This window comes from Rhizobium sp. UBA1881 (assembly GCF_002338015.1).
Classification (GTDB): domain Bacteria; phylum Pseudomonadota; class Alphaproteobacteria; order Rhizobiales; family Rhizobiaceae; genus Rhizobium.
This window is the reverse complement of the sequence record NZ_DDHH01000028.1, coordinates 1-40,949: the sequence shown is the minus strand read 5'-3', so window position 1 is coordinate 40,949 and position 40,949 is coordinate 1. Positions and strand designations below refer to the sequence as shown.

The window sequence follows — 40,949 nt, the reverse complement described above, 5'->3', positions numbered from 1 at the left end:
CGGCTTTACTGTCGGTCCCGTCATCGGCGGGTTTCTCGGCGAGTTCGGGCCGCGCGTGCCGTTTTATGGCGCGGCTGCGGTCTCGTTCCTCAATTTCGTCGCAGCCTGCTTCCTGCTGCCCGAGACGCTCGATGCGAAAAACCGGCGCCGTTTCGAATGGAAGCGCGCCAATCCGCTCGGCGCGTTGAAGCAGATGCGAAACTATCCCGGCATCGGCTGGATCGCCGCCGTCATGTTCCTGTTCTGGCTGGCGCATGCGGTGTATCCGTCCGTCTGGTCGTTCGTCACCAGCTATCGCTACAATTGGAGCGAGGGCGAGATCGGGCTCTCGCTCGGCATTTACGGGATCGGTGCCGCCGTCGTCATGGCGCTGGTGCTGCCGAGGATCGTGCCCGTTCTCGGTGAATGGAAAACAGCGGTGGTCGGGCTCTGTTTCTCGGTGGTGGGGCTCACGGGCTATGCATTCGCCTGGGAGGGATGGGTGGTCTATGCGGTCATCGTGCTGACCGTGATGGAAAACATCGCCGATCCGCCGCTTCGCAGCATCGCGGCCGGCAAGGTGCCGCCCTCGGCGCAGGGTGAGCTGCAGGGGGCGCTGACGAGCCTTTCCAGCATCACGACGATCATCGGGCCTTTGATCTTCACGCAGATGTTCGGTTATTTCACCAAGCCGGATGCGCCGGTCACCTTCGCGGGTGCGCCGTTCTTGATGGCGGCGTTCTTCATCCTGATCGCCACGCTGGTGTTTCTCTTCAGGGTACGGGTCTCCAAGACCGGCAAGGCGCTCGGTCAGGCAGCCGAGTGATCGATCAGAATCGATGATGTGATGATGAATATTTCATCACCTGCATGTTTTTGGGTGTCGTTTCCTTGGGATTTCGGCTAGAGCCTTGGTCATATTGTCGCGCTTTGCGCCCATTTTGCATCAACTCACAGGACACTGTCATGGATACGCCGATCGACGCGCGAAAGCTGGCGCCGACAACCGATAACCGTTGGAGCGCGCATATCCGCGCGACGCTGGCGCTCGGCGTGCCGCTGATCGGTGCGCAGCTGGCCCAGCTCGGTATCAACACCACCGACGTGATGATCGTCGGGCGGTTGGGTGCCGAGCATCTGGCGGCCATGGTGCTGGCCGGCCAGTTCCTGTTCACGATCCTCGTCTTCGGCTCCGGTTTCTCGATCGCCGTCATTCCGATGGTGGCGCAGGCCTATGGCCGTGGCGACGTCGTCAGCGTGCGCCGGTCGCTGCGCATGGGCCTGTGGGTGGTTATCGCCTTCTGGGTGCTGATGCTGCCGGCCTTCTTCAAATCGGAGCAGATATTGCTCGCCGCCGGGCAAAAGCCCGAGGTGGCGGCGCTGGCGCATAGCTATATCGTCATCGGCCAGTTCGCGGTTCTGCCGGGGCTGCTCTACAACGTGCTTCGTTCGCTTGTGAGCGCTATCGGCAAGGCCGCCGTCATTCTCAACGTTACGATCGCCATGCTGGTGCTGAACGCGGTCTTTGCTTATGTGCTCGTGCTCGGCCATTTCGGCCTGCCGGCCATGGGGCTGCGCGGTGCGGCGATCGTGTCGGTGCTGGTGCAGACGGCGGGCTTCTTCTTCATCCTGGCTTACGTCCAGAGCCGGCCGGAGACACGGCGCTACGAGATCCTGGTTCGCTTCTGGCGGCCGGATTGGAAGGCCTTCTTCGAGGTCGTGCGTTTGGGGCTGCCGATCAGCGTCACCATCCTTGCCGAAGTCAGCCTGTTCACCATGGCGTCGCTGTTGATGGGCCGGATCGGCACCATCGAGCTTGCCGCGCATGGTATCGCGCTGCAGTGGGCATCGATCGCCTTCATGATCCCGCTCGGCCTGTCGCAGGCGGCGACCGTCAGGGTCGGCGTCGCGCACGGGCAGGGGGATCGCGTGGCGCTGGTGCGCGCGGCCGTGTCCGTATCCGTGCTCGCCTGCGTCATCTCGGCGGTCGGCGGGCTGCTGTTTGCGATCATGCCCGGCTTCTTCGCGGGCTGGTTCCTCGACACGCATTCGGCCGAGGCGCCGCAGGTGCTTGCATACGCCGGACCGCTGATCGTGATCGCCGGGCTGTTTCAGCTGGTCGATGGCCTGCAGGCGATCGCCAATGGGCTGCTGCGCGGGCTGAAGGATGCGCGCGTGCCGATGATCCTGGCGTTGATTGCCTATTGGCCGATCGGCTTCTTCCTGGCCTGGGCGCTGGCGTTTCCGCTGGGGCTCGGCGGCATCGGCATCTGGCTCGGCTTCCTGATCGGATTGTTCACGGCAGCGCTGATGCTCTGTGCGCGCTTCTACATCCTCATGCGGCGAGAAATATGAGCCTACCGCCCGGAGGTCCGGCGCCTCCATCTCGCAATACGGCTTCGCCTTGCGCTTCACGTTGAGCAAAAGAAAGCCGCCCGCAGCGGTCTGCTGCAGGCGGCTTGCAAGGCGTGAATGTTTTTTAGCGTTCGGCCAACGCCGCTTCGCCCTTCTGCTCGCGCACCATGTTGATGAAGCGGCGGAAGAGGTAGTGGCTGTCCTGCGGGCCGGGGGAGGCTTCCGGGTGATGCTGGACGGAGAAGATCTGCTTGCCTGAAACACGCAGGCCGCAGTTCGTGCCGTCGAACAGCGAAACGTGAGTCTCCTCAACACCTTCGGGCAGCGACTTCGTGTCGACCGCGAAGCCGTGGTTCATCGAGACGATCTCGACCTTGCCCGTCGTGTGGTCCTTGACCGGATGGTTGGCGCCGTGGTGGCCCTGGTGCATCTTCTCGGTCTTGGCGCCGAGTGCCAGGCCCAGCATCTGGTGGCCGAGGCAGATGCCGAAGAGCGGGATATCGGTCTTGATCAGCGACTGGATGACCGGAACGGCATATTCGCCGGTTGCTGCCGGGTCGCCCGGGCCGTTCGACAGGAAAATGCCGTCGGGCTGCATGGCGAGCACTTCTTCGGCGCTCGTTGTTGCCGGCATGACGGTGACCTTGCAATCGAGGCCGGCGAACAGGCGCAGGATGTTGCGCTTTACGCCGTAGTCGAGGCAGACGACGTGGTACTTGGCGTCCTCGGCCTTCAGCTCGCCGTAGCCTTCGTTCCAGACCCACGGGGTCTGCGACCACTGCGAGGACTGGCCGGAGGAGGCGATCTTGGCGAGGTCGAGGCCTTCGAGGCCGCTCCAGGCCTTGGCTTCGGCCTTCAGCGTGTCGATGTCGAAGACGCCGTTCGGATCGTGGGCGATGACGGCGTTCGGGGCGCCGTTCTCGCGGATCCAGGCGGTCAGCGCGCGGGTATCGATGCCGCAAAGACCGATGACGCCGCGGGCCTTCAGCCAGGCGTCGAGGTGCTTGGCGGCGCGGTAGTTGGACGGGTCGGTCATGTCGGCCTTGAAGATGACGCCGACCGCGCCGTGGCGTGCTGCCGGCGTCAGATCTTCGATGTCTTCTTCATTGGTGCCGATGTTGCCGATATGCGGGAAGGTGAAGGTGACGATCTGGCCGAGGTAGGAGGGATCGGTCATGATCTCTTCATAACCTGTTAGCGCGGTGTTGAAGACCACTTCGGCCTGGACCTTGCCGATCGCGCCGATGCCCTTGCCTTCGATCACTGTGCCATCCGCCAGAACGAGCACTCCGGTCGGCTTTTCGGTTGTCCAGGGTGCTGTCGCGGTCATCTTCATCCCGTTTCCGGCCGCCAGACGTCCTTGGGCAACGTTGGCCGGCCATTTTGGTTCGCAAGCGTGTACGCGCGGCAAGGCGCGCGCTCTCAGGCCTGATCACGAATTTTGGTGCAGGTGGCGGTAAATAGCCACGCTATTTCCTGAGGTCAATCTTTGTACCGCAGATTCTAAGGGTTTTCTGCCGCTTTATGTCGCGTGTTTCGCAATTTATTTGATCCCACGCATTCGTCTGGTTTATGAAGCGGCATTCAAACAGGAGTGTTTATGATGTTGCGCGATCAACTCGCCGCCGCCCTCAAGGATGCGATGAAATCCAAGAATGCCGAGCGTCTTTCGACCGTTCGCCTGATCCAGGCCGCGATCAAGGACCGCGATATCGCCAATCGGGGCGCCGGCAAGGAAGAGGCCAGCGACGACGAAATCCTGCAGATCCTGGCAAAGATGGTGAAGCAGCGCGACGAATCGGCGAAGATCTACGATGAGAATTCCCGTCCGGAGCTCGCCGCCAAGGAGCGCGCCGAAATCAAGGTGGTGCAGGACTTCATGCCGAAGCAGCTCTCCGATTCGGATGTGCGCGCCAACATCGCGGCGATCATCGCCGAGACGGGTGCCGCCGGTCCGAAGGACATGGGGAAGGTGATGGCGGTGCTCAAGGAGCGCTATGCCGGCCAGATGGATTTCTCCAAGGCGTCGGGCGCCGTCAAGGAACTCTTGAACTGATCGATCAAGCCATTCCCCCTCAGGCGAGGCGCGCGGTCTTCGGGACCGCGGGCCCCAGCACGCTTGCGGCGGCTGCGTCAATCACCGCGAATTTCGCGGCCTGATAGCCCCAATATTCCCGCACGAACTTCATAGACATCCAGGTCTCGCCCTTGAACGAGGCTTCGGACCAGCCGATGCTGCCCATCTCGGCTGCCTGCGACAGCAGCCGCTTCAGATGCGTGTTGGAGATCATGAACTGGTCGCGGATTTCCTTCAGCGAGAGCCTTCCGATCGCGACGCGTTCCATCGACATGTCGAACGAGGTTATCCGCGTCATCAGCAGATCCATGACGAGGCCGCCGGAGTTCGCCCAGTTGAAGAGATTGTAGGTGGTGCCGGGATCGCGCACCGCGTCGCTGTCGATGATGCCCTTGGCGATCAGCGGCTGCATGCGGGCAAACACCATCGGATCCTTCATCGCCGCCTCGAGACGATGGCCGCCATCGAGGTTGTCGAGGATCATCAGGTGGGCGGCGAGCCATTTGTGGAAATGCTCGAGCGCCGTTTCGGTTGGCTCCAGCAGGCGCGTGCGCTTGTCGGATGGGCTTTCGACAGGGCGCAGGAAGCGATAGGCGAGCATTTCCTGCATGAAGGCTGCGGCGGTGTTGCGGCTGGCGATCTTCTTTTCAATGGCGAATGAAATGAAACGGCCGGAGTAGAGGCCACCCTTGGGATCATCGGGATAGCCGAAATAGAGGGCGAATCCGAGTTGCGCCATCAACCAGCGCTGCTGGGCGGCGAATATCGACGCGATGCGCGGGCTTTCGCGGTAGATCGCGAGCATTTCGCGCGCGAATTCCAGAACCAACGCGAAAAATGCGTCACTCTCTAAAAATTCTTCAACCTTATGTGGCATGCTTGGCAACCATCCGAAGTTGCCGCCTTCATTGGACTTGCGACCAACGACTGTCAATCAATTGCTGGTGGAATCTGCCTGTGATTGGCAGTCTAGATGCAGAATATAAAACGTCAGGTAGAAATTAAAGAAGGCAGGAACTGGGGGCGTTCCTGCCTTCTTGCTCTTTGCTCCGGCTGACGACGCAGGACCTGGGTCCTCATCAGCGGGTATTTGCAAAGGCACCCTTGCAAGGCGGCGCCGGGGGTAGGGATGGTGCCTTGCGAGGGGATCGCTTTGTTGAGACTGACGTTATTGCGATGCGGCATGAGATTCAAATTACAAAAAAATAATAATTGGCGGGAATCGCCGCCTTAAAGCGAACACCAGTTATGGCGTCCGGCTCGCAATCGGATTCGAGTCTCGGCCGTAAGGTGTTGTTTTATTTATGTAGCGCGACGGTGCCGCTATTGCGGTTGCTCTCGTTTATCCTGAAGACAGGCTTTCGCCGCTTGGCGCATGCCTTCGACAGTCACGCTTTGTTGAAAGTTTCAGATAGCCGCGTTGCCGGGTGCAGGTCATTGAAGCAACCTGTGTATAGCGTGGCTATCGGCCAAAGTTCGTGGCATGCGCCCGGGAACTTGCTTATATGGAGGATAGCCAAGAGGTAGAAATGCGCTTTTCAAACTCCTTTCTCGACGAGATACGCGACCGCGTCCTGATTTCGGACGTGATCGGCCGCCGTGTGAGCTGGGACAAGCGCAAGACCAACGTCTCGCGCGCCGATTACTGGGCCTGCTGCCCGTTCCATGGCGAGAAGTCGCCGAGCTTCCACTGCGAGGACCGCAAGGGCCGCTATCATTGCTTCGGCTGTGGCGTGACCGGTGACCATTTCCGCTTCCTCACCGAACTCGAGGGTTTGAGCTTTCCCGAGGCGGTGCAGACGATCGCCGATATGGCCGGCGTCGCGATGCCAATCGCCGATCCCGCCATGGAAAAGCGCGAGAAAGAGCGGACCACGCTTCTCGACGTGATGGAGATGGCGACACAGTTCTTCCAGGACCAGCTGCAGACGGCGAACGGCGCACGCGCACGCGCCTATCTGCGCGACCGCGGCCTGACCGGCCGGACGATCGAGACCTTCCGGCTCGGCTTTGCGCCGGATAGCCGCAATGCTTTGAAGGAGTATCTGGCCGGCAAGGGGGCGTCGAAGGAGCAGATCGAGGCCTGCGGGCTGGTCGTGCACGGGCCGGAGATCCCGGTTTCATACGATCGTTTCCGCGACCGCATCATGTTTCCGATCCTGTCGTCGCGCGAGAAGGTGATCGCCTTTGGCGGCCGCGCCATGTCGCCGGACGCGCCGGCCAAGTATCTCAATTCCAACGAGACGGAGCTCTTCCACAAGGGCAACGTGCTCTACAATTTCGCCCGTGCGCGGCGCTCGACGCAGGGCGCCAATGGCGAAGGCACGATCATTGCCGTCGAAGGCTATATGGACGTGATCGCGCTCTATCAGGCGGGTGTCGAGAACGCGGTGGCGCCGCTTGGTACGGCGCTCACGGAAAACCAGCTCGAGCTCCTCTGGAAGATGACGCCGCAACCGGTGCTCTGCTTCGACGGAGACGGCGCCGGTATCCGCGCCGCCAACCGCGCGGCCGATCTGGCGCTGCCGCATATCAAGCCCGGCCGCACCGTGCGTTTCGCGCTGCTGCCTGACGGCAAGGACCCCGACGATCTCGTGCGCAACGAGGGGCGGGCGCCGTTCGACAAGGTGATGAGCCAGGCCAAGCCGCTGGCGGAGATGATCTGGGGCCGCGAGTTGAAGACCGGCTCGTTCGAGACGCCGGAGGCCAAGGCCGAGCTCGAGGCGCGGCTGAGGCAGCTGGTGGCCGTCATCGCCGACGAAGACGTGCGCCGGCACTACCAGCAGGACATGCGCGACCGGCTGAACGGCTTCTTCCGGCCGCAGTTCCAGAACCGCGACGGCGGCGAGCGGCGCAATTTCGATCGCGGCGGTTTCGAGCGTGGCGGTGGGCAGGGGCGCGGACGCGGAAACGATGGTCCGCGCGGTGCACGCGTTTCCGGCGGCGGTATTTCGGATCGGCTCGCCCGCTCCGGGTTGGTGCGCGGCCATCAGGAGACGCCCGCGCTGCGCGAGAGCGTCTTGGCGCTCACCGTCGTCAATCACCCGGCGCTGATGCAGGACGAATATGACGAGATCGCCTCGATCGATTACGACAGCCGCGAGCTGCAGCGGCTCTGGTCGGGCATGCTCGGGGCAGCTGCTGCCGTCGCCGGTCCACATCTGACGCGCGATTATCTGATCGAGCGACTGGAAGAGCAGGGTTTTGGTGGGCTGATCCAGACGCTGGAGCAGCAGATCCGCAACGCGCGGCTATGGATCGCCACCGAACAGGCGGCGATGGAAGATGCGCGCGAGGGCTATCGCCAGGCGCTCGCCTTCCACAAGCGCTCCAAGGCGCTGCGCTGGCAGAAGATCGAGCTGGAAAAAGAGATCGCCGAGGCCACCGAAAGCGGCAACGAAGAGGTGATCGATCAGCTGATGCGGGCGCTGCAGGAGGTTCATTTCGAGGGCCTGCGGCTTGAGAACCAGGAAGCGATCATCGATGGCTTCGGCGTGCTCTCCGGTCGCGTCAAAGGGGCTGCGAGCCATTGATGGACGCGGCGGATACAAGGTTTTCAGCGGATGACGCGCTGTTTGGCGCCGAGCGCACGCCGCTTGGCATTCTCAACCACGTCTACGGCTACCCAGCCTTTCGCGGCAAGCAGCAGGCGGTCGTCGAGCATGTGGTCGATGGCGGCGATGCGCTGGTGCTGTTTCCGACGGGCGCCGGCAAATCGCTCTGCTTCCAGATCCCGGCGCTCTGCCGCGATGGCGTCGGCATCGTCGTCTCGCCGCTGATCGCGCTGATGCGCGACCAGGTGGAGGCGATGAAGCAGCTCGGCATTCGGGCGGCCGCGCTCAACTCGTCGCTGACGCGCGAGGAATATGTCGAGGTTCGCCGCGCGATCTCGACCGGCAATCTCGACCTGCTTTACGTGACGCCGGAACGCATCCTGATGGATGGGTTCCGCGATATCATCGGCAATGCCAGGATCGCTTTGTTCGCTATTGATGAAGCGCACTGCGTTTCCCAGTGGGGCCACGATTTCCGGCCGGAGTATCGCGAACTCGGCAAGCTCGGCGAGCTTTATCCCGGTGTTCCCCGTATCGCGCTGACGGCGACCGCCGATCCGCATACGCGTGACGATATCGCCGCACGCCTCGGGCTCAATGGCGCGAAGATCTTCACCACCAGCTTCGACCGGCCGAACATCAGCTACGAGATCGTCGAGCGCGACCAGCCGCGCCAGCAGCTTCTGCGGTTTCTCGCCGGCCACAAGGGCAATAGCGGCATCGTCTACTGCCTGTCGCGCGCCAAGGTCGAGGACACGGCCGAGTGGCTGAACGGCCAGGGCATCCGGGCGCTTGCCTATCACGCCGGCATGGATCGCGCGGTGCGCGACGCCAACCAGGATGCCTTCCTCAAGGAAGAGGATCTCTGCCTGGTGGCCACCGTCGCCTTCGGCATGGGGATCGACAAGCCGAACGTGCGCTATGTCGCGCATCTCGATCTTCCGGGGTCTGTCGAAGCCTACTACCAGGAGACCGGTCGCGCCGGGCGCGACGGTCTGCCGTCCGAGGTGTGGATGGCCTATGGCATGGCCGATGTGATCCAGCGCGGGCGGATGATCGACGAGGGCGGCGCCGCCGACGAAATCAAGCGCGTGGAACGCTCCAAGCTCAACGCGCTCCTTGCGATCTGCGAGACGGCATCGTGCCGGCGGCAGGCGATCCTGTCGCATTTCGGCGAGAGCCATGCCGGCAATTGCGGTGGCTGCGACACCTGCCTGAAGCCGGTCGAGACCTGGGATGGGACGGATGCGGCGATCAAGGCGCTGGCGGCGATCTATCGCACGGGCGAACGTTTCGGCACGGGGCATGTGGTCGATGTCCTCATCGGCAATGTCAACGAAAAGACCGAGCGCTTCGGCCACACCGAAATGCCGGTTTTCGGCGCCGGCAAGGATATCGCCGCGCGCACCTGGCAATCCGTGTTCCGGCAACTTCTCGCGATGGGTCTGGTGCGCGTCGACCACGGCGCTTTCGGCGCACTGAAGCTGGAGGAGGGCGCACGCGCTGTCTTCAAGCGCGAACGCGAGGTGTTCTTCCGCAAGGACCGCCCGGCCTCCGAACGGCGGCCGAAGAGGGCGGCGCAGGCCGAGCGGCGCTCGGTTCTGTCGGGCTCCGACGACGCGCTTTTCGAGGCGCTGCGCGCCGAGCGCACCGCGATCGCCCGCTCGCTCAGCGTTCCACCCTACGTCGTCTTCCCCGACACGACCCTCATCGCCTTCGCCACCGAGCGGCCGCGCACGCACAAGGAACTGCTCGGCATTTCCGGCGTCGGGCAGTCGAAGCTGGAGCGCTATGGGGATGCGTTTCTGGAGGTGATTTTGGGGTTTGACGAGTGAGGGCTCAGGCGACGTCGGTGTGCACGAAGTCATTGCCCTTGTAGATCAATCTGACGCCAAGCGTCTTGGCGCAGGCATATGCGTAACAGTCGCCGAAATTCAGGCTTGCGACGTGGCCAACGACCTTACCGTAGATCGCCGCAGCGTTGATAGCGGCGTTCCCGATCTCGGGCGAAATGGCGACTTCCTTGATGTCGAGGCCTTCGATGAAGGCGTCGATCGCCTTTGTCGCTTCATCGATCATCCGTGCCGATGGTTTCGCAAGCGATCCGGCGGTCTGCGCCTTCTGGCGCGCAAGGGCTAGAACGGCTTCGAATTTTACCAGCGGCGACACATAGAGAATGTCTTGGGCGGCGCCGGAAAGCGCCTTTTCAATCTCCTCATAACCTGCTTCCCGCGCCAGAACGGCGACAATTGCCGAAGCGTCGATGAACAAGATCAATCGCCCCACATTTCGTCAGTGAAGCGTTTCATGTCGAAATCAGGATCGCCTTTGCCCATGGCGTCGGCGATCGCCTTTGCCTTTGCCAGCCTCACTTCGATTGGTAGGGTCTTTCGAGCTCGGGCAAGTTCGTTTTCCAGTGCGCGGCGAACGGCTTCCGTTTTTGTTGGGGCTTTCGTCAGTTCCTGGATCTCGGCTGCGAGCCGGTCGACGTCTTCATCGCTGATATAAAGAGCCATTGCTGCTCTCCCTTCATGCAACTGTTTATCATCTTCCGAAAAGCTCTGCCATTGGTGTGTTTTGTGCGAAAGCCATCACTGAAGCGCCATCATTTGCGATAGGCTCTTAGCGACAAGACGCGCGGTGATATGGTACCTGCGGCAACTGGAAACTCTCAAACAGGCGACATTGTCTCATGAATACGGCTTTCCTCTCCCATTTGCGCACCGAGCTTGCCGACCTCAAGGAGGCCGGCCTTTATAAGGCGGAGCGCGTCATCACCTCGAAACAGGCGGGTGAGATCGCGATATCATCCGGTGAGCGGGTGCTGAATTTCTGCGCCAACAATTATCTCGGCCTTGCCGACAACGCGGAGCTCGCCGAAGCCGGTAAGAAGGCGCTTGATCGCTATGGTTATGGCATGGCTTCGGTGCGTTTCATCTGCGGCACGCAGGAGGAGCACAAAGAGCTCGAGGCCAGGATTTCGTCGTTTCTCGGAATGGAAGACACGATCCTTTACTCCTCCTGCTTCGATGCCAATGGCGGCCTGTTCGAGACGCTGCTCGGCGAAGAGGATGCGATCATCTCCGATGCGCTGAACCATGCCTCGATCATCGATGGCGTGCGGCTCTCCAAGGCCAAGCGTTTCCGCTACGCCAACAACGATATGGCGGCGCTCGAGGAGGAGCTGAAGAAGGCCGAGGGCAGCCGGTTCAAGCTGATCGCCACCGATGGCGTGTTTTCGATGGACGGGATCATAGCCAATCTCCAGGGTGTCTGCGATCTCGCCGAGAAGTATGGCGCGATGGTCATGGTCGATGACAGTCATGCGGTCGGTTTCGTTGGCAAGCATGGGCGCGGTTCGGCCGAGCATTGCGGCGTCGAAGGCAGAGTCGATATCATCACTGGTACGCTCGGCAAGGCGCTGGGGGGCGCGTCAGGCGGCTATACGTCGGCGAAGGCCGAGGTTGTGGAATGGCTGCGGCAGCGGTCGCGGCCCTATCTGTTTTCCAATACGCTGGCGCCCGTCATCGCGGCCGCGTCGCTGAAGGTGTTCGACCTGATCGATCATGGCGATGCGCTGCGGGCGCGGTTGTCGGCCAATGCTGATTTGTTTCGCTCGGAGATGACGAAGCTCGGCTTTACGCTGGCGGGCGAGGGGCATCCGATCATTCCCGTCATGCTGGGGGATGCGAAGCTGGCGCAGGATATGGCGGCGTTGATGCTGAAGAAGGGTGTTTACGTCATCGGCTTTTCCTTCCCCGTGGTGCCGAAGGGGCAGGCGCGCATCCGCACGCAGATGTCGGCGGCGCATTCGGTCGAGGATGTCGAGCGGGCGATTGAGGCGTTTGCCGAGGCTGGGCGGGAGTTGGGTGTGATTTGAGGCGCTGCGAGCGCTCCCCCTTCTCCCCGATGGGGAGAAGATGTCCGGAGGACAGATTAGGGGGCGAGCGTAGCGAGGCTCTGAGCGACAGCAAAGAGCGAGAAACTGGTTAAGGTGTGCCGTGTGGCCCCCTCATCCGCCCTACGGGCACCTTCTCCCCGCGGGAGAGAAGGGAAGATGGAGCGAGCGGCCCACCACACATCTCTTCTCCCCAACGGGGAGAAGGTGGCGGCAGCCGGATGAGGGGGCTGCGCGGCACCACGTCAACCTCATTAAACCCATCCCCATCAAACATCCCCCCGGAACAAGGACCTAGCACCCCATGCCCTTCGCTTCCGGCGTAACCCTCACCGCCACCGGCGCCACCTTCGTCGTCCGCTCGAGCGAGGCCACGAAACTCCACCTCTGCCTCTTCGACCAGACCGGCCGCGAGACCGACCGCCTGCCGATGACGCGAGGCGAAGACGACCTCCACCATCTCTTCGTCGAAGGCATCGCGCCGGGCGCGCGTTACGGCTACCGCGCAGAAGGCACCTACGCCCCCGACGACGGCCTCTGGTTCGACCCCGCCAAACTCCTGGTCGACCCCTACGCGACGGAGCTCGACCGCCCCTTCCGCTACGACCCGCTGCTCTCGAAATTCGGCGCCGACACCCAGCACCTCGTCCCCCGCGCAATCGTCACCCGCGACGTCGCCATCAAGCCCGCAGCCCCCGTCTTCCGCCCCGGCGGCTTCATCTACGAGGTCGCGGTCCGCCCCTTCACCATGCTGCACCCGGACGTGCCGGAGGCACAGCGCGGCACCATCGCGGCCCTTGCCCACCCCTCGGTCATCGCCCACCTCAAGCGCATCGGCGTCGACGCCATCGAGCTGATGCCGATTACCGCCTGGATCGACGAGCGCCACCTACCCCCGCTTGGCCTGACCAATGGCTGGGGCTACAACCCCGTCGCCTTCATGGCGCTCGACCCGCGCCTTGCCCCCGGCGGCATGACAGAGCTGCGCGACACCGTCGCCAAGCTCCACGCTGAAGGCATCGGCGTCATCCTCGACCTCGTCTTCAACCACACCGGCGAAAGCGACCGCTTCGGCCCGACGCTCTCCATGCGCGGCCTCGACAACCGATCGCTGCTGCGCCACGTCCCCGGCCAACCCGGCACGCTCGTCAACGACACCGGCACCGGCAACACGGTGGCCTGCGACCATCCCTATGTCAGGCAGCTGATCGTCGACACGCTCCGCCATTTCGTGGCTAACGCCGGCGTCGACGGCTTCCGCTTCGATCTCGCGCCGATCATCGGCCGCACCGCGTCAGGCTTCGAAGCGCAAGGCGAAACGCTGAAGGCGATGCTGGACGACGAGGTTTTGCGCGACCGGATCATGATCGCCGAACCTTGGGACATCGGCCCCGGCGGCTACCAGCTCGGCAACTTCCCCGCCCCCTTCCTCGAATGGAACGACCGCGCCCGCGACGATCTCAGATGCTACTGGCGCGGCGACCACTACAAGACCGGCGCGCTGGCCTCGGCACTCGCGGGTTCCTCCGACATCTTCGCCCGCAACAACGCCACCGCCACCCGCAGCGTCAATTTCCTCGCCGCCCATGACGGCTTCACGCTCAACGACCTCGTCTCCTACGCCGGCAAGCACAACGAGGCCAACGGCGAGGACAATCGCGACGGCCACAACGAGAACCACTCCTGGAACAACGGCGCAGAGGGCGAGACCGACGATCCCGCAATCATCGCCCGCCGCCGCGCCGACCTGAAGGCCCTCATCTCCACGCTATTCGCGACGCGCGGCACCGTGATGCTGACGGCGGGCGACGAAGGCGGACGCAGCCAGCGCGGCAACAACAATGCCTATTGCCAGGACAACGCCATCACCTGGGTCGACTGGGCCTCGCTCGACGAAGAACTGATCGCCCACACCGCCTTCGTCTCAAAGCTACGCAAGCGCTTCAGCGTCTTCTCGCAATTCGCTTTCTTCAAGGGCGACGGGGACGTGAGTTGGATCGCGCCCTCAGGCCAACCGATGAGCGTATCGGATTGGGAAACGCCAGACTTCGCCACCCTCGGCATGATCCTTGAAACCGACGACGCAAAAACCGGCAAACAGATCAGCCTAGCAGTCCTCTTCAACCGCGCCCAATCAGAACAAACGTTTTCGCTGCCCGCCGATGCGACATGGCGCCGGGCTGAAGAAGAGGAAGGCTCCGAGCCGCAGAACCAGGCGCGCGTGCCGGCTCGATCCGTTTCTTTTCTTGTAGGAAATTGACGCGCCCGTAAGTTGTACTAATATCCTTGTCGTAATTGTCACGAAGCCATTGTAAGTCTTTTCGAAGCAGCTTTTTTCAAGAGGAATTGATGGTCAAGGAAATCTCGCTCGCGGATGTCCGCGGGCTGGTCGGCACGGAAGCCGGCCTTTCTGATTGGATCGTCGTCGATCAGACGATGATCAATGCCTTCGCCGACGCCACCCACGACCACCAGTTCATCCATGTCGATCCGGCCCGCGCCGCCGACAGCCCCTTTGGCGGCACGATCGCCCATGGTTTCCTGACGCTCTCGCTGCTGTCCGCGATGAACTATAACTGCCTGCCCAAGGTGCGCGAGCAGACCATGGGCATCAACTACGGCTTCGACACCGTCCGCTTCGTCGCCCCGGTCAAATCCGGCGCCCGCATCCGCGGCCACTTCGTGCTGGCCGAAGCCCGCTTCCGCGGCGGCGGCATGCTGATGACCACCTACGACGTGTCGATCGAGATCGAAAACGAACGCAAACCGGCGCTGACGGCACGCTGGACGACGATCATCCAGTTCGACCCGAAGGATCGGCCGGAGGACGTTTAGGCGGGCCAGATATAGCGCGCGGAGGGCGGCGATGAGCTTGGCATATAATGAGCAGACAAAGCTTTTCGCCAATGCCCTGGACCGCGCCTCGACGGCCTGCTTCACCGTCGGCATCGTCACGCCGATCGCCGGCGCGCTCTACGGCATCGGAAATTTCAGCCAGTTGTCGCGCCTTTGGCTTGCAGGTTACCTCTGCGCTTGGCTTTCCGTGGCGGTGCTATTACATTACATAGCGAGATTGACGCTCAGGAGACTGATCCCATGAGCTTTGGTTCACTATTCTTCATCTCATTCGGCCTGCCCGCCATCATCGCGGCCCTTGCCTATATCGCCTTCCTGCTGCACGAGCGCGAATGGCGCAAGCAACGCAATCAGCCGGGCGAGTAGTAGCATCCTAATAAGACATGTTCTGAGTGGGGTCGATCGATGAGCGATTGGACATTTGCTTTTGTCGTCACACCGGCAGTCGTGATCGCGCTCGGCTACATCGCCATGCGCCTGCACATGTGGGACATCAAGCGTCATCACAACAAGCCAAGTGAGTAGTCTGCCCCTCTCAACCCCACGTGCGACGTCATGCTCGGCCTTGTGCCGAGCATCTGCCTTCGGTCAATCAGCACTGGACGTGAATTGCCGTTACGCGACGGAGGCGTGACACCGCGGCCCTCACAGCCTTGAGCCATAACCGTTGAACCCTCGGAGACGTGGTTAGATCCTCGGGACAAGCCCGAGGAAGACGTCGCGCAGGGGGCAAGCAAATCGGGGACGGCGCGCTGGCACCGCCCCCGACCTCATGATCACAACACGACGAAGCTCAGTGCCCCGCATCCTCGGCGCCCTCGGCGAGCAGGCCGAAGACGAAGTCCGCGAAGGAGCGCCAGCATTCCACGCGGAACGTATCCTCCTCGGTGCGGAAGAGCACGATCTCGGCCTTGCCGAACAGCGTGCGCGAGCAGGTGCCGATGGGGAAGGCTTCGAGCGAGAGGTCCTGCGGGCAGCCCGTGGAGATCGTCGTTTCGGCGCCAGGGCCCGAGACGATGATCGCGACGTTGCGGTGCGAGACGTCGGTTGCCGAATGCACGACGCCCACGTCCTTGAGCGCGCCCATCATGTCGGCGCCGCTCTCGTCGATGACCAACCATTCGTCCGGCCCGAGCCAAAGCGCGGCACGGCCGCCCTTGCGGCCCGAGGTCTTCGGTGCGTCGGGAACGGTCACGCCGAGCGCCGAGGAGAGCGCCGCAAGCGCTTCGGCCGGTGCGCGAAGCGCCACGCGCGTGGCATGAGGTGCTGCCGTCAGCCGTACGCTGGCCGAGCCGCCCTGCTTGCCCGTGAGAACGGATGTGCGAACTGCCGTATCAGCCATTGATGCGGCCTCCTTCCTTGTCAAAGAACACCATGTCCGTCACCTCGACCGCGATCGTCTTGTCGGGCATCGGCACGTAGAGCGTCTCGCCCATGCGCTTGCGACCACCGGCGACGAGCGCGAATGCGATCGACTTCCCAAGGTTTTCCGACCAGTAGGACGAGGTCACATGACCGAGCATCGTCATCGGCTTCGGCTCGTTCGGGTTGGCGACGACCTGCGCGCCCTCTTCGAGCACCAGCGACGGATCCTTGGTGACGAGGCCGACCAGCTGCTTGCGGCCTTCCTTGACGAGATCCGGGCGCTTCAGGCCGCGAATGCCGACGAAGTCGGTCTTCTTCTTCGAGACCGCCCAGTTGAGGCCGGCATCGTCAGGCGTCACGGTGCCATCCGTATCCTGGCCGACGATGATGTAGCCCTTCTCGGCGCGAAGAACGTGCATCGTCTCGGTGCCGTAGACGCAGGCGCCGAGCGGCTCGGCATTCGCCCACACCGCCTCGAGAACCGACTGCCCGTAATCGGCCGGCACGTTGATTTCAAAGCCGGTTTCGCCGGTGAACGACACGCGGAAGAGACGTGACGGAACGCCCATGACCGTGCACTCGGCAACGCTCATATGCGGGAAGGCCTCGTTGGAGATATCGACGCCTTCGACCAGCGGCGCGATGATCTCGCGCGCCTTCGGACCCTGCACGGCGATAACCGCCCACTGCTCGGTCACAGACGTCAACCACACCTTCAGATGCGGGAACTCGGTCTGCAGATAGTCTTCCATGTGGTTCAACACGCGCGGCGCGCCGCCCGTCGTCGTCGTCACATGGAAGCGATCGTCGGCCAGACGCCCGACGACGCCGTCGTCATAAACAAAGCCGTCGTCGCGGGTCATGATGCCGTAGCGGCACTTGCCAGGCTTCAGCGTGTCCCAGGCGTTGGTGTACATCAGGTTCATGAACTCGGCGGCATCAGGACCGACGACCTCGATCTTGCCGAGCGTCGAGGCATCGAACACGCCGGCCACATCGCGCGCCGTCTTGCATTCGCGCGCGACCGCCTGGTGCATGGTTTCGCCGGCGCGCGGGTAGAACCACGCACGCTTCCAGTTGCCGACATCCTCGAACACCGCACCCTGGGCTTCTTCCCACTGGTGCAGCGGCGTCTTGCGCGTCGGATCGAACAGATCGCCGCGCGAATGCGCGATCAGCGTTCCGTAGGTGACAGGCGTGTAGGGCGCGCGGAAGGTGGTGAGACCGACCTGCGGGATCTCCTTGCCCAGCATCTCGGCGGCAATCGCCAGACCGTGCATGTTGGAGAGCTTGCCCTGGTCGGAGGCCATGCCGTTCGTGGTGAAGCGCTTGATGTGCTCGATCGAGTGCATCCCCTCGCGCACGGCAAGGCGGATATCCTTGGCGCAGACGTCGTGCTGGAAATCGATGAAGGCCTTGGCGCTGGTCTCAGGACCCGCTCCTTCGGCCGCACCGATCATGCCGCCGGTCCACTGATGTGCCTGCTCGGCCGCGATGCTGATCTTGCCAGCAGACGCCTTGCCGGCGGCCTGCGCCATCAGTTCGCCGGCTGCCAGCGATTCCTCGATGGTGCGCTGCAGGTCGTCGGTGCCGTTGCAGGCGCCGACGGAGAGGCAATCCTGCGCATAGGTACCGGGCAGGAAGCGCTGCGTTTCCGGCTCGAACTTAACCTTGCCGCGCGACTGCGAGAACAGGTGCACCGAAGGCGTCCAGCCCGCCGAAACGAGCAGAGCATCGACCGCGATCTTGCGCGGCGAGCCGCCGCCGTTGCGGGCAACCGTCATCGACGAGATGCGCAGCTTGCCCGAGGTGTTGACGACCGACTGGCCGGCGAGAACATCGATGCCGAGCGAACGGGCCTCGGCCAGAACATCAGCACCCGGCGTCTGCCTGCAATCGACGATCGCCGCGATCTCGACGCCAGCGCGCTTCAGGTCGAAGGCTGCCTCATAGGCCGAGTCGTGCGCCGTATAGACGCCGACCTTTTGGCCGACGGCAACGCCGTACTGGTTGAGATACATGCGCGCGGCGGACGCGAGCATGATGCCCGGACGGTCGTTGTTCGGGAACACCATGTGACGCTCGATGGCGCCATTGGCGAGGATGACGCGCTTGGCGCGCAGCTGCCACAGACGCTCGCGCGGCAGATGGCGGCTCGGGTTGGCGACATGGTCGGTCACGCGCTCGGCAAGGCCGACGAAATTGTGGTTGTAATATCCGAAAGCCGTGGTGCGGGTCAGAACCTGCACATTGTCCATCGCCTTCAGAGCCGCAACCGTCTTCTGCGCCCACTCGTAGCCGGAAAGGCCGTCGATCGTCACACCGCTATCGTAGCGCAGCGCGCCGCCGACATCGGCCTGCTCGTCGCAGAGGATGACCTTCGCGCCCGTCTGCGCCGCAGCCAGTGCCGCCGAAAGACCGGCAACGCCGGCGCCGACAACAAGCACGTCGCAATGCGCGTAACGGCCGGCATAGTGATCGGGATCGGCTTCCTTCGGCGCAACGCCGAGGCCGGCCGCGCGGCGAATGATCGGCTCGTAGAGGCTCTTCCAGGCGGCCTTCGGCCACATGAAGGTCTTGTAGTAGAAGCCGGCCGCGAAGAAGGGCGAGAGCAGGTTGTTGATACCGCCGATATCGAACGAAAGCGACGGGAAGCGGTTCTGCGATTCGACGATCATGCCGTCGAACACTTCCTGCACCGTGGCACGCACGTTCGGCTGCTTGCGGGCGGCGTCACGCGACACGTCGATCAGCGCGTTCGGCTCCTCGGCGCCGGCCGACAAAATGCCGCGCGGGCGGTGATACTTGAACGAGCGGCCGACCAGATGGATGTTGTTGGCAATCAGCGCCGAGGCGACGGTGTCACCCTCGAGCGCGGTATAGGTCTTGCCGTCGAAGGTGAAGCGCGCGGTCTTGGCGGGCGTCAGGCGGCCCTTGCCTGCTATACGGTTCGCAGCGCTCATTTCGCTTCTCCTTCGAGCTGCTCATAGGTCTCGACGGGAGCATGGGGCGCGGCCGCAGTACCGATATCGGGCTTCGGCTCGCCGGCCTTGTACGTCATGATGAACTTGTCGCTGATCGTGTCGCGCGCCGCATTGAAGAAGCGGCCGCATCCGTGCTGGTGGCGCCAGCGCTCGAAGATCAGCCCCTTCGGGTTGTCGCGCAGGAAGAAGAACTCCTCGAACTGTTCGTCGGAGATATCGGCGATATTGGTCGGGCGGGCGATATGCGCATCGCCGGCGCCGCGAAATTCGAGCTCGGAGCGCTCTTCCTGACAGTATGGGCAATAGATAAGAAGCATGATGTCCTCGTGTCAGTGCGCGACGGCTGCGGCGGCGGCTTCGTCGATCAGACGGCCGGTGCGGAAGCGGTCCAGCGTCAGGCCGGCATTGAACTTGTGCGCCTCGTCGCGGGCAATGAGGTGCGCGAAGAGATTGGCCGAGCCCGGCGTCGCCTTGAAGCCGCCGGTGCCCCAGCCGCAGTTGACGTAGAGCCCCGGAACCGGCGTCTTCGACTGGATGGCCGAGCGATCCGGCGTGTTGTCGACGATACCGCCCCACTGGCGCATCATCTTGACGCGGCGGAACATCGGAAAGAGCTCGCAGATGGCATCGAGCGTATGCGTGATGATCTGCAGGCCGCCGGTCTGGCTGTAGGAATTGTACTGGTCGGTGCCGGCGCCGATGACGAGTTCGCCCTTGTCGGACTGCGAGATATAGGCATGCACCGTGTTGGACATGACCACGCAAGGGAAGATCGGCTTCAGCGGTTCCGATACCAGCGCCTGCAGCGGGCTTGATTGCAGCGGCACGCGCACATCGGCCATCTTCATGACCGTGGTCGTGTGGCCGGCAGCCGAAACGCCGACCTTCTTGGCGCCGATGAAGCCGCGCGATGTCTCGACACCGGTGACGCGACCGTCGGGGCCGCGGCGAATGCCGGTCACTTCGCAATTCTGGATGATGTGGACGCCGCGATCGGACGCAGCACGCGCATAGCCCCAGGCAACCGCATCGTGGCGGGCCGTGCCGCCGCGGCGCTGGAGCGCGGCGCCATTGATCGGATAGCGGGCGCTGGCGGAGATATCGAGCGGCGGACAATAAGCTTTCGCCTGCTCCGGCGTCAGCCATTCATTGTCGATACCGTAGAGACGGTTGGCATGGATATGGCGCTTGAAGGATTGCTGATCATGCACATTGTGCGACAGCATCATCACGCCGCGCGGCGAGTACATGACATTGTAGTTGAGATCCTGCGAGAGGTTCTCCCAGAGCTTCATCGAATGCTCGTAGATGTGCATGCTCTCTTCATAGAGATAGTTCGAGCGGATGATGGTCGTGTTACGGCCGGTATTGCCGCCGCCGAGCCAGCCCTTTTCGAGCACCGCGACATTGGTGATGCCGTGCTCCTTGGCCAGATAATAGGCCGCGCCCAGGCCATGTCCGCCGCCACCGATGATGATGACGTCGTATTCGGCGCGCGGCTCCGGCGACGTCCATTGCTTGTCCCAGCCCTTGTGGCCCCTCAGAGCCTCACGTGCCACGGCAAAAACCGAATATCTGCGCATCCGCCTTCATCTCCTTGCGGGGAAAATCCCCTGTCGTCGGCCATACAAATCGCAAATCGAAATGCGGCACAACGTTTCTTTTGCGACGCCGATGCGCTTTTGTTTTGACACGCGCGCGATTGCGGCGGATGCGCCGGATGAACTTGACCGGACGAACGAGATGCCACCGAAATAGCAATGTCGTGATCTGGGCACAAACGTCCGGCTCCGCCCTTGATCGGGCTTTGAAGCGCATGTTAGTCGCGCCGCATGGCAAAGCTACTCCCCCAGATGGGCCTCGCCCTTTTCGCGATCTCGGCCCTTTCGACCAACGCGCTCGCGCTCGACGGCAGAACGATCACACAGATCAAGAAGCTCACCCCGGCAGATCAGCTCGACCAGCGTTGCGACATCGAGGCGATGGATCGCCTGCAGGCAGACAAGGTCATCTCCTACACCTTCTCGCATCCCAAACGCACGGCGGTGCATGTCGATGCCGATGGCGCGGTGTTCCGCCGCAACGGCGATTGGTACCGCCTGTCCTATGCCTGCACGACAAGCCCCGACCACCTGTCCATCGTCGCCTTCGCCTTCAAGCGCGGCGCGATCATCGCCCGAAAGGACTGGACGCGGTATTATCTTTATCCATAAGCGGCTGACATCGCTTGCGGTTGCAATCGCCGCCCCCTCGCCTAGCTTCCCTTATAGGTCACGCCGCAGCCAACCGGGCGGCAATGACGAGAAAGGGAGGCAAGGCATGTGCCGGAACATCAAACCCCTGTTCAATTTCGACCCGCCGGCAACGGACGCGGAAATCCATGATGCGGCGCTCCAGTTCGTGCGCAAGCTGAGCGGCACCAACAAGCCGTCGAAACGCAACGAGGAAGCCTTCGAGGCCGCCGTTTCGTCGATCGCGGCCTGCGCCCGCGAACTGCTGGACACGCTGGAGACCTCGCAGCCGCCGCGCGACCGCGAGGAAGTGGCCGCCAAGGCGCGGGCGAAATCGGCACTCCGTTTCGCTTGAGGAGGCCGGGCACATGGCAGTCAAGCGCATGGACAATGTCGGCATCGTCGTCGACGATCTCGATGAGACGATCGATTTCTTCCGCGAACTCGGCCTTGAGCTGGAGGGACGCACCATGGTCGAGGGCGAGTGGGCCGGACGCATCACCGGGCTCGGCGACCAGCACGTCGAGATCGCCATGATGCGCACGCCCGATGGCCACAGCCGCCTCGAACTCTCCCGCTTCATCTCGCCTGACATCATTGCCGATCACCGCGACGCCCCGGTCAACGCGCTCGGCTATCTACGCGTCATGTTCGCCGTCGATGACATCGACGACACGCTCGAACGCCTCGGCAAACGCGGCGCCCGGCTCGAAGGCGAATTGGTGCAATACAAGGACGCCTATCGGCTCTGCTATATCAGGGGTCCCGGAGGGCTGTTGATCGGCCTGGCGCAGGAGCTGGACTGAACGCACGGCAGGCGATCTTGGCACAGAGCCGTCTGCGCCCTCAAGCCTGCCACTCCCCTCACCCTCCCGGCGTCCACCTCACCTCCGAAACCTCGCGCGCCACATCCGCAATCAGCGAGCGAAGCCAGCGGTGGGCCGGGTCGTTGCGGTGGCGGACGTGCCAGGCGAGATCGACTGGGAAGCTGCCGAGATCGACGGGCGCCGGCACGATCTTCAGCCGGGGGTCGGCCGCCAGGTGCCGGCAGATCAGCCGTGGCAGTGTCGCGCAATAGTCGGTGACCGCGATCATCTCCGGCACGGCCAGGAAATGCGTCACCGACACCGCCACCTCGCGCCGTAGCCCGCGCTGCTCCAGCGCCTGGAACAGCCCGACGCGCAAGCGGCCGTGGGGCACGACGTTGACATGCCGCATCCGCTCGTACTGCTCCTTCGACAGGCTATCGGAGACCTCGGGATGATCGGCCCTGACCACGCAGGCGAGCCCCTCGTCCATCAGATGCTGCACGACCAGATTGTCCGGCGGCTCGACGATGCGGCCGAGCACCATCGCCGTCGTGCCCGACATGACACCGGTCTCGATCAGGTCGTTGCCATAGGGCGTCAGCCGAAGCCTGATCCCCGGCGCCGTCTCGCGCAGCCTGGCGACGATGGCGGGCATCAAAACATATTCGACATAGCTGTTGGGCGCGATGGTGAAGGAGAGATCGGCCTCAGCGGGATCGAACTCCTGCTGCCCGAGCACCGCCCCATCGATCGCCGCCAGCGCGGTCGCGATAACAGGCGCCAGCTCCAGCGCCATCTGCGTCGGCTGCATCCCATAGCGCTCGCGCACGAAAAGCGGATCGCGCATGACGACGCGCAGCCGCGCCAGCGCATTGGAGAGCGCCGGCTGGGTGATACCCAGACGGTCGGCGGCGCGCGTGACATTGCGCTCTTCCATCAGGGTCATGAAGACAGGCAGCAGATTGAGGTCGTATCGCATGCAGTTATAATGCAACATGAATACCTAGGATCAAACAAATAAATTTCTGAAATACCGCTACCAAGCGCATGATCCCCTCATCGAAGGCCGACACAGTCTGGCCGAAACAAGGAGAACGATCATGAGTGAGAACATCAAGGGTAAAGTCGTACTCATCACCGGTGGCAGCACCGGCCTCGGCGCCGAGACGGCGCGCCATCTGGCAGCCAACGGCGCCCGCGTCGCGATCGCCGCCCGCCGCAAGGACAAGCTCGATGAAGTCGTCGCCGAAATCGCCAAGGCCGGCGGCGAAGCCCGCGCCTACCAGCTCGACGTCGTCGACAAGAACCAGGTCAAGCAGGTCACCGACGCCGTAATCGCCGATTTCGGCACGCTGGATGTGCTGATCAACAACGCCGGCATCATGCCGATCCGTCCGATGGCCGAGGTCAACACCGAGGAATGGGACGCCATGATCGACGTCAACATCAAGGGCACGCTCTATGGCATCGCCGCCGCCCTCCCCTTCTTCCTCGAAAAGAGCCGCGGCCACATCATCAACCTGAGCTCGGTTGCCGGCATCAAGGTCTTCGCTCCTGGTGGCACCGTCTACTCCGGTACCAAGTTCGCCGTCCGCGCCATCTCCGACGGTCTGCGCCAGGAAGTCGGCTCCAAGGTTCGCGTCACCTCGATCGAGCCGGGCGCCGTCGACAGCGATCTCAAGCACAACACCACGGGTACCGCGCAATCGACCGTGCTCGATTTCTACAAGATGGCCATTCCGGCAAGCGCCGTCGCCCGCGCCATCGCCTATGCCATTTCACAGCCTGACGATGTCGATATCAACGAGATCGTCCTGCGCCCGACCGCCCAGGAATTCTGAGCTATATAATGATATGACGATGCAGCGGCTCGCCTCTCCGGAAAGGAGCGGCGAGCCATTTCCGTTTCTCAATTCGTCAGCCGGCTCATCGTTTTGGTCGCCGCCTCGCCGATCGAGCTGAATGCCGCCGTCAGCGCATCCATCGTGTTCGGTTCGTAATAGTTGGCGTCGGTGGAGGCGCAGAATTTCAAGAGCGCCTTGCCCTTGTCCGGTGCCATGAAGGCCACCGTATAGATCTTGATGCCGGCCGCCTTGGCGTTGGTGCACTCGTCGCGCACTGATTGGTCGAGCTTGCTCACCCAACTGCCGGTATCCCCGGTCATGTCGCCATCGGTCATCAAGATGATGATGCGGTCCGAGGTGGTGTTGAGTTTCTTCGCCTGCTCGACGCTTTCCTTGTCCGTGCCATATGAGTTCTGGGCGATATTTGCATTCGCCGTTTTCACAGCCGCCGTCGCGTCGGTGCCACTATTTCCTACGATTGTGATGTTCTTGACGTGCTCGCGCGCGCCCGTCGTGCCCCAGGCCATCGCCGATTGCCCCTTGATGCTGCTGGTATAGGAGATTGCTCCGCTTCGCACATAGCGAGGGGTTGGATCGTACTTGTCGAGCGAATCGAACAATTTGCCCGCGGCACTCTTCAACGCGTCGATCTTGGCGTAGTAGCCAGGCGGGGTGATAAGGCACATGCCGAGCAGGTAGAGCGTGCACTTCAAGCCGTTCACGTCGTCGGCCATCGAGGTCGACGCATCGATCAGAAGCTCGATCGAGATGCCGTTCTTCGTTGTGCCTGAGCCGCTGGTGGTCTTGCTGCCGGCAGACACGGTTTTCGTATTGCCGGCCATAAGCGCGCTCAGCGGCGACAGCGTCACCGGCATCGACGCATTGACAGCAACCACAAAATTCTTGCCGGCTGCGGTGGTCGTCGTCGTGATCGAGACCGTGGCTGCCTGTTTGGCGGCCGCAGCCGCCGTGCTGCCGGCAATGCTGGCCACCTGGCCGGAGAGAAAATCAAGCCCCAGCGTCTTTCCTGACGTCTCGTCGGCGGTTCCCTTCATAAGCGCGGTCGAGACGGCAAGCGCCGATGCATCCGTCGCTTCCTGCAACTGGCGCTGCGACAGGGAGAGGTTTGCGGTATCGACCGCCAGCCCCGCGACGCCCACCAGGATAGGCAGCACGAGCGCGGTGGTGATGCCGAAGTTTCCATCCCGGCGCCTCAGGAGGCGCTTTATGTCTTGAACGTACAGCATGCTCGAAAACGAGCACGCGGCGCAAAAGTGCCATCGCACGTTGAATCGCACTTAACCGGAGGTAAGCCTACCAAGAAGTCCGGGTCATTTTAGAACAGAGGAATAAACCACAGATCGGCGGCACAGACCCAAAGGGGCCCGATGCCGATGTGCACAATCAACCGAATGTCGGAAGGAACGACGCGTGCCCGATCGGGCGCTCCGAGATCAGGAGGACGCGGTCTTGGACGTTGCCCGCTTTTTCTTGACGGGTTCGGCCTCAGGCGGGGCCTCGGCAGCGCGTTGCAGGCGGAGAGCCTTGAGCTTCTCCGTCTTCAATTCGCGAGCCGCGGCCTCGGCTGAAATGATCGCACGGGCCGTCGTGTCGGTCACGACAGCCTTATCGCGAGACGAGAGCTTGGCCTGATTGAAGAATTCATCATCTGAAGTCATCTGCGCTCTCTACATCTAAGCGTTGGGCCAGCCTTTAGCGGGCCGGACGCACGGCCTTCTTCGGTGCAGGAAGCAGGCCTTCGCGCTGCAGCTTCTTGCGGGTCAGCTTGCGCTGGCGGCGAACGGCTTCGGCCTTTTCGCGCACGCGCTTTTCCGACGGCTTTTCATAGGCGCTGCGCGCCTTGAATTCGCGGAAGAGACCTTCGCGCTGCATCTTCTTCTTCAGGACGCGGAGCGCCTGGTCGACATTGTTATCCCTGACGAGAACCTGCAAATTGTATTCCTTTCTTGCGGCAACGAATTGCCGGTTTGTGACGAGCCGAAAACTGTTTCCCGCCCTTGGCGCCATAAGCGAGGCCGGGATGTCTTGACGGCAATCGTCGCGGTTTCGTGTCTGGCATCGAGGATGCCGGCTAAGTGGTGCCGAAATCGCCGCCGGCAATTTCAACAATCGAGACCAAGGCCCCGAAACGGTCTGAACTGCTGCGCCGGAGGATCGAAATCCTGAGGCGACCGGCAAAAAGCCGATCCTCGCAGCGATACCAATGATCACTTCCAATGCGAGGCATTTCCCAGCAATTGCGTGCCGGGCATGATCGATTTTGAGAGGAGATCTGACGGAGCGATTGGGCTCTTTGACAAAGGTCACAAGCAATAGTCGATGGCGCAATTATAGTGCAAATGGCAGCCGATGCAAGGAACGAACCGGAATTAGCCGCCAAGCCCTGCCGCCACGGGCTTTCGGGCACCGCACCGGGCACTTGTGGCGCGATGCGAGGGGGAAAATACCTTTTGCGCCAATGCGAGCCTGGATTGCAGGGTTTTTTCGGCTGAAACCCGCTGATCCATATGGACTTCGGCCAAGTGATCTGCTATCCCGCACACCAATCGCGAGGCGCTGCCGCGCGGAATGAACATTTTTTGCCTCTGTCATTGGGATGACCCAGGCATCAACCGAACCAAAGGAACGTGATTCTCGTGCAGGTACTCGTCCGCGACAACAATGTTGACCAGGCTCTCCGCGCTCTCAAGAAGAAAATGCAGCGCGAAGGCATTTTCCGCGAAATGAAGATGCGCGACTACTACGAAAAGCCTTCGGAAAAGCGCGCTCGCGAAAAGGCCGAAGCTGTTCGTCGCGTTCGCAAGCTGGCCCGCAAGCGCCTTCAGCGCGAAGGCGGAGTTGCTGCACGCTAAGGCGTTCCCGTCGTTATTTCGACGTTTTCAGATGCATGTTGGCGGGGGCGATCTGGTCGCCACCGCCTTTTTTGTTTGCTGCTTCGCCTGCCCGTCTCAAGACCGGCCGGCCGTAATGGGGAAAACGAGCCCGCATGGCTGATACGATGTTGAATGCCCGATCCTTGCGTTCGTCGACGAAAATGACCGCCCTGCCCGTGCTGGCGCTGGTCGCCGCTCTCGGTCTCGCCGGCTGCACCACGAACAGCACCTCCGATGCCGTCATCCGCATCGACAAGGCCCAGGGCTCGCAGGAAAACATCGCATCGCTGACCTCGGTCATCAACGCCAACCCGCGCGATCCCGAGGGCTACAACGTTCGCGGTTCCGCCTATGGTCGCGGCGGCGATTTCCGCGCGGCGCTGAACGATTTCAACACCGCCCTGCAGATCAATCCGAAGTTCTACCAGGCCTACGCCAACCGCGCGCTCGTCTACCGCAACATGGGCCAGCAGCAGCAGGCGATCCAGGATTACAACGCGGCGCTGCAGATCAACCCGAACTACGACGTGGCTCTGATCGGCCGCGGCAACGTCTACCGCACCGCCGGCCAGGACGACGCCGCCTTCAACGATTTCAACAAGGCGATCCAGAACGGCACCACCGACGGCCGCGCCTACCACAATCGTGGCCTGATCTTCCAGAAGCGCAACGACCAGGCCAAGGCGATCGACGATTTCTCGAAGGCGATCTCGCTCTCGCCGAACTCGCCGGAGCCCTATAACGGCCGCGGCATTTCCTACATCGCGCTCAATGACGACGACAACGCCTTCGCCGACTTCAACCACGCGATCGAGCTGAACGGCAACATCGCCGAGAGCTGGGCCAACCAGGCGCTGGTCTACGAGCGTCGCGGCGACAAGCAGAAGGCCGCCCGCTCCTATCGCCACGCCATCGGCCTCAGCCCGAAATACCAGCCTGCCAAGGACGGCCTCGCCCGCGTCAGCGCCGCCGGCTGATCCGGCCTAATTACGAAGGACGAGGACGACGATGGCTGCCAAACCGCATGTGATCGTCGTCGGCGCCGGCATCATCGGCGCCTCCATCGCCTGGCATCTGGCCCGCGACGGCGCCAAGGTCACCGTCGTCGCCGAGGATAATGGCGGCGTCGCCACCCCCTGCTCCTTCTCCTGGATCAACGCCAGCTGGGGCAATCCCGAATTCTACTATCGCTTCCGCCGCCGCTCGATGGCCGAGTGGAAGAGATTGGCCGGCGAACTGCCCGGCCTGCCGCTCGAATGGTGCGGCAGCCTCTCCTGGGACCTGCCGCCGGAGCGGCTGGACGCCTTCATCGCCGAGCACGGCGCCTGGGGCTACGGCATCGAACGCGTCGATGGCGATGCGATCCGTAAGCGCGAGCCTCATCTCGCCAATCATCCCGACCATGCCGTGGTCGTTGCCGAGGAAGGCGCCGTCGAGCCTGTCGCCGCCGCCCGCATGATGCTCGCCGATGCCAAGACGCGCGGCGCGACCGTGATCGACGCCGCCGTGCGCGGGCTGTTGCGCACCGGCGAGCGTATCTCCGGCGTGGTGACGTCGGCAGGCGTGATGGAAGCCGATCATGTCGTGCTCGCCTCCGGCGCCGGCACAGCGCCTTTGCCCGCAAGCATCGGCATCACGCTGCCGATCGAAACACCCGCCGGCCTCATCGTCCATTCCCGCCCGCATGGCAGACGGCTGAACGGCCTCGTCATGGCGCCGGAGTTGCACATGCGCCAGACCGCTGAAGGCCGCATCATCGCCGGCAGCGATTTCGGTGGCGCCCAGCCGGGCGAAGACCAGCATGCGACGGCGCAAGCCCTGTTCGCCAAGGTGAAATCAGCACTTTCCGACAGCCAGTCGCTCGCCATGGACTTCTTCACCGTCGGCTATCGCCCGACGCCGAAGGACGGTTTCCCCATGATCGGCGATGTCTGCGACGGTCTCTATATCGCCGTCATGCACTCCGGCGTGACGCTGGCGCCGCTCGCCGGCATGCTCGCCTCCGGCGAGATTTTGCAGGGCGAGAGCGATCCGATGCTCACGCCCTTCCGGCCCACCCGCTTCCTCTGACAGCGCAAGCAGCACCGACCGACAAATGCCTTCGGGTATGTTTTAGTATGTTGCAAGCAATCCCCCCTGCCCCTAACATGCGACACGTTCGATAGCAGGCTATCGGGAATGTGATAGCGCGTTGAGGGCGGATATTGTGATTGAACTCTCTGCTGTTACCTGTTGGAAACCTGTGTCCGCGGCCGTTCTCTCACGCGTCAGGCGGTACCAGTGCCGATGAAGCGTAGCCTGCGTTTCTTCCCCAAGGCTTCGATCGGTACATACCTGATCGCGATGGCTGTTGCCGTGGCGCTCCCGATCTTCGCGCTGGTGGCGCTGCTGCTCGGCCAGCTGGAAGACAGCCAGCGTTCGATCCTGAAGCGCGAGACCGCGCAGGACGCGACCGCCCTTGCCCGCACGGTCGACCGCCAGCTGCAGGACATGGCGACCACGCTGCGGCTCCTTTCTACCTCCCCCGAACTCGAGCACGACGATTTCGCCGCCTTCCATAACCGCACCGAAACCGCGATGCGTGGCGACACGCTCTACGTGCTGGCGGTGGACAAATCGGGCCAGCTGCTGCTCAATACCCGCGTCGATTACGGCACGCCGCTCGGCAAGGTGGCCAACCTGCCATCGGTCGAATCGGTCATGCGCTCCGGCCGCATCGAGGCATCCGATGTCTTCATGGGCCGCACCAGCGGTGAATGGGTCTACAACGTCGCCATGCCCGTCAAGATCGGCGACGTCGCGGCCCTGATCGTCACGCAGAACGCCAAGGACCTCGCCAAGATGGTCTCGACGGAGGGCCTGTCGTCCGACTGGTCGGCCGCTATCCTCGATCAGAGCGGCCATGTCGTCGCCTCCGCCGGCGCCACCAACCTCGCCTTCGGCCAGCCTTTCGATCCACGCATCCTTCCCGAGCTGATCAATTCGAGCGGCGTCTACGAGGATAGCGTCATCATGCCGAAAGCCCTGCTCGGCTATGCGCAGATCCCCGGCTGGTCGTGGAAGGCCGTGGTCTGGGGACCGGTCGCCACCGCCCAGGCCTCGATCCTCACGACATGGCGCTTCCTGATCATCGGCGGCATCGCGCTGTTTCTGGTCGCCATCTTCGGCGCCTATATCGTTGCCCGCCAGGTGCGCACCACCATCCGCGCCATCGCCGATATGGCAAACCGCATGGGCGAAGGCCACATCGTCGCGCCGATCGAGACCAGCGTGATCGAGGCCAACCGCGTGGCCGTAGCGCTCTCCAACGCTTCCTTCGATCGCAGCCAGACGGAAGACCGGCTGCATTTCGTCATGAACGAGCTCGTCCACCGCACCAAGAACCTGCTTGCGCTCGCCCAGGCCATGATGCGCCAGATCGCCCGGCAGGCGAGCTCGGTCGAGGAATACCAGGCAGCCGTCGCCGATCGCCTCGAAGGGCTGGCGCGCTCCATCCAGCTTCTGACCAGTGAGCAATGGGCCGGCGCGTCGCTGCGCCGTGTCATCGATATCCACCTCGAAGCCTTCCCGCACGCTTTGCAGCAGATCGAGGTGACCGGCACCGATTTCATGCTGAAGCCCGAGGCCGTGCAGAACCTTGGCCTCACCCTGCATGAGCTCGCCACCAATTCCATCAAGTACGGCGCGCTCTCGGTCCCCCAGGGCCGCGTCCGGCTCTACTGGCAGAGCATCCAGGAAGACGAGCACACCGAAGAGATGCTCCGCGTGGTCTGGGACGAGCGCAACGGACCGCCGGTGACCGCGCCGGAACGCTCCGGCTTCGGCACGACAGTCATCAAGAACCACGCAGCCGCCGCCTTCAGCGGCAGCGTCCACGTCGACTTCCGCCCGGAAGGCCTGCGCTGGGAACTGACGGCCCCGCGCCGCGTGCTGCAGCGCGACTGAGGCAGTCGCAGCCCAGCAGCCTCAAAGCCGGATCGGGATGATGTTTCTGATCCGCGCATCGCGTAGATAAAGGCCACCCCACGCCAGCACGCCAAGCATCAGACATATCAGCTGCGGCGGCGAGAAGATCTCGCCCAGCCGGAAATGAATGCTGATCGCTCCGCCGAGAAACCCCGTTATCATGACAGCGCCGAGCACGGCCGTAGCCGGAATGGCGTAAAGCACGACGCAGACGAGGATAATAAGCCCGAGCGTGGTCGCGAGTTCGGGCGGAAAGCCCGATGCTGCCATGTCGGTCGCCAGCATCTGCGGCGCAAACAGATTGATGCCGGCATCGGCAAGCAACGCCACGCAAACAAGCGCGCTTAGACCCCACCCAGCAATGACACTGAAGATAGAGACTTCACGATCCATGTGTAAAAGCCATCTGTGACACCCATCAAAAACCGAGTTGCTTTGTAAGGAATGCACTTGGACGATGCCGCAATGATCAATGAAACCGCATGTTGCAATAATTGGCAAGAAAATACACGTACAGGGGCGGGAAACACGTTCCCGCCCTGCTCTCGATACGTCGATCTGATTTGGGTGACTGACTAGCGCAGCAGCACGAGGCCGGCGATGAAGACGATCAGCAGCACCACGATGCCGCCGAGCAGGCCAGCGCCTGCGAAGAAGCCGGCGGTCATGCCGAGCAGCAGCGCAACGAGGAACAGCGTGCCGAACTTCGCGGCCACCAGGAACATGTTGTAGGTCTGCTCGTGCGCTGGGTAGTCCATCGGCGCGCCGACTTCGGCGGGTCCGGTATTGTGCTCGGCCATGCTTGTCATCTCCCTGAAACCCCGGCCCGCATTATGATGCGGCCGCATGACTTTCTCATCCGCACGCTCCCACGTACAAATGTCCCGCTAGAGGAATTACACAAAGCCCGGAAAAGCGCAATGCATGAGAATGCCGCGGCCACGCGGCTCTCCCATGCATCGTGTTGGATTGCCTCAGAGCGGCAGATCGGTGCCGAACTGACCCTCGGGCACGAAGCGCGCCGTCGGAATGATGGTCAGCGGCGGCAGCGTGTCGTTCGGGTTGCGCGAGAACATCATGCGCTGTTCGCTGGCGCTGGAGATGAAGAACGGATAGCGCGTCAAAAGCTTGCGCCCGACCTCGATCACGTTGGTCGCCATCAGCGTCATGTCGATGCCGTAGTTCTTCGCCAGCTGGCCGGGCACGATGGTGTCGGCATAGAAGACGCGCTTGTAGAAGGCTGCATGCGGCGGTCGGCAGAACTGCAGAACCCGGCTGGCGCGGAAATAGGCAGCGGCGACGATCGAGGGACGCAGCGTGAGATAGGGGATCCAGGAGAGATCCGCCGTCATCTCGGGATCGGCGGCGAAGCGCGCCGGGTCGATCAGCGTCAGCCCGGCGTCGAGCATCGCGTCCATCGCCCAGGGGAATGCCCCGCCCGATTGGCTGAGCCGATGGTCGGGTGTCACATAATGGATCCGGACGGTGCTCACCATCTCCCCATAATAGTACAGTCCGAAAACATAGGCATGGCTGTCGAAATCGCTGTCGTCGAGCAGGCCCTTGGGGGCCAGCGCCAGCACGTCGTGCGCCTTGTAGGCCTTGTAGCGCAGGCGTTCCACCTGTGCCAGGTCCTCGTTGCTTTCAACGCGGCGGTATTCGACATTATCGAGAACTTCAAGAATCTTGCGGCTGAAATCACTTACGTTGGAATGTGATCCTGACATTTTGTCCGTCCGTTCGTTAACGGCTTATTAATCATACCATTACGGCCCGGAACGCAAGATTTTAAGATAAATTTAATCGTATTTAAGTTGTTAAGGTTAACGTGCCGCAATCATTAAGGAATGACTAAAAAGCCGACCGGTTGCAAAGCGGACGGCGTCAGCGGCGATCAGAAGTGGTGGAATGAAGGATCAGGCGACGTTGTTGCGGCGGCGCGGCACCGGCGTACGGCGGCCAATCGCCTCCTGCAGCAGCGCGATGTTCTGCGACGGCACTGGCGGCGAGAAGACGTAGCCCTGGACCAGATCGGTCGCCCGGTACTTGTTGAGCAAGGCCAGCTGCTCGGTGGTTTCGACACCTTCGGTGACGATCTTGAGGCCGAGTTCGCGGGCAAGGTTGACCGTCCCGCGCAGAAGCTTCAGACGACGGCCATCCTCCACGATGTTGCGCAGGAACGAGCGGTCGATCTTGATGATGTCGAGCGGCAGCGTATCGAGATAGCTGAGGCTGGAGAAGCCGGTGCCGAAATCGTCGATGGCGATGGTGATGCCGCTGTTGCGCAGCTCCGCCAGGATCGCGCGTACCGCCGCCGGCTCATCGATCAGGCAGCTCTCGGTGATTTCGAGGTGCAGCCGATCGGGGCTCAGGCCGGAATTCTTCAGCGCTTGCGAGACGACGGCGAGAATATCGTTGTCGCGCAGGTCGCGCGCCGAAAGGTTGACGGAGACCGCGATATGATCCGGCCACGTCATGCAATCCATGCAGGCCTTCATCAGGATGAAACGCGTGATGTCGGAGATGATGCCCATGTCCTCGGCAAGGCGGATGAACACATCAGGCGGGATGGCCCCCTTCTCCGGATGTACCCAGCGCGCCAGCGCCTCGGCGCATTCGATGCGCGAGCCATCGGCCTTGAACATCGGCTGGTAGGCGATGTTGAGCCCGCCGGCAGCCACCGCCTCGCGCAGGTCCGCCTTCAGCTTCTGCTTTTCGATATAGCGGCCGTCCATCTCGCGCTCGAAGCCGGAAATGCCGCCGCGCTCCTTGGACTTGCTCTCGAACAGCGCCAGATCCGCCTTGATGCTCCATTCGTCCATCGCGAACGCATCGCTTTCGAGGATCGCGAAACCGGCCGAGAGCGACACCAGGAAGGTGACGTCGTCGGCCTCGTAGTTCCCCTGGATTTCGGCATGGACGCGGCGGATCTCCGCATCCATCGCTTCCGCATCCTTGGCATGCGGGAAGAACAGGATGAACTGGTCGCCCATCAGGCGGCCGACGATCGCCTTGCGCGAGCGCTCCTCGATGCGGTTGGCGATGGCGCAGAGCAGCCGGTCGCCGGTGATGTGGCCGCGCATGTCGTTGACATGCTTGAACTCGTCGATGTCGAGAACCATGAAGCCGAGCGGGCCGCGCTTCTTCGGATGCTTGTTCAGGTAATCCTGGACGAGATGGCTGAAATATTCACGGTTCGGCAGGCCCGTCAGTGCGTCGTAGCGCACCATGTGCAAGATCTTCTGCTCGGCCTTCACGCGGCTCGACACGTCCTCGAAGATCAGCACGGCGCCGCCATCTGCGCGGCGGCTGGCGGAGAACTCGAGCGACAGGTCTTCCGGAAAATGGATGAGCATGCGCGACAGCTTGCCCTCGGCGACATGCGTCATCTGCCGCAGGATGAGCTCCGGCTGCGAGGAATCCATGAAATTGTAGCGCGCGCCATAGCGCAGAACGGCGCCGAGATCGCGGTCCTTCAACCGATCCGGCGCACCGATCTTCAGGAGTTCGCAGGCCTTGCGGTTCACCACCTGGATGCGGTTTTCCGCGTCCACCATGACAAGCCCGTGCGGCATGTTGTTGAGCGCGGTGTCGAACCGGTCGGCGATAGAGGTGATCTCGCGCCGCGCGATGACGTTCTCATAAAGGAACTCGCGCACGCCGTTGGCCATTGCCCGGGTGGTCAGCCAGAAGGGAATGAGGAAGATCGACAGGATGCCGCGATAGAAATCCATCGCCATCAGGCTGCAGATGATCATCGGCAGGCAGCAGGAGAAGGTCTGCAGGTCGACCGCCATGCGCGACCCGTAGTTGCGCCCGACGACCGAGACCATGGTCGCCATCGTCACCGAGATGCTGGCAAGCTCCGAGAAGCTGTCGTGCACCATGAAGATCGCATAGCCGCTGCAGATGCCGAGCAGCGTCGTCGTGCAGGCAGCCCCCGCGACCAGGATCCGCTCCCAATGCTCGATGCCGGCATGCGTCAGCGTCTGCTTGTCGACGCGGTCGAACTGGCGGAAAATGATCATACGTGCGCAGAAGACGAGGAGAAAGCCCGCGGCAAGCCAGAGATAGAGGGTGGTGCCGGTCTTGAAGGCAATGGCCAGGCAGGTCGCGATGTGAACGATGACACCGGCGAGCAGCGTCATGCGGTTTCCCGAGAGGGAACTCACAAACGAGAGATATACATCCGTAGGGACCCTGCTCGGGCTATCTGGCTTCATCCAATATTTTCCCTGTACCGCAGCACCCTACCGCCAACCCTTTAAAAATTGATTTCAGGTCACCCACACATTTTGTTGATTTTTCTACAATCTTAGCGAGAACAAGAGCAGGAATCGGCAGTTTTTGCAGCTTCACGGGGATGTTTCACAATGAGGCGGCCCATCCACAGGTTGTCGTCTTTGCAGCCGGCAAGTGCGGCTGGCGGTTCGCCCGCGATATAAGACTATAATCCAACATCCGGGCTTTCCGCTTCCAATTTCAGGGTCCCTGATCTACCACTTGAGGTGGGAGAGCATGGGGTAAAACCCATGAAATAGGAGGGGGAAAGGCATGCCGGTTTTTCTAGCCGCCAGCCGGCTGATCGATGCTGTCAGCCAGTTCATGGGTAAGCTGTCCGAATATATGGTGCTGTTCTGTTGCCTGATCAGCGCCGCCAACGCGCTGATCCGCTACACCTTCAACTACAGCTCCAACGGCTGGCTCGAGATCCAGTGGTATCTCTTCGCCTTCGTCGTCGTCCTGGGCGCAGCCCATACGCTCAGAATGAACGAACATGTCCGCGTCGACCTGATCTACGGCTCGGTGTCCGACCGGGCACGGCTGTGGATCGATACGATCGGGCTGATCGTCTTCCTGCTTCCCGCCTGCATCTTCCTCACATGGCTCTGCTGGCCCTTCTTCTGGCTTTCCTATGTTCAGCACGAGGTCTCCTCCAATGCCGGCGGCCTGATCCGCTGGCCGGTCAAGCTCATCCTGGTCGCGGGCTTCGGCCTTTTGACGCTGCAGGGTCTCTCCGAGCTGATCAAGCGCATCGCCGCGCTGACGGGTCATTTGGTCGTCGAGACCAAATACGAAAAGCCGCTGCAGTAACCGCGACCGGGAGGAAAGCCATTGTTCGATTTCGGCATCATTCCGCCGGCCATGTTCGTGGGCATGGTCCTGTTCATGCTCTACGGTTTCCCGGTGGCCTTTTCGCTGGCAGCCGTCGGCCTGTTCTTCGGCATCATCGGCGTCGCCACCGGCCATTTCAGCGAGGCCTTCCTGCAGGCGCTCCCGCTGCGCTTCTTCGGCATCGTCTCCAACGACCTCCTGCTCGCCATTCCCTTCTTCACCTTCATGGGCGCGATCCTCGAGCGCTGCGGCCTGGCGGAGGATCTGCTCGAGGGCATGGGCAAGCTCTTCGGCCGCATCCCCGGCGGCCTTGCCTATGCGGTCATCCTCGTCGGTGCCGTGCTCGGCGCTATCACCGGAACGGTCGCAGCCTCCGTCATCACCATGGGCGTCATCTCGCTGCCCATCATGCTGCGCTACGGCTATAGCCCGCGGCTCGCCACCGGTGTCATCGCCGCATCCGGCACCATCACCCAGGTCATCCCGCCCTCGCTCGTCCTCGTCGTTCTCGCCGACCAGCTCGGCAAGTCCGTGGGCGACATGTATCTCGGCGCCATCGGTCCCTCGATCCTGCAGGTGGCGATCTTCATGATCTACATCCTGATCCTGTCGATCGTGAAACCCGCTTCCGTGCCGCCGCTCCCCAAGGAGGTGCGCGGCGATTTCACCTGGGCGCTGCTCTTCAAGGTGCTGTCGGGCATGGTGCCCTCGATCGTGCTGATCTTCCTCGTGCTCGGCACCATCTTCATGGGGCTCGCGACCCCGACCGAAGCCGGCGCGCTCGGCGTCGTCGGCGCCATGGCGCTCGCCGCCATGCATCGCCGCCTGACCTGGCCGCTGATGAAGGAGGCGATGCGCTCCACCATGCACATCACCTCCATGGTGGTAATGATCCTGATCGGCTCCACCTGCTTCAGCCTCGTCTTTCAGGGCATGGACGGTTCGCGCTGGATCGAGCACATGCTCTCGGGCATCCCGGGCGGCCCGGTGGGCTTCCTGATCTTCGTCAACATCTTCATCTTCGTGCTGGCCTTCTTCCTCGATTTCTTCGAGATCGCCTTCATCGTCATCCCGATGCTGGCCCCTGTTGCCTCCGCGCTCGGCATCGACCTGATCTGGTTCGGCGTGCTGATCTGCGTCAACATGCAGACGAGCTTCATGCACCCGCCCTTCGGCTTCGCGCTATTCTATCTCCGCTCGATCGCCGACCGCAGCGTCAAGACCTCGGATATCTACATGGGCGCCCTGCCCTGGGTCGGCATGCAGCTCATCCTCGTCGCCATCGTGATCTTCTGGCCGCAATCGGTGACGTACTGGCTGAAGAAGGGGCCGGAGGTGGATCTGAATACGATCAAGATCGAGGTCCCCGGCTTTGGCGGCAACGGGCTTGGCACTCCACCCGGAATGCCGGGCCTGGCGCTGCCGCCGATGAATGGCTTGCCGGGACAGCCGCCGGCGCAGGTGAAACCCACGCAGCCGGATCTGAGCCAGCCGCCGGTGATCAAGTAGGCCAATAAGAAAGTCCCCTCCCCAACCCCTCCCCACAAGGGGGAGGGGCTAACCCAGGTTCAACGCCTCGGCAGAACAGGGACTATAATGGGGCGAGAGGGCGCAACGAGTTAAGCCCCTCCCCCTTGTGGGGAGGGGTTTGGGGCGGGGTCTTTCTTTAGAGCAAAACCCTCAGATTTTCCCAGCCCGCTGCTGGATCATCATGAACGTATCGAACGTATATTCCGACAGCTGCATCCAAAGATACGCATCGCGCTTGAACGCCGTCTGATCCTCGTAGATCTTCTTGAAGTAGGGATTGGACGCCGAAATCTCGGCGTAGATCCCGAGCGAAGCCTGGAAGCAGGCTTCCATGATTTCCTGGCTGAAGGGACGCAGCGTTGCGCCCTCGGAGACCAGTTGCTTCAGCGCCGGCGGGTTCTTCATGTCATACTTCGCCATCATGTTGGTGTTGGCGAAAGCGCAAGCGTCGGTGAGCGCTGCCTGATAATGCTTCGGCAGGCTGTTCCATTTTTCGAGGTTGAAGAAGGCGTGCACGGTCGGGCCACCCTCCCACCAGCCGGGATAGTAGTAATACTTCGCGACCTTGTGCAGGCCGAGCTTCAGGTCGTCATAGGGGCCGACGAATTCGGACGCGTCGATCGTGCCCTTTTCCAGCGCCGGATAGATGTCGCCGCCGGCGATCTGCTGCGGGATGACGCCGAGTTTGCTGATCACCTGGCCGGCGAGGCCGGCGATGCGCATCTTCACGCCCTTCAGATCATCCAGCGTGTTGATTTCCTTGCGGAACCAGCCGCCCATCTGGGCGCCGGTATTGCCCGCCGGCAGGCCGTAGATGCCCTGCGTGGCGTAGAATTCGTTCATCAGCGTATTGCCGTTGCCTTCGTAGAACCAGGCATTGGTGAGGCGCCCGTTGAGGCCAAAGGGAATGGCGGTGCCGATCGCGTAGGTCGGGTCCTTGCCGACGAAGTAATAGGAGCAGGTGTGCGCCGCTTCCACCGTTCCGGCGCTGACGGCATCGGCGGCCTGCAGGCCGGGAATGATCTCGCCGGCGGCAAAGGGCTGGATGGTGAAGTTGCCGTCGGTCGATGCGGCCAGATGCTTGGCGATATCGTCGGCCGCGCCATAGATCGTGTCCAGGCTCTTCGGAAACGACGATGTCATGCGCCAGGCGATTTTCGGATTTTCCTGGGCGATGGCGGGTGCCGCCAGAGCCGAGGCAGCAACGGCACCGACGCCCGCTGTTCCTGCCTTCTTGAAGAATGAACGACGATCCATCAAAAACCTCCCATTGTTGGTTCTGCGGGGCCAAACTCTCCCCACCCGCGGAACGAGGGAAGCTAAGCATGCGGACGCAGGTGATTCAAGCGCCGGCCTATTAGTCTTTGGGATCACGACACCAATATGGCGAGTAGCGCATTTCGATCGGAATCAGCGGCTTAGTCGTCTCGTCGCCGTCTCGTCGCGTGGGCGGCGCATGGCCTTGCCGCAATTTGGCCGGGCACATCAGGCACACGTTGACAGGAAAGCCGTTCTGGTTTCTCTCATTGGCAAGAGATGATCGCCCTCAGGATAGACAATGACCAAGCCCATCGTCGCCGTACCCGCCGATATCCGCAGCTTTGACGGCGCCACCTGGCATGCCGTGCAGCACCAATATGTCCGCGCCGCGCTGAACGCATCAGGCGTCATGGCCTTCATCATCCCGGCCTTCGAGGAAGGCTACGACATCGACGCCATTCTCGACCGCGTCGACGGCGTCCTCGTCTCCGGCTCGGCCAGCAACGTCCACCCCGCGCGCTACGGCAAGGAGGCGACCGAGGCCGACGGCCCCTTCGACCCCGCCCGCGACGCCACCTCGCTGCCGCTCATCCGCCGCGCCATCGACCGCGCCATTCCGCTGCTCGCCATCTGCCGCGGCATCCAGGAATTGAACGTCGCGCTCGGCGGCACGCTTGCCAGCGAGATCCAGAACCAGCCGGGTATCTGGGACCACCGCAAGCCAGATAATGTCGACCGCGACGGCATGTACGCGATCCGCCAGAACGTGCATGTCAGGGAAGGTTCCTGTATTGCCGGCATCGTCGGCTCCGGCGAGATCAAGGTGAACTCGCTGCACCGCCAGGCGATCGCCGAGACAGCACCGCGCCTTGCGGTCGAAGCTGTCGCCGAGGACGGCACCGTCGAGGCCGTCTCCGTCATCGATGCCAAGGCCTTTGCCGTAGGCGTGCAGTGGCATCCCGAATACTGGGCCGAGACCGACAAGCCCTCCAACCAGCTCTTCACCGCCTTCGGCGACGCCGTCCGCGACTATGCCGCGACCAAGCTGCCGGCCAAGGCTGCGAAGGTGGTGGCGTAGGTTTTAACCCCGCCGCGCCCATCGCAGACCGGCCACGACGGCGATGGCGAGAAGCGGCCAGATCGCCCAGAAATTGCCGTGCCAGGAGAGAAGGTTGATACCGATCAGCCCGAGCGCCGAGATGGCAAGCGCCACAAGCCGCGCATCGAACCGCTCCTGCAGATGCGCCCAGCGCATGGCCGCGACATAGGCCAGCGCCAGGAGCGGCCAAGCAGCCCAGAAGACCCCGTGCCATGTCAGCGTGTTGATGACGACGAGTGCTGCGGCGATCACGCCGAGCACCGCAAGGTTCCGCCGCTGATCCGGCGATTGCCCCGCGTTCCGACCCGGCAACACGCCGGCCAACGGACCTAGTCGCTCACCGGACAACGGACCCGGCCTTGTCGATTGAGCCGCAGCTCCCGACGGCGCCTCTGCACGCGCATACTCCGCCGCATCGCCAGCACCGTCCCCTATCCTGACGGCATAGCTCGGCACCGCCTCGGCCACGTTCTTCACGTTCAGCGGCCCGAGGAAATCGAACCCGACCGCCACCTTGTTGCGCACCTGATCGTAAACAGTGTTCGAGATCACCACGCCGCCGGCCGGTGCCTGCGCCTGCAGCCGCGCGGCGATATTGACGCCGTCGCCATAGATATCGCTGCCCTCGACGATCACGTCGCCAAGATTGATGCCGATGCGAAACAGCATGCGGCCATCGGCGGGCCGGGCTGCGTTCAACCCCGCCAGTTCGTTCTGCACGTCGACAGCGGCGCGCACCGCCTCGACCACGCTCGGAAACTCGGCGATCAGCCCGTCGCCCCAGGTATTGACCACCCGTCCGCCATGCGCCTCGATCAGCCTGGACATCCGGTCGCGATACCGCTTCAGCGTCTCGAGCGTCCCCTCCTCGTCGACGCCCATCAGCCGCGTATAGTCCTGCACATCCGCCGAAAAGATCGTCGTCAGCTTGCGCTGCGTCTCACTCGAACTATCCGCCACCTCGCCTCCCCCTCGCATGATCTCGTGCGTTGCATCCTAGCGCCAAGTGTCCATGAAAGTCGAGCAAATGGGACCGTGCTTAGATCCTCGGGACGAGCCCGAGGATGACGTCGAAAGGATGTTTGCCGCGGTGTTTCAATAGGTTACTGGCGGCATCCACTCACGCAACCGTC

Annotated in this window: 41 protein-coding genes; 21 read left to right on the top strand and 20 right to left on the bottom strand. The window is 62.5% G+C overall.

Annotated features, from left to right (window positions below; translation table 11 throughout):
- Both B3605_RS02690 and B3605_RS02685 read left to right on the top strand, forming a co-directional pair.
- Positions 1-805: MFS transporter (locus tag B3605_RS02690; protein ID WP_296432110.1), on the top strand; the 805-nt coding region annotated here is incomplete at its 5' end.
- A 140-nt stretch (positions 806-945) separates the two neighbouring features.
- Complete coding sequence (locus B3605_RS02685; protein WP_112944382.1) at positions 946-2,334, top strand: MATE family efflux transporter; 1,389 nt, start codon at positions 946-948, stop codon at positions 2,332-2,334.
- Between the two features lie 124 nt (positions 2,335-2,458).
- On the opposite strand, the gene carA is transcribed toward B3605_RS02685, so the two are convergent.
- A complete protein-coding gene (gene carA / locus B3605_RS02680; protein WP_296432106.1) occupies positions 2,459-3,664 on the bottom strand; it encodes a glutamine-hydrolyzing carbamoyl-phosphate synthase small subunit in 1,206 nt (401 codons plus the stop codon).
- A 273-nt stretch (positions 3,665-3,937) separates the two neighbouring features.
- Here carA and B3605_RS02675 point away from each other — a divergent pair, with 273 nt between their 5' ends.
- Positions 3,938-4,390 carry a GatB/YqeY domain-containing protein gene (locus B3605_RS02675; RefSeq protein ID WP_065693774.1) on the top strand — a complete coding sequence of 151 codons (453 nt, stop codon included), beginning with the start codon at positions 3,938-3,940 and terminating at the stop codon, positions 4,388-4,390.
- Positions 4,391-4,409: 19 nt separating this feature from the next.
- Here the strand turns inward: B3605_RS02675 and B3605_RS02670 are convergent, their stop codons facing one another.
- Positions 4,410-5,288, bottom strand: a complete 879-nt coding sequence (locus B3605_RS02670; protein ID WP_112944399.1) for a hypothetical protein — start codon at positions 5,286-5,288, stop codon at positions 4,410-4,412.
- Positions 5,289-5,940: 652 nt separating this feature from the next.
- On the opposite strand from B3605_RS02670, the gene dnaG reads away from it, so the two are divergent.
- Together dnaG and recQ are read left to right on the top strand one after the other, a co-directional pair.
- Positions 5,941-7,944, top strand: a complete 2,004-nt coding sequence (dnaG, locus tag B3605_RS02665) for a DNA primase (RefSeq protein WP_112944380.1) — start codon at positions 5,941-5,943, stop codon at positions 7,942-7,944.
- Complete coding sequence (recQ, locus tag B3605_RS02660) at positions 7,944-9,800, top strand: DNA helicase RecQ (RefSeq protein WP_112944379.1); 1,857 nt, start codon at positions 7,944-7,946, stop codon at positions 9,798-9,800. The genes dnaG and recQ overlap by 1 nt, the downstream gene beginning before the upstream one ends.
- 4 nt (positions 9,801-9,804) lie before the next feature.
- Here the strand turns inward: recQ and B3605_RS02655 are convergent, their stop codons facing one another.
- Positions 9,805-10,236, bottom strand: a complete 432-nt coding sequence (locus B3605_RS02655) for a type II toxin-antitoxin system VapC family toxin (RefSeq protein WP_409457216.1) — start codon at positions 10,234-10,236, stop codon at positions 9,805-9,807.
- 2 nt (positions 10,237-10,238) lie between these two features.
- Positions 10,239-10,481 (bottom strand): type II toxin-antitoxin system VapB family antitoxin, encoded by a 243-nt coding sequence (locus B3605_RS02650; RefSeq protein ID WP_047505986.1) that lies wholly within the window; start codon positions 10,479-10,481, stop codon positions 10,239-10,241.
- Between the two features lie 176 nt (positions 10,482-10,657).
- On the opposite strand from B3605_RS02650, the gene B3605_RS02645 reads away from it, so the two are divergent.
- The 5 genes from B3605_RS02645 (at position 10,658) to B3605_RS02625 (ending at position 15,085) form a co-directional block, all read left to right on the top strand.
- Positions 10,658-11,845, top strand: coding sequence for a glycine C-acetyltransferase (locus B3605_RS02645; RefSeq protein WP_112944377.1), 1,188 nt, complete (start codon positions 10,658-10,660; stop codon positions 11,843-11,845).
- A 322-nt stretch (positions 11,846-12,167) separates the two neighbouring features.
- Positions 12,168-14,123 carry a glycogen debranching protein GlgX gene (gene glgX, locus B3605_RS02640; protein ID WP_112942854.1) on the top strand — a complete coding sequence of 652 codons (1,956 nt, stop codon included), beginning with the start codon at positions 12,168-12,170 and terminating at the stop codon, positions 14,121-14,123.
- 89 nt (positions 14,124-14,212) lie between these two features.
- Complete coding sequence (locus B3605_RS02635; protein WP_112942853.1) at positions 14,213-14,698, top strand: MaoC family dehydratase; 486 nt, start codon at positions 14,213-14,215, stop codon at positions 14,696-14,698.
- Between the two features lie 31 nt (positions 14,699-14,729).
- On the top strand, positions 14,730-14,963 hold the full coding sequence (locus B3605_RS02630; RefSeq protein ID WP_047509614.1) for a hypothetical protein: 234 nt from the start codon (positions 14,730-14,732) through the stop codon (positions 14,961-14,963).
- A complete protein-coding gene (locus B3605_RS02625; RefSeq protein WP_280637055.1) occupies positions 14,960-15,085 on the top strand; it encodes a hypothetical protein in 126 nt (41 codons plus the stop codon). The genes B3605_RS02630 and B3605_RS02625 overlap by 4 nt, the downstream gene beginning before the upstream one ends.
- Before the next feature lie 427 nt (positions 15,086-15,512).
- Here B3605_RS02625 and B3605_RS02620 read toward each other — a convergent pair whose 3' ends face one another.
- The 5 genes from B3605_RS02620 to B3605_RS02600 are packed head-to-tail and all read right to left on the bottom strand — an operon-like array spanning position 15,513 to position 20,886.
- Complete coding sequence (locus B3605_RS02620; RefSeq protein WP_112942852.1) at positions 15,513-16,061, bottom strand: sarcosine oxidase subunit gamma; 549 nt, start codon at positions 16,059-16,061, stop codon at positions 15,513-15,515.
- Positions 16,054-19,047: a sarcosine oxidase subunit alpha gene (locus B3605_RS02615; RefSeq protein ID WP_296432095.1), complete on the bottom strand. Its 2,994-nt coding sequence runs from the start codon at positions 19,045-19,047 to the stop codon at positions 16,054-16,056. The genes B3605_RS02620 and B3605_RS02615 overlap by 8 nt, the downstream gene beginning before the upstream one ends.
- On the bottom strand, positions 19,044-19,385 hold the full coding sequence (locus B3605_RS02610) for a sarcosine oxidase subunit delta (RefSeq protein WP_112942850.1): 342 nt from the start codon (positions 19,383-19,385) through the stop codon (positions 19,044-19,046). Before B3605_RS02610 ends, B3605_RS02615 begins: the two co-directional genes overlap by 4 nt.
- 12 nt (positions 19,386-19,397) lie before the next feature.
- Positions 19,398-20,651 carry a sarcosine oxidase subunit beta family protein gene (locus B3605_RS02605; protein ID WP_016557052.1) on the bottom strand — a complete coding sequence of 418 codons (1,254 nt, stop codon included), beginning with the start codon at positions 20,649-20,651 and terminating at the stop codon, positions 19,398-19,400.
- Positions 20,617-20,886 (bottom strand): hypothetical protein, encoded by a 270-nt coding sequence (locus B3605_RS02600; RefSeq protein WP_162725205.1) that lies wholly within the window; start codon positions 20,884-20,886, stop codon positions 20,617-20,619. The genes B3605_RS02605 and B3605_RS02600 overlap by 35 nt, the downstream gene beginning before the upstream one ends.
- 14 nt (positions 20,887-20,900) lie before the next feature.
- On the opposite strand from B3605_RS02600, the gene B3605_RS02595 reads away from it, so the two are divergent.
- The 3 genes from B3605_RS02595 to B3605_RS02585 all read left to right on the top strand — a co-directional run bounded on the left by B3605_RS02595 (position 20,901) and on the right by B3605_RS02585 (position 22,105).
- Positions 20,901-21,281 (top strand): DUF930 domain-containing protein, encoded by a 381-nt coding sequence (locus B3605_RS02595; RefSeq protein ID WP_112942849.1) that lies wholly within the window; start codon positions 20,901-20,903, stop codon positions 21,279-21,281.
- Positions 21,282-21,387: 106 nt separating this feature from the next.
- Complete coding sequence (locus tag B3605_RS02590; RefSeq protein ID WP_047509622.1) at positions 21,388-21,654, top strand: DUF2277 domain-containing protein; 267 nt, start codon at positions 21,388-21,390, stop codon at positions 21,652-21,654.
- A gap of 13 nt (positions 21,655-21,667) precedes the next feature.
- Positions 21,668-22,105 (top strand): VOC family protein, encoded by a 438-nt coding sequence (locus tag B3605_RS02585; RefSeq protein ID WP_112942848.1) that lies wholly within the window; start codon positions 21,668-21,670, stop codon positions 22,103-22,105.
- Between the two features lie 58 nt (positions 22,106-22,163).
- Here the strand turns inward: B3605_RS02585 and B3605_RS02580 are convergent, their stop codons facing one another.
- Positions 22,164-23,087, bottom strand: a complete 924-nt coding sequence (locus tag B3605_RS02580; protein WP_112942847.1) for a LysR substrate-binding domain-containing protein — start codon at positions 23,085-23,087, stop codon at positions 22,164-22,166.
- Positions 23,088-23,208: 121 nt separating this feature from the next.
- Here B3605_RS02580 and B3605_RS02575 point away from each other — a divergent pair, with 121 nt between their 5' ends.
- Complete coding sequence (locus B3605_RS02575; protein ID WP_112942846.1) at positions 23,209-23,949, top strand: SDR family oxidoreductase; 741 nt, start codon at positions 23,209-23,211, stop codon at positions 23,947-23,949.
- A gap of 68 nt (positions 23,950-24,017) precedes the next feature.
- On the opposite strand, the gene B3605_RS02570 is transcribed toward B3605_RS02575, so the two are convergent.
- From B3605_RS02570 to rpsU (B3605_RS02560), 3 genes are all read right to left on the bottom strand, one after another.
- A complete protein-coding gene (locus B3605_RS02570) occupies positions 24,018-25,199 on the bottom strand; it encodes a vWA domain-containing protein (RefSeq protein ID WP_112973513.1) in 1,182 nt (393 codons plus the stop codon).
- A gap of 207 nt (positions 25,200-25,406) precedes the next feature.
- Complete coding sequence (locus tag B3605_RS02565; protein ID WP_047509628.1) at positions 25,407-25,631, bottom strand: hypothetical protein; 225 nt, start codon at positions 25,629-25,631, stop codon at positions 25,407-25,409.
- A gap of 34 nt (positions 25,632-25,665) precedes the next feature.
- The gene (rpsU, locus tag B3605_RS02560; RefSeq protein ID WP_018899825.1) at positions 25,666-25,905 is read right to left on the bottom strand and encodes a 30S ribosomal protein S21; all 240 of its coding nucleotides are present in this window, start codon (positions 25,903-25,905) and stop codon (positions 25,666-25,668) included.
- A gap of 704 nt (positions 25,906-26,609) precedes the next feature.
- Between rpsU (B3605_RS02560) and rpsU (B3605_RS02555) the strand changes: the two genes are divergently transcribed.
- From rpsU (B3605_RS02555) to B3605_RS02540, 4 genes are all read left to right on the top strand, one after another.
- Entirely contained in the window at positions 26,610-26,825 is a 216-nt protein-coding gene (gene rpsU, locus B3605_RS02555) for a 30S ribosomal protein S21 (protein ID WP_018899827.1), read from the top strand.
- A gap of 134 nt (positions 26,826-26,959) precedes the next feature.
- The gene (locus B3605_RS02550; protein ID WP_112942844.1) at positions 26,960-27,823 is read left to right on the top strand and encodes a tetratricopeptide repeat protein; all 864 of its coding nucleotides are present in this window, start codon (positions 26,960-26,962) and stop codon (positions 27,821-27,823) included.
- 31 nt (positions 27,824-27,854) lie between these two features.
- Positions 27,855-28,916, top strand: a complete 1,062-nt coding sequence (locus B3605_RS02545; protein ID WP_112942843.1) for an NAD(P)/FAD-dependent oxidoreductase — start codon at positions 27,855-27,857, stop codon at positions 28,914-28,916.
- 216 nt (positions 28,917-29,132) lie between these two features.
- A complete protein-coding gene (locus B3605_RS02540) occupies positions 29,133-30,791 on the top strand; it encodes a sensor histidine kinase (protein WP_047509632.1) in 1,659 nt (552 codons plus the stop codon).
- A gap of 21 nt (positions 30,792-30,812) precedes the next feature.
- Here B3605_RS02540 and B3605_RS02535 read toward each other — a convergent pair whose 3' ends face one another.
- From B3605_RS02535 to B3605_RS02515, 5 genes are all read right to left on the bottom strand, one after another.
- A complete protein-coding gene (locus B3605_RS02535) occupies positions 30,813-31,205 on the bottom strand; it encodes a DoxX family protein (RefSeq protein WP_112942842.1) in 393 nt (130 codons plus the stop codon).
- 182 nt (positions 31,206-31,387) lie between these two features.
- Entirely contained in the window at positions 31,388-31,612 is a 225-nt protein-coding gene (locus tag B3605_RS02530) for an aa3-type cytochrome c oxidase subunit IV (RefSeq protein ID WP_047509634.1), read from the bottom strand.
- A 174-nt stretch (positions 31,613-31,786) separates the two neighbouring features.
- Positions 31,787-32,539, bottom strand: a complete 753-nt coding sequence (locus B3605_RS02525; RefSeq protein WP_112823385.1) for an N-acyl amino acid synthase FeeM domain-containing protein — start codon at positions 32,537-32,539, stop codon at positions 31,787-31,789.
- A 189-nt stretch (positions 32,540-32,728) separates the two neighbouring features.
- The gene (locus B3605_RS02520; RefSeq protein WP_112942840.1) at positions 32,729-35,035 is read right to left on the bottom strand and encodes a putative bifunctional diguanylate cyclase/phosphodiesterase; all 2,307 of its coding nucleotides are present in this window, start codon (positions 35,033-35,035) and stop codon (positions 32,729-32,731) included.
- A complete protein-coding gene (locus tag B3605_RS02515) occupies positions 35,022-35,171 on the bottom strand; it encodes a hypothetical protein (RefSeq protein WP_162725206.1) in 150 nt (49 codons plus the stop codon). Before B3605_RS02515 ends, B3605_RS02520 begins: the two co-directional genes overlap by 14 nt.
- A 195-nt stretch (positions 35,172-35,366) precedes the next feature.
- On the opposite strand from B3605_RS02515, the gene B3605_RS02510 reads away from it, so the two are divergent.
- Positions 35,367-35,906: a TRAP transporter small permease subunit gene (locus B3605_RS02510; protein WP_018899834.1), complete on the top strand. Its 540-nt coding sequence runs from the start codon at positions 35,367-35,369 to the stop codon at positions 35,904-35,906.
- 21 nt (positions 35,907-35,927) lie between these two features.
- On the top strand, positions 35,928-37,436 hold the full coding sequence (locus tag B3605_RS02505; protein WP_112942839.1) for a TRAP transporter large permease: 1,509 nt from the start codon (positions 35,928-35,930) through the stop codon (positions 37,434-37,436).
- Positions 37,437-37,607: 171 nt separating this feature from the next.
- Here B3605_RS02505 and B3605_RS02500 read toward each other — a convergent pair whose 3' ends face one another.
- A complete protein-coding gene (locus tag B3605_RS02500) occupies positions 37,608-38,714 on the bottom strand; it encodes a TRAP transporter substrate-binding protein (protein WP_018901926.1) in 1,107 nt (368 codons plus the stop codon).
- Positions 38,715-39,015: 301 nt separating this feature from the next.
- Between B3605_RS02500 and B3605_RS02495 the strand changes: the two genes are divergently transcribed.
- Positions 39,016-39,795 carry a gamma-glutamyl-gamma-aminobutyrate hydrolase family protein gene (locus tag B3605_RS02495; RefSeq protein ID WP_112945424.1) on the top strand — a complete coding sequence of 260 codons (780 nt, stop codon included), beginning with the start codon at positions 39,016-39,018 and terminating at the stop codon, positions 39,793-39,795.
- A 3-nt stretch (positions 39,796-39,798) separates the two neighbouring features.
- Here the strand turns inward: B3605_RS02495 and B3605_RS02490 are convergent, their stop codons facing one another.
- Positions 39,799-40,794, bottom strand: coding sequence for an adenylate/guanylate cyclase domain-containing protein (locus tag B3605_RS02490; protein WP_112945425.1), 996 nt, complete (start codon positions 40,792-40,794; stop codon positions 39,799-39,801).
- Positions 40,795-40,949: the final 155 nt, after the last annotated feature.

Coding starts and splice junctions, on each gene's coding strand:
- B3605_RS02570 (WP_112973513.1), bottom strand. CDS start 25,199: ATGCTGTACGTTCAAGACATAAAGCGCCTCCTGAGGCGCCGGGATGGA.
- dnaG (WP_112944380.1), top strand. CDS start 5,941: ATGCGCTTTTCAAACTCCTTTCTCGACGAGATACGCGACCGCGTCCTG.
- glgX (WP_112942854.1), top strand. CDS start 12,168: ATGCCCTTCGCTTCCGGCGTAACCCTCACCGCCACCGGCGCCACCTTC.
- B3605_RS02500 (WP_018901926.1), bottom strand. CDS start 38,714: ATGGATCGTCGTTCATTCTTCAAGAAGGCAGGAACAGCGGGCGTCGGT.
- B3605_RS02585 (WP_112942848.1), top strand. CDS start 21,668: ATGGCAGTCAAGCGCATGGACAATGTCGGCATCGTCGTCGACGATCTC.
- B3605_RS02525 (WP_112823385.1), bottom strand. CDS start 32,539: ATGTCAGGATCACATTCCAACGTAAGTGATTTCAGCCGCAAGATTCTT.
- B3605_RS02620 (WP_112942852.1), bottom strand. CDS start 16,061: ATGGCTGATACGGCAGTTCGCACATCCGTTCTCACGGGCAAGCAGGGC.
- B3605_RS02495 (WP_112945424.1), top strand. CDS start 39,016: ATGACCAAGCCCATCGTCGCCGTACCCGCCGATATCCGCAGCTTTGAC.
- B3605_RS02595 (WP_112942849.1), top strand. CDS start 20,901: ATGGCAAAGCTACTCCCCCAGATGGGCCTCGCCCTTTTCGCGATCTCG.
- B3605_RS02545 (WP_112942843.1), top strand. CDS start 27,855: ATGGCTGCCAAACCGCATGTGATCGTCGTCGGCGCCGGCATCATCGGC.
- B3605_RS02650 (WP_047505986.1), bottom strand. CDS start 10,481: ATGGCTCTTTATATCAGCGATGAAGACGTCGACCGGCTCGCAGCCGAG.
- B3605_RS02645 (WP_112944377.1), top strand. CDS start 10,658: ATGAATACGGCTTTCCTCTCCCATTTGCGCACCGAGCTTGCCGACCTC.
- B3605_RS02675 (WP_065693774.1), top strand. CDS start 3,938: ATGTTGCGCGATCAACTCGCCGCCGCCCTCAAGGATGCGATGAAATCC.
- B3605_RS02600 (WP_162725205.1), bottom strand. CDS start 20,886: ATGCGCTTCAAAGCCCGATCAAGGGCGGAGCCGGACGTTTGTGCCCAG.
- B3605_RS02590 (WP_047509622.1), top strand. CDS start 21,388: ATGTGCCGGAACATCAAACCCCTGTTCAATTTCGACCCGCCGGCAACG.
- B3605_RS02635 (WP_112942853.1), top strand. CDS start 14,213: ATGGTCAAGGAAATCTCGCTCGCGGATGTCCGCGGGCTGGTCGGCACG.
- B3605_RS02490 (WP_112945425.1), bottom strand. CDS start 40,794: ATGCGAGGGGGAGGCGAGGTGGCGGATAGTTCGAGTGAGACGCAGCGC.
- B3605_RS02550 (WP_112942844.1), top strand. CDS start 26,960: ATGGCTGATACGATGTTGAATGCCCGATCCTTGCGTTCGTCGACGAAA.
- B3605_RS02540 (WP_047509632.1), top strand. CDS start 29,133: ATGAAGCGTAGCCTGCGTTTCTTCCCCAAGGCTTCGATCGGTACATAC.
- carA (WP_296432106.1), bottom strand. CDS start 3,664: ATGACCGCGACAGCACCCTGGACAACCGAAAAGCCGACCGGAGTGCTC.
- B3605_RS02670 (WP_112944399.1), bottom strand. CDS start 5,288: ATGCCACATAAGGTTGAAGAATTTTTAGAGAGTGACGCATTTTTCGCG.
- B3605_RS02625 (WP_280637055.1), top strand. CDS start 14,960: ATGAGCTTTGGTTCACTATTCTTCATCTCATTCGGCCTGCCCGCCATC.
- B3605_RS02685 (WP_112944382.1), top strand. CDS start 946: ATGGATACGCCGATCGACGCGCGAAAGCTGGCGCCGACAACCGATAAC.
- B3605_RS02630 (WP_047509614.1), top strand. CDS start 14,730: ATGAGCTTGGCATATAATGAGCAGACAAAGCTTTTCGCCAATGCCCTG.
- B3605_RS02520 (WP_112942840.1), bottom strand. CDS start 35,035: ATGAAGCCAGATAGCCCGAGCAGGGTCCCTACGGATGTATATCTCTCG.
- B3605_RS02580 (WP_112942847.1), bottom strand. CDS start 23,087: ATGCGATACGACCTCAATCTGCTGCCTGTCTTCATGACCCTGATGGAA.
- B3605_RS02535 (WP_112942842.1), bottom strand. CDS start 31,205: ATGGATCGTGAAGTCTCTATCTTCAGTGTCATTGCTGGGTGGGGTCTA.
- B3605_RS02530 (WP_047509634.1), bottom strand. CDS start 31,612: ATGGCCGAGCACAATACCGGACCCGCCGAAGTCGGCGCGCCGATGGAC.
- B3605_RS02510 (WP_018899834.1), top strand. CDS start 35,367: ATGCCGGTTTTTCTAGCCGCCAGCCGGCTGATCGATGCTGTCAGCCAG.
- B3605_RS02565 (WP_047509628.1), bottom strand. CDS start 25,631: ATGACTTCAGATGATGAATTCTTCAATCAGGCCAAGCTCTCGTCTCGC.
- B3605_RS02605 (WP_016557052.1), bottom strand. CDS start 20,651: ATGCGCAGATATTCGGTTTTTGCCGTGGCACGTGAGGCTCTGAGGGGC.
- recQ (WP_112944379.1), top strand. CDS start 7,944: ATGGACGCGGCGGATACAAGGTTTTCAGCGGATGACGCGCTGTTTGGC.
- B3605_RS02610 (WP_112942850.1), bottom strand. CDS start 19,385: ATGCTTCTTATCTATTGCCCATACTGTCAGGAAGAGCGCTCCGAGCTC.
- B3605_RS02615 (WP_296432095.1), bottom strand. CDS start 19,047: ATGAGCGCTGCGAACCGTATAGCAGGCAAGGGCCGCCTGACGCCCGCC.
- B3605_RS02575 (WP_112942846.1), top strand. CDS start 23,209: ATGAGTGAGAACATCAAGGGTAAAGTCGTACTCATCACCGGTGGCAGC.